This window comes from Larkinella sp. (assembly GCF_965227735.1).
Classification (GTDB): Bacteria; Bacteroidota; Bacteroidia; order Cytophagales; family Spirosomataceae; genus Larkinella.
Genome location: NZ_OZ245776.1, coordinates 173,015 through 230,430 on the forward strand (window position 1 = coordinate 173,015; position 57,416 = coordinate 230,430).

Below are 57,416 nucleotides of genomic sequence, written 5' to 3' on the forward strand. Positions count from 1 at the left end.
GTCCGTGCCGTCACGCCCTGGCTATAACTGGCGGAAATATCCCCGACAAAACCCTGCACCCGGTTTTTTTTCAGACGAATGTTAATGATGCTTGTTCCAGCCGCATCGTATTTGGCGGGCGGGTTGGTCATCAGTTCAATTTTATCCAGCGAACCGCCGGGCAATGACTTCAGATACGACGCCAAATCCGGCCCGGACAGGTAGGTTTGCCGACCGTCGATCAAAACCAGCACACCGGCTTTTCCGTTCAGGCTAATTTCGCCGTCGGTACCGACCATAACACCGGGCGTTTTTTCGAGCACTTCCAGCGTGTTGCTGCCGACACTGGAAATCATCGCATCTACATTTACGACGGTTTTATCGATATCCTGCTCGATTAGAGGTCGTTTTGCCACTACGACCACTTCGTTTAGCATTGTTTTTGAGGCAGTTAGAATAATCACCGGCAACGAAACCACCGGGTGCTGGTCGTCGATGGTCAGCAACCCACTCCGGTAGTCGTTGCTGCCAACGCTTGAAACGCGCAGGGTATACTGGCTATTGGTCAGGTTTTTAAGCTCGAATTTGCCCTTGCCGTTGGTGATTTCACCCCGGACCAAAGTCGAATCTGAAGCGCTCAACAAACTCACCGTCGCGCCCGGTACGGCTTCATTGCGGGAATCCTTGACGACGCCCCAAATGGTTTTGAGAGCGGATTGAGCCGACGCTGAAACAGCAATAAGAAGGAAGAGGATGGAAAAAAATGACTTCATGGTTAGTCGTTGTAAAAGCAATTGTCATACTTGCCGAGCAAATATGAATGGCGCAACGACCGTCGGCAATAAATCAGGCCATACTGCACTGACCGGCTGACAGAACGCGAATTTTGGGGGTTAAAATACTTGGTACGGCCATACAAGGTTTATGTCAGCGGTTTATTCGGGTTCATCCGGGATGTTTACCGGAGTGGAATATTTTCGTCAGCTTTGGAATTCAACCCAGCCCATGCGGATGCAACAAATATGAAGAAAGCAGAAAATACGGACTTTGCAGGACTAACGGAACTTCAAAAACACCTGGTTTTTAGCCTCATTACGGCCGTACCGATTTACCTCGCAAGTAATTTATATACCCAATCCATCGTGACGCGGGATGATGAAGAAGCGGCCTTTGCCGCCACCGCGTTCTTTTTGGGAGGCATCTATACTGGTCGGTACATTTCGCTGGTGTGGGTATCGAAAAAAATACCGCTACGCCTTTTCATTGGTTTATCAATTTTCAGCATTCTCTGCATTTGCTGGATTTTTTTTCACGCCGATTTTCCGCTCGGGGAAACCCGGGTTTTTCTCAATTTAATCTTGTTTTATTTGCCGCTTTTCCTGATGAGCATTGCCATTGGAATGCTCATTAAACTGGGGCGAATAACCGTTGAAAATCAGCTACAGGAATCGAAAGCCGTAGCCGAACAAAGCCAGAGCGAGTTGCATCTACTCCAGTCCCAGTTAAGTCCCCATTTTCTTTTTAACACCCTGAATAATTTATATGGTATTTCAATTTCTCAACACGAGAAAATTCCCACGCTATTATTAAAACTTTCTGATTTACTCCGGTATTCGGTGTATGATGCCAAGGAATTGTTTGTGCCTTTGCGGGACGAACTGGCGTATATCAATAACTACATCGATTTCGAGAAAATACGCATCGGCGACCGGCTTACCCTCACGACTTCGATGGAAGACCTGACCCGTAGCGACATTAACATTGCGCCGATGTTGCTCATTGTGTTTATCGAAAATGCCTTCAAGCATTCCAAAAACACGACAGAACCGTATATTTCGATTGAAATAAACCTGAAAACCTGGGGAAACTATCTCCTATTTTCCGTGAAGAATTCACACGGCTCAACGTCTGACGAAAATAGTCTTCTTGAAAAAAGAAGCGGTTTAGGGCTGGCTAATGTCAGAAAAAGACTTGATTTGCTGTATCCCAATGCTCATGAACTCTCCATACAGGACGAAGGCGGTTTTTACCAGGTCATGTTGCAACTGAAAGTAAAATGAAAACATTCCATTGTTTGATCGTGGATGACGAACCCATTGCCCGGGAAATTATCCAGACCTATTGCGGACATTTCCCGAATTTAAAAGTCGTAGCATCTTGTGCCAATGCGCTGGAAGCCAAAGCAGAACTTCAAAAACAGACCATCGACATTCTTTTCCTGGACATCAATATGCCGGTTTTGAATGGGATTTCTTTTTTGAAAACACTCAGAAATCAGCCGCAGGTTATCTTCACAACTGCTTACAAAGAATATGCTGTGGATGCCTTCGAGTTGTCGGCCATCGACTATTTATTAAAACCTTTCTCGCTGGAACGGTTCATCGTCGCGGTCGACAAAGCACTGGAACGATTACAGCCTGTCCCTGTAGTTCTTCCGGAAACCATTGACAAAAACACAGAAGATTATCTCTTCGTAAAAACCGACGGAAAGATTTATAAAATTTTTTATTCCGATTTGTTATACGCGGAAGCCAGCGGCAATTATACAAAAATTATAACGACGCAAAACACGATTCTGCCCGGCATGACGTTCTCCAGTTTTGAAGAACTGCTCCCCAAATCCCGGTTTTTACGGGTGCATCGCTCCTTCCTGGTCAACAAATCGAAGATCACGCACATCGAAGGAAACCGGGTTTTTATTGGCAAAAATGAAATCCCCATCGGCAGCAATTACCGGGACGTTTTTTTGAAATCGCTGGGGTTGTAACGCATCGTTTTAGAAATCCGGTTGTGGGTCACCGTCCGCTGCTGGTTCGATTTAAACCGGGCATCTTCCACCGCCGACAAAGCCGCGTGTTTGGTAGCCCGTCCCTGAACCCTCTCGCGCCACTTTCGCCACGACGACGGTTTCAGTTGCCGACGCATGACGTCGATCACTGCCTGTTCCGACAGCCCAAACTGAGCTTCGATGGCATCAAAGGGCGTGCGGTCTTCCCATGCCATTTCGACAATGCGGTCCAGGTCTGTTTCTTTAAGCTCAAGTGCCGGTTTGGAACGTTTCATACCGAAATAACGAACCCGACTTTCACATAATTCCCCAGTTGGCCGTGTCTCAAGTAAAAACAAATACGTTGGTCGCGGGAATGACTCCTGCCCCTATACCGGGGGGCCAAAAAGAATATTGACGACCTCGCGGGCGGTTTTCGCCTTCCGCAGGTCGCGGCCAATCTCGACCCAGACGTGGAAGTTCAGATACACCGGATTATAGGACTCCACCGGTTTGGTCAGGCCGTAGACCGGCACTTCGTCCTCCTCCTGAAACGTGCCGAACAGGCGGTCCCAGATGATGAGCGATGAGCCAAAATTCTTGTCGAGGTAGCGGTCGTTACTGCCGTGGTGGACCCGGTGGTGGGAAGGCGTCACAAAGAAAAATTCAAACCAGCGCGGCAATTTGCCGATCATTTCGGTATGAATCCAGAATTGGTACAGCAGGTCGATCTGGTAGCACGTCAGGATAACAACCGGGTTAATGCCTGATAACCAGGCTGGTATAAAGAACACCAATTTCAAATGCTGGGTCCACGAATTGCGGAAAGCCGTCGAAAAATTCAGGTGTTCGGACGAATGGTGCGTAACGTGCGTAGCCCACCAGACGCGCTGTTTGTGGGCAATCCAGTGCGCTGTATAGTTGCAGAAATCAATCAGCGCGTAGGCCAGCAGCCAGGTCCACCAGCGGGTTTCGAGCCGCCAGGGCGTGAGGTGATAGAAAAACAATGCCATCCCGAAAACACTGGTTTTCAGAATGGCATTGATCAGCAGGCTTCCGGCCCCAATGCCCACCGACGACCAGAAATCGCGGCTTTGATACCGGTGTTCTTCGTCGTGGCGGGTCAGCCAGAACTCCAAAAGAACGGAGCCAAACACCACCGGGGCGGCATAGGCGGTCAGGGGGAGCAGTTCGTGCTCCAGTTGTTGCAAGTCCATTAGGTCGTTGTTATTTACTGTTCGACCCTATGACAGTTGTAAAGCTGAATCCCCCTATTTGAAGGTGAAAAAATTAATATCGAATACTGAATGTTGAATGGCGAATAACGAAGTAAGTGCCGAGATCCAGTGCACTTACTTCGTTATTCGCCATTCAACATTCAGTATTCGATATTCTTTATTTAATACATGCCTATCAAAGCTGTGCGCTTCCCGTCGGCAATTCGCTCGGCTGATTCAGCGCGGCTTCAACATCGTCTTTCTCCATGATTTCCTTAAACCGGTACAGGTCTTTTTCGATCATCTGCGAAAATGTCGGGTTAAAGAGTTTCATGAGCGCGCTACCGATCTGGCCCACGGGTGGCCGGTAGTGGATCGTGGCCAGAATTTCGGTTCCAAAACCGTCTGCCGAATCCCGAAACCGCACCTCGCCCGCGTTGTCGACCCGGGCACCTTCTACCGATTTCCAGACCAGCCGCTCGTTGGGTGTTTCGTGGATTAGCTGGGCATCCCATTCCACCGTCCCCAGGGCCTCGGCCACCGCGCCACCCGTCGGTGAAGCCTGGGCAACCCAGTGGGAATGCGTCGAATCCAGTTGACTTACTTCTTTCAGGTGGGACATAAACCGGGGCAGATTCTCCAGTTTCCGCCAGAATTGATACACCTCTTCGCGGGGTTTGTAAATGGTCATACCGGCTGAAATTTCGATGGGTTTTACCGCCGTTGCTTCGCCCTGTGCCGTATTGCGGCCCACGGCTTCACTAACAGGGCAATGTCCCGACAACCCCCGGTACGCCAGATAACCACCCGCTGCAGCCAGTAACAACCCGCTCAATGATCCGCCTTTCAGGCCAAAGGCCACCAGCAGGGCACCCCCGGCTGTCGACCAAACCCGCTCCTCTTCTCCCACATTGATTCGACTCGATCCGCTTATTTCCGGTTCGAGTGGTCCGATTCCGGACTGGCCCGAAACCGGTGTTCCTGTATTCGCCATACCTGTATTTTTTTGCGTTTTTGTTTGCAGGATAACCCGATCCGGGGACAGATGTTTGGAAATATGAGGGATTGGCCTTACCCGATAGTTCAAAGAATGGACGCGGACAGGGTTCCTGGCGATCGGCCTTTGATTTGTGCGATTAAATGATTAACTATGATTTCTTGTTGACAATTGCCGTCAATGAGGATCTTTTACATCTACACACATAAATTTTTGAACATGGGAAAAGGAGATGTTAAAACCAAACGTGGTAAAATCTGGCGCGGTTCGTACGGCGTAACACGCCCCAAGCTGAAGGATCAAAGAGGAAAAATAGACAAAGTTGTTAAGGAATAGCCCGCTATTTTCCACAAAAAAGCCCCGCCAGATGACCTGCGGGGCTTTTTTGTGGTATACCTTTTGCGGCAATTTACCCGAACTCTGCATCCTGCCATGGCCAAAAATAAACCGACCGGACAACGGACCAACCCGTCGCGTTCACAGGCGTTACCTGCCTCTTCTTCCTTAAAACCGACCCAGCCAGTACCACCCGCGCTGGCGATAAAGGGCTACCAAACCTACCTCTGGCTCCCGCTGCTGCTGCTAACGGTTTTCATCGCCTACGCTTTTGGATTCAGCAATGGGTTTGTCGACTGGGATGATTCGGAATATGTATTCGGAAATCCGTACGTTCTGGAACCCACCGCCGATCACGTCCGGACGTTGTTCAAGTCGGTGGTTGCGCTGAATTACCACCCGCTGACGATGTTGTCTCTGGCCGCCAACTCGGCTTTTTTCGGGCCGGAAGCCACGTCCTTTATTGTTACCAACACGGCAATGCATCTTCTCAATACGTTCCTGGTTTTCGGTTTTGCGTATCAATTAAGTCATAAAAATCAGTGGGTTGCGCTGTTTGTGGCCGCAGTTTGGGGACTACATCCGATGCACGTCGAATCGGTCATCTGGGTGTCGGAACGGAAAGATGTCCTCTACACGTTTTTCTTCCTGTCGGCCTGTCTGACCTACCTCCGCTACCGGATTTCAGGGTCAAAATTCTGGTTATTTCTAACGTTTTTGTTGTTTGTAGCATCATGTATGGCGAAGGCGATGGCGGTCGTACTGCCTTTTGTCCTTCTGCTGATCGATTATTGGAAAGCGGGCGATCAAAGCCTTAAAAAGACCTTTCAACCGGCGGTTTTAGTTGAAAAACTCCCGTTTCTGCTGGTAGCGGTTTTCGTGGGTCTGGTGGCAACCAACGTGCAGGCCGGGGGTGATTTTCACGGCTGGCTGCTTCGGATTGCGGAAAAAAAAGACGCCGTCGGGCAGGAACCCTTTGCCGCCCGCTGGCTGGTCTACGGCAGCTACGGTTTTCTGATGTACCTCATCAAACTCATTGCCCCCTTTCGGTTGTCGGCTTTTTATCCCTATCCCGAAAACGTCCGGAACATCGAGCCGCAACACTGGCTGGGACCGGTGGCTTTTCTCATTGTGATTGGTTTCACTATTTGGCAATTGCTGAAGGCAAAAAACGAGCGGCAACGGCTGGTGGTTTTTGGTATCGTTTTTTTCCTGATTACTATTTTCCTCGTTCTGCAATTCATGACCGTCGGAGCCGCCATCATGGCCGACCGATACAGCTACCTCTCCTATTTTGGCCTGATCTTTCTGATTGTATATGGATTATACCTGCTGACGGGCGAATCGCCTTCCCGGTTCCGGCTGGCTACCATCGGTTTAAGCGTCTTTACCGCCTTGTGTTTTTACCGGACGGTTCAACAGGTGAAAGTCTGGAAAAACACCGAAACGCTCTGGCTCCATGCGCTTCAATATTACCCTGACAACGACCAGATGCGTGAGGGTCTGGGTGATTATTATGGCAAAAATAACCGCATCGACGAAGCCATGCAGCAATTCAAGGCAGCCGTGGAGAACGGCAGCAACCGCTACCATTGCTTCGAAGGGTTGGGCAATGCTTATGGACTGAAAAATGACTTTCCAAAAGCGCTGGAAATGTATAACCAGGCCATCCGGATGGATTCGACCAAGAGCGATGTGTATTATAACCGGGGACTGACCTACAACAAAACCAGTCGTTTCCAGGAAGCCCTGCGCGACTTCAACAAAGCCCTGGAGCTGGCACCCGGCAAAGATTCGGTGGTGCTGACGGCGCGCGGTTTTACGTATCTGCAACTTAAACAATACAAAGAATCCCTGGCTGATTACGAACGGTATCTGCGTTACAAACCCAGGGATCCGACGGCGTTGCACAACCGGGGTGTCGACCGGTTTTACCTCGGCGACCGCGCCGGAGCTTTAGCTGACATCCGCCGGGCCGTAGCGCTGAAACCGGATTACGAAGAAGCAAAGAATAACCTCCGGCAATTGGAACAGGCGGGGCAATAGCCGTTTTTTGGTATATTTACGCTCCGCTAATTACACGAACTTTATGGGTAAATTTCACGATGCCATCAAGTCTCCTCACCAGACTTTCATCAAAAAACAACGCATTTTTTTCGTCAGCACCGCCCCGCTGAGTGGCGATGGTCGCATCAATCTCTCGCCCAAAGGACTGGACTGTTTTCGCGTATTGTCGGACAACCAGGTGGGCTATATGGATCTCATCAGCAGTGGCAACGAAACCTCCGCCCACACCCTGGAAAATGGCCGCATCACGATCATGTTCTGCTCATTTGAAGGTCCGCCCCTGATTTTGCGGCTGTACGGCAAAGGGCGTACGGTTTTGCCCGGTTCGGAAGAGTGGGCGGTCTATGCTCCAAATTTCACGATTTACCCGAGTACCCGCCAACTGATCCTGGCCGATATCGACCTGGTGCAAACTTCCTGCGGATTTGGCGTACCCTTGTTCGATTACGCCGGTGAGCGCGACATCCACTTTGAGTGGGCTGAGAAAACCGGCAAAAAAGGACTTGAGGATTATGTTATCGAAAAAAATCTGACGAGCCTCGACGGTTTGCCGACCAGCATTGGACTGGAAAGAACGGAATCATTACGGCACTAACACCACGAAACCCCGTTTTTGCCACCGCCTGCCATCCGGTTTTTCCTGATCCAGCCAGTACGAGTAGGTTCCCGGCGAAACGGTTCTCCCCTGTTGTTTACCATCCCAACCGGTTAGGGCATCATCCGTCGAAAAAACCACCTCGCCCCAGCGATTGAAAATCGTCAGCGTTGCCTTTCCGCTCAAAAGCCCCTGAAGCTGCCACTGATCGTTGATGCCATCGGCGTTGGGACTGAACGCGTCGGGCATGAACACCGTCGAGTCGGGAACCGGAGCGGGTTTGGGTGGTTTAGGGGGCGTATAACACACCTCGGCGGAAGGCGCAGCCTGTAAACAGGTATCGGCGAGAATGAGTCGAAAACAAACCGCCACCGTCGTATCCGCATCCAAACGGACCGTTGCATTCACTGCGTCCGAGCGATGGCTGGTTTGGACGTAGGTTCCGCCGGGCGACCGCTGTTCAATCCGGAAGCGGTTGCCGCCGGGATTGCTGATGGTCAGGTCGATCGAATGGGCACCGACGGCCTGCACCTGGTCGATGACGGGCGTAATGGCTTTCGTATCGGGCCGGAAAGAAACCCGGGTCGTGCCGCCACAATTGCCGTAGAGATGCACTCCCCGAACGGAAATAAAACGCTGGCTATCATTGGCGTAGGTATGAACCCCAACGGGAGACACACCACCAAGCTGCTCCTGCGTCCCATCGCCCCAATCGATCCGGTACCAGTCGTATTGATACTCCGCCGACTTCGGAATGGTGACCATCACCCGCGTTTGGCAGCCCGTCACCACCAGTTCGGGCGGCAGCGTGTCGTACACCTGAACAATGGCGCACACCCGAAGCTGGCGTCCGTCCTGTTCCGAATATTGCAGAACCCGGAATAGTCCGGGCTTTCGATAGGTAAAAACCGAATCCCTGATCAAGTCCGAATCTTTTACCGCTCCTCCCTGATAATCATACACATACCGAACGTTCGTCACATTTCGGAGGCCGCTTGTGGCCGTAATTTTCAGAGGCATGCAACCAATGCCGGGGCTGATCTGAAGCGAACCCGTAAACTGACCGGCTGTAGGCGTACACTGATCCGGCTGGGCGAGGCTGAAGCGGAAAATGAAAAGAAAGAATACAAGGAAGAGAATCCCGGAACGATGCGTTACGGCTTTAGCGAGATTCATCGGTCGGGTGGTTTACACTAGGTCAACTTCACCGATTGGCCGGATTTGGCCGCCCGATAAATCGCTTCCACAATCCGGATGTCGCGCAATCCTTCTTCGCCGGGGGCAATCAAGGGTTTGTTGTTCATGATGGCGTCGGCATCGTCGTCCATCTGCATGGCCTGCTGGCGGGGAACGTCGTAGGGATGTTTGATTTTCACCCCACCCGATGCTTCACCCGTCTGACCGTTGTAGGCCGAATACGGTTCCATTTTCAGAAACCCTTTTTCACCCGTCACGTGCAGGAAATTCATATTGATCCCGAAGCTGGTCTGAACTGCTGCCCGCGCCCCGCTCGGAAACACGAGTTGGGCCATTGTGGTCTCGTCCAGGCCGTTTTTGTAGATTTCAGGACGAGTCGTATATTGCTGGGCGGTCACCGAAATCGGTTCTTCGCCCGTTGCCAGCCGCGCGCCCTGCAACACATAAACGCCCATGTCGTACATCACGCCCCCGCCCATTTCCTTTTTCTGCTTCCAGTGCGTGGTGCGGTTGTCGTTGTAGCCCGCCGAACAGCTCACCATCTTGATCTTGCCGATTTTGCCGTCACGCAGAAACTTGATGTATTCCTGCGTATTCGGTTCGTGCTGCAGTCGATAACCAACGGCCAGCGAGCGTTTGTTCTGCTTGCAGGCGTTGATCATATCCTGGCACTCCTTTTCCGTCATGGCCATCGGTTTTTCCACCCAAACGTGTTTGCCCGCTTTGGCCGCCCGGATCACATACTCGCGGTGCATGGATGGGGGTAAAATCACATAGACAACATCGATGTCCGGGTTATCGGCGATTTTGTCGAAGTTCTGGTAGTTGTACACATTCTTTTCGGGAATGTTGTACTTCTTTGCCCAGGTCTCGGCTTTCGAAGGAGTTCCGGTTACAATACCGGCCAGATAGCAATTTTTGGTCAGTTGCAAAGCCGGCGCAATCAGGTCGGTACTGTAATAGCCCAGGCCCACCAGTGCCACACCCAGCCGGTCTTTTTTGGGCGACTGTGCAATGGTCAGGGGCGAAAACGCCAGTGAAGAAGCAATCAAACCAGTTTGTTGCAGAAAAATCCGTCGAGTAGCCATAAGGGAATGATGAGTTACGAATGATGAACGATGAAGATGAGGGCGGTATGGAGATTGCTACAGCCCGTTCATCGTCCATCATTCATCATTTATTCGTCGTAGCTTAAATTGTATTGCTTCAACACATCAGCCGGAACGCCCTCCCACTGGTTGGGCGTGTTGCCGACGTAGCCGAGGTCTTTGATACCCATCTGGCTGGTGAAAAAACCGGTGGCGACAAACCCGCGCATCATGTTGAAAAACGCGACGCCCTGCGACATTTCCGGCTTGGCTTTGCCCGGGTAGGCGATTTCGTCTACGATTTCGATTTGCTGGGCTTTCAGACAATCAGCAAACTTCTTGCCAAACCGCTTCGTACACACGTTGTCGAGCCAGCGAAGGCCACCCCGCATCGGCGTCTGCCACTGCGGCTGGTCTTTCATCATAAACTCGATAAACGCCGGGGTCCCTGCCTGCGACGCACTGCCGGATTTGGCATCGGCCGGGATAATGATATCCCCCAATACCGTGACGGTTTTCAGTTCGTGGGGTGTAAAAAACTTGTCGGCATTCAGTTTGGCATCGCGCTCCGCTTCAAATTTCTGACGACCACCGGGGATTTTCGCCGGTTTGACATCGGGAGGCAGGATGGATTCAGCAGCGGAAATCTGCGGATTCAAACCGGCAAATCCAAGGCTGCTGAGGGTTATGGCTTTGAGAGAATCTCTACGTTTCATATTTATGCGGGTTTACGGTTTACGGTTTTCAGTTTACGGTTGGCTGACGCATTCATTTCATGTGTGCGTCAGCCAACCGTAAACTGAAAACCGTAAACCGACTACCATAAATTAGATATTCTTTTGTTTGACCTGATCGATGATGTAGTCGGAAGTCCGCCAGGAGTTGGCCAGGATCGTCCACGTCACGTTTTTGTCGCCCTGCGACGGGAAAGCAGCCGCGTCGACCACGAACAGATTCTTGACGTCGTGCGCCTGCGAATATTTGTTCAGCACCGAGTTTTTCGGATCGTTCCCCATCCGCGCCGTACCGATCTCGTGGATAATTTTACCGGGAGCCTCCAGACCGTAGTTGGTTTCCGGACCTGGTTTTTTACCCAGCGCAATACCGCCCATCGCATGAATGATTTCCTCGAAGGTATCCTGCATGTGTTTGGCCTGCTTGATTTCCGCTTCGCCCCATTTGTAGTTGAAACGCAGCGTCGGAATCCCGTATTTATCAACCGTGTTCGGGTCAATTTCACAGTAGTTGCTTTCCAGCGGAACGGGTTCGCCCCGACCGGCCATCCCGATGTTGGCACCGTAGAACCGGCGGAAATCGTCTTTCAGATCCGCACCGTAGCCACCAGCCGCTTTCGGTTTGCCATCGCGACCCGGCACAATGCTGTTCCGGCCTTCCATGCCAAAGCCAAAACCGTACATCGGCATACCCATACCGCCACCGTATTCGATGTGATAGCCGCGTGGGAAATCCAGTTTTTTGTTGTCGAGCCACCAGGGTGAATAGACGTGCGCACCGCCCACACCATCTTCATTATACCGCTTGCGATCCATCAGGGCCGGAATGAAGGCCCCGCGCGAAGCACCCGTTGAATCGTTGAGGTATTTTCCAACCACACCGCTCGAATTGGCGAGTCCGTTCTGGAAACGCGCCGACTTGGAGTTGAGCAGCAAACGTGCCGTTTCGCAGGTACTGGCCGCCAGAACCACCACCTTGCCCATCACCGACTGCTCGGTCATGGTCGGCACATCGACGTAGGAAACGCCGGTTGCCAAACCGGTTTTCGGATCGGAAATCACCTCACGGGCCATCGCACCGTTGATCAGCGTAACCCGACCGGTTTTCACCGCAGGAATACACAAGACCGACGACGACGAGAAGTCGGCATAGGCCTGACAGGCCCTGCCACACTGGGCGCAGTAGAAACAGCCGCCCCGGTCGTGAATGGGTTTGGTCAAAATCGAAAGCCGCGAGGGAATAACCGGCACACCGATGCTCTTCCCGGCTTTCTTGATCATCAATTCGTGCAGACGCGGTTTGGGAGGTGGCAAAAACCGGCCATCGGGTGCATCCCGAAGTCCTTCTTTAGAGCCGAACACCCCAATCAGGTCATCTACTTTGTCGTAATAGGGCGCGTAATCGTCGTAGCTGAGTGGCCAGTCTTCTCCAATTCCCGTCAAGCTTTTCCGTTTGAAATCGTCGGGACCCATGCGCAGAGAAATCCGGCCCCAGTGGTTAGTCCGTCCGCCCAGCATCCGGGAACGGAACCAGTGAAATTCGGTGCCTTTGACGGCCGAATACGGTTCACCTTCAATTTCCCAACCGCCCCAGGCCGCATCGAAATCACCAAACGCACGCGTTGTTCCGGCACCACGACGGGGCGACTCATACGCCCATTTTAACTGGTTAATATACTTAGGATCAGCCGGATCGAAATACCCTCCGGCTTCGAGCAAACATACCGTGGCACCCGCTTTGGAAAGCTGATAAGCCGCCATTCCGCCCCCGGCTCCCGAGCCAACAATGACAACGTCGTAAACTTTCGCTGCCTTTTTTATTTGTGGAACATCCATTGAATTTTGGTTTAGTGAGTAGGTCACTGAAGTGATTACGTGAATACGCTGCTAAAAGTAATACCGAAAGGGATAAATATCCATTTTTTTAACAGAAAAGCAACTATCCACTTCCATCATTACTGCTAAAACCGTTCGGCAGACTACAGGAGTGTTTCGATTTTTTTGCGGAGCAGCTGTTTTTCGGCTCCGGACGTGGTGAGGTGCAGGGCGCGGTCGTAATGCTGGCGGGCGCGATCGGTCTGGTGGAGTTGGGTATAGAGGTCACCCAGTATGGCGTGGTAATACTGATTCGTCTCCAGCCCCTTGATTTGCAAAACCGCCAGCAGAGCCTCCATCGGGCCGTCTACTTCGGCGAGTGCGACCGCCCGGTTCAGGGCCACAATGGGGCCAGGTTTTCGGTCGAGCAGCAAATCGTAGTACCGGAGGATGGTCGGCCAGTCCGTTTTCTCGTAGGTGGGTGCCAGGCAATGCTGCAGGGCAATGGCGGCTTCGAGGTGGTAGTCAGAGAGTTCGTTGCCTGCCGCCGAAGCCGTCAGTTGGCGTTTTCCCTGCGCAATCAGCGCCCGGTTCCATTGTGTCCGGTCCTGGTCTTTCAGTAGCACAATGGCCCCCGTTGCATCCGTCCGGGCTTCGAAGCGGGCGACCTGGAAACACATCAACGCCAGCAGCGCGTGGGCCGAAGGGGTGGTCGTCCGGGGTGTTTGGATGAGCAGCAACGTCAGGCGCATGGCTTCTTCGCACAAATCCTGCCGGATGAGCGTGTCGGGGTGCGACGAGGTGTAGCCTTCATTAAACAACAGATAAATACTTTTCAAAACCGCATTCACGCGGATGGGCAACTGCGGCCCGGTCGGCACTTCCAGCCGGATTTCGTTGGCACGAATCTTCTCTTTGGCCCGGTAAATCCGTTTGGTAATGGTTTCTTCACTGGTCAGAAAAGCGTTGGCAATCTCGCGAATGCTCAACCCGCAGAGAATTTTCAGACACATCGCCACCTGCGACTCGAACGGCAGCGACGGATGGCAGCAGGCAAACAGCATCCGCAACTGGCTGTCGTTGATCTCGTCTTCGAAAAAAAACCGCTCCATCATTTCTTCTTCCTGCCGTTCGCTCGCCCATTCTCCGCTGATTTGCCGGAACAACTTCTCACGACGAACCACGTCCAGCGCCTTGTTTTTCGCCACCCGGTAGAGCCAGGCCGAGGGGTTCTCGGGAATGCCCTGAAACGGCCAGCTTCGCAGGGCCTGCACCATTGCATCCTGCACAATATCCTCCGCCAGCTCAATCCGGTCGAACCCCAGCATGGCCGCCAATACCGAAACCATCCGGCCTGCTTCATGCCGGAAAAGGTGCGCGACGAGTTGGGAAGAATCGGAAGATGACAAGGATTTTTAAAGGAATTTCAAATGTAAAATGATGAACGTCAAATGTAAAAGTAGCCGGACACGCCATTCACTTTTACATTTGGCGTTCATCATTTTACATTTGAAATTTCATTTACTCAAACTTCTGAATCTGCCGCACTTCCACTTTCCCGCCAGTTTCAAAATGGGGGCAGCCTTGCGCCAGTTCGATGGCTTCGTCGAAGGTGTCGGCGGTAAAGAGCATGTAGCCGCCCACGATTTCCTTGCCTTCCGTGAACGGGCCATCGGTGACCACTTTGCCGCCGTCGGTCAGCACTTTCCCGGCGGGCAACAACGCTTCGCTTCCGATCATCTTTCCCTGAGCGGCAATTCCGCCAATCCAGGTGTTCCATTTCTCGATTTCGGCCTGAAAATCTTCAGGTGACAGATCTTGAAAAGCGGTTTCATCCATTTGTTGTCCGTGGAAGATCAGCATAAATTTTTCCATTGGTGATACTGCGGTTTAACGTGATTGTTTGGTTTTTGACGCTAAGACGAACGAAGGAATGGAAACCGGACAGGAAAATAAAATTATTTTTCAAAATCGTACCTTTGCAACATGGTACAAATTGGAACAGACGTTCAGCAGGCAAAAGACTTCCTGGTAGCGGGAAAAGTGATTGGATTGCCCACCGAAACCGTGTATGGACTGGCGGGCAACGCCCTGAATCCGGATGCTGTTCTGGATATTTTCAGGGTCAAAAATCGCCCTTCGTTCGATCCACTCATCGTCCATACCGATTCGATCGACAAGGTCGAGTCGTTCGTGACGCGGATTCCGGAACCGGCGCGTCGGCTCGCGGAGCGGTTCTGGCCCGGCCCGCTGACGATTTTACTACCCAAAAAACCGATCATTCCCGATCTCGTTACCTCGGGGCTGGAAAACGTGGCAATCCGGATTCCCAACCATCCGCTGGCCCTCAAACTGCTGGCTATGCTCGATTTTCCACTGGCAGCCCCGAGTGCGAACCCCTTCGGCTACATCAGCCCCACCACCGCCCGGCACGTGGCCGATCAGTTGGGCGACCAGATTCCGTATGTGCTCGATGGCGGCCCCTCCACAGTCGGCATCGAATCGACCATCATTGGGTTTGTCGAAGGTGGGCCGATTGTGTACCGACTGGGTGGCATGACACTGGAAAAACTGGAAGCCATCGTTGGAAAGGTGTCGGTCCGCAGCCACTCGACCTCCAACCCGAAGGCACCGGGCATGTTGAGCAGCCATTATGCGCCCCGCAAACCGCTTTTTCTCAAAACCCCGGAACAAGCCCTGGCGACCTACCAGCCCGAGCGCATTGGGGTGCTGGCCTTTGACGCCATGACCCGGCTGATTCCGTTGGAGAACCAGCAGATTCTGTCGGTTACGGGTGACGTTTCCGAAGCCGCCAAAAACCTGTTCGCGGCCCTGCGCGCTCTCGATCAGTCAAACGTCGATGTAATCATAACCGACCTGCTCCCCGAAAGCGGGCTGGGCCGGGCCGTCAACGACCGCTTGCGCCGGGCCGCGTTCAAATAAAAAAGCCTTATTTCAAACCGAAACGGGCAGGATTACACTATTTCAATTCCAAATCAGTACGATTATTTGGCTTATCAGCCCACTGCCGCACCAGCGGCCCGGTTTAGCTGTGGGTTTAGCGTAAAGTTCCACCTACTACAGAACCGTTTTAACGGTTTTATCGGCCCGAAAACCGTTAAAACGGTTCCGGAATGATTCGGTTTCGTTTCTATTTCCCACAGCTAAAGCGGTGGGCTGATAAACATTCAACCCGGCGGTTATTTCGTTTAAATCAGTCCATTCCAAACCAGTACGATTAAACACCTACGTGGTGGGCGGGCCACCATGTAGCTTACCACGCTGAAGGGGGTTTTACAAACTATGCTGGCGGTATTTCGTAAACGGTAACCAAAACTTGATTCAAAGGTCACATCTTGCAATCCAATCGACAACGTTACTACCATCCCACCCCATTATGAACACGTCTCTTTTTCTAGCCCTCCTGGCTTTCGGCGCGTACAGTTCGTACAATCCGGAAGAAAAACCGCCCCAACAGGCCCTCAATCAGTACGTTGCCTTTCTGAATCAGTCGGTCGATGTTGTTTTTGACCGGATGCAGGTGCTGCAATCGTATTATGCCGCCACGAAGCAGTTTCGCACCCGGTCGGGTACGCTAATCCGGCTGTCGTCGTCGGGGCCACTGGAAGACTATTACTACCGAAAAGCCCTCGAAACGACCGACAACGGCCTCAGTGCGCAGGAAAGCCAGCAGCTCAACGGGGAAGCCGAAGCCCTCTGGCAATTGCTCGAAGCGTTCGACCAGTCGGGAAAAGCGCTGGAAACCTACGTCCGGCTGAACGATTACCAGCCCGACGGTTTGAAGAAATCGGATGCGTTACTGGCCGACCTTCAGAAGCAGGCCGGGCAGATCAGCCGCAAACGGGACGCTTTTTTTCGCCAGATTCAACGGATTTACCGCGTTTACCAACCTTACGACGCCAGCGATCCGTACCTGAAACTGGAGCGTGAAATGGTCCAGATTCTGATTCGCGAAAAACAAACGCTGGCGTCCTGGCCGTTTTCCCTCAACGAAGAAGCCCCTTCGGGCTGGCCCGTGGATAGCCTCCGCGATAGCATGCTGCACGACGCCGAGGTGCTGGCTGGTTTTGGCAAAAACGAGTCGGCCATCGCCTACCCGGCTTCCAGTATGATCGGTTCGTTCAAAAATGCGCTGCAATCCATTCTGGGTCTGAAACAGGACGCCATTAATACCTATACTTTTGAGGCCAAAAAGTCGGCGCAACACGGCAACCGCGTGTATCTGAGCCTGATCAATCACTACAACAACGATCTGCTGTCGTATTACCAGGCCTTTGTCAAGTACAGTGTCCCGACCAAACACCTGCTGGATTTTCCCAAATTCTGCCCGGTTTTTGTTCTGGAATCTGCGGGAATGGCAGCGCAGAAAACCGCCCGTACTGAACCCTTCCGGGATTTGCCGCGGATTCCGTTCAAAACCAAACCGTCGGCGGCTCCGGCTTCCGACGTTACTTTCCACGCCCTGAACGCCTACATCGACTTCATCAACGAGTCACTTCGGCAGATGAATCACCTCCAGGTTCAGGTGCGAAACTACCAGTCGTCGGCCGAATACCACCGCTTTCCAGACCCCAACCGGCGACGGGGTCAGTTGACGTATTCGCACACGGAATACAAACTACCGCTGGCCGACTACCAGCTTCTCCTCAACGGCAGCAAACCCATTCCGGCGGAGTACCGAACCGCGATTAATTCGCAGACGGAGGTGCTGATGAACATGCTGAAAGAAATGGATGGGCTTAGCATCGAACTGATTGGCTACACGCAGGAAAAACAGTATGAACAGGACGGTTTGAAGCTTTCTGACGCCATTCTGGATCGATACGCCACTTTGTTCGATCTGTTTGATCAAAAAAAAGAGCAGTTGTATCATGACGTTCGGCGGATTCACGAGAGCTACAAACCGGCGAATCCGGCCAGTTCGTGGCACCTTGCCGGCAATGCGCTCCTGAAAGCCATTGACGACAACAAGACGGTTTTGTTCGGCCTTCGGTCGTACTACGGGAACGAAACCACGCAGCTTCCCGCAACGGAAAAGCTGGAAGAAAACCGCCGGTCGCTGATTACGAATGAATACACAAATCTGAAAGGACTGACCCGCTACGGTCGCAGCAACGGCCTTTGCCCCTATTCGCCCTACGAAGATGTGGCCGAAAATACCGGGCGGTTTGCTGAAAAGGCCCGAACGGTCAAACCGGCTTCTCCGACGGGTTCTCATCCCTACGAGTCGTTCTATTATTTCTACAACAACGAGCTCGTTTATCAATACAACAAGTTCAGCGAACTGGCCAAAACCGGCGTTCTGAAAACAATCATGGAACCCAATCTGTTTGCGTTCCGGCGACCGGTAACCGCCAGACAAACCGAACCGGTTGCCGATAAAGTTGAACCGGCGGCACCCGTTCCGACCCTTCCAGCACCGGTTTCTCTCCCAACACCCGCGCCCGCACCCACCGAAGCAGCTCCCACACTGGACGGTTTTGCCACCAACAACATGGTGCTGCTGCTGGATGTTTCGGCTTCGATGGAGTCGCCATACAAGATGCCTTTGCTGAAAAAATCCATCAAATCGCTGCTGCCGCTGCTGCGTCCCGAAGACCAGGTTTCCATCGTCGTATATTCGGGGAAGGCCAAAGTGGTGTTGCAACCCACCTCCGGGGCGAAAACCGCCGACATTGCCCACGCCATCGACCAACTGCGGTCGACCGGCGAAACCGACGGCAACGACGGCATCAAAACCGCCTATAAACTGGCCGAAAAGCACTTTATTCCCTGGGGAAATAACCGGATTATTCTGGCCACCGATGGCGAATTCCCGATCAGCGAACCGGTGTATGAATTAGTCGAACAATCAGCCCGTAAAGACATCAATCTTACAGTGTTAACCTTTAGCCGAAATGTGGTTAATTCGGCCAACCTGAAAAAGTTAGCCACCTTAGGGCAAGGCAGTTACGAACATGTTACTGAATCAAAAGCTCAGTTACAATTAATCCTGGAAGCCCAGGCCCGAAAAGCCCCCTGAATCCCCATTAACTCTTCACTCCTAACGCTTAACTCCTCATGTCTGCCCCAACCAACTCCGTCGAACGCACCTACAACGCGCGACCCGACACCCTGGATTTTCGCGACAAAATCTACGTCCCCAACCTGTATGAAGTACCGATCAAGATCACGCTCAACGACTACCTGGCCTGGGAGGTGCCCATTCTCGACCAGGGTCAGGAAGGCGCCTGTACGGGGTTCGGACTAGCCACCGTTGCCAATTATCTGCTGCGCCGACGGAAGGTGGTAGCCGATCCCAATCCGGTCAGTGCGCGGATGCTTTACGAAATGGCCCGGCGCTACGACGAGTGGCCCGGCGAAGAATACAGCGGATCGAGTGCGCGGGGTGCCATGAAAGGCTGGCACAAACACGGGATTTGCGCCGACGAACACTGGCCGTATCAGGCAGCGGCCCAGAACGAGCGATTGACGGAACAACGAACCTCCGACGCCCTCAACCGCCCCCTGGGAGCCTATTACCGGGTGAATCACAAAGACCTGGTATCGATGCACACCGCGATGGCCGAAGTCGGCATTCTGTATGCAACGGCAACCGTTCACGAGGGATGGGAGAAGGTCGGTGCGGACGGTTTGATTTCCTTTCCGGAGAAAACCCTTGGTGGTCATGCCTTTGCGATCGTTGCTTATGACCAGAACGGTTTCTGGATTCAGAATTCGTGGGGGCCGGATTGGGGCAAGGGCGGTTTTGCCCAGATTTCGTATGACGACTGGCTCACCCACGGCACCGATGTCTGGGTTGCCCGCCTGGGTGCGCCCGTGATGCTCTATAAACCACAGTCCATCGCCATCAGCAATTCGGCCACCTCCGGCAAATCGAACGCCTACGCCTTTGCCGACCTGCGTCCGCACATCATTAGCATTGGCAACGACGGCAAGCTGAACGAAGGCGGTAGCTTCGGAACCTCGGCCGATGAAGTGAGAACGATTTTTCAGGACGATTTTCTGCGGGTAACGCAGACCTGGAAAAAGAAACGGTTGCTCCTATACGCACACGGCGGACTGGTCGGGGAAGAATCTGCCGTGCAGCGGCTGGCCGATTACCGGGCCGCGCTGATGGACGCCGAAGTATATCCGGTTTCGTTCATCTGGCACACCGATTTCTGGACAACGACCACCAACATTTTGCAGGATGCCCTCAAACGCCGTCGCCCCGAAGGCATTCTGGACGCCAGCAAGGACTTTATGCTGGACCGGCTCGACGACGCGCTGGAACCGGTGGCGCGGATGTTGATGGGGAAAATGCAATGGGACGAAATGAAGGAAAATGCCTCCCTAGCCACGACGAAGTCGAACGGTGGGGCGCGAATTGCCCTGCAGGAAATTGCCAAACTGGCGAAACAGACGGATCTGGAAATTCATATTGTCGGACACAGTGCCGGTAGTATTTTTCACGCCCCGTTCATTCAGGCACTCACGAACGAGTTTGGGCTGAAGATCGAATCCTGCACCCTCTGGGCACCGGCCTGCACGGTCAAACTGTTCAAGGAAGCGTATGTGCCAGCCCTGAAAACCAAAAAAATCAACCGGTTTGCGCTCTATACGCTGACTGACCAGGCCGAACAGGACGACCATTGCGCCCGGATTTACAACAAATCGCTGCTGTATCTGGTCTCGAATGCGTTTGAAACCAAAGGTCGAATTCCGTTTTTCCGCGAAGGAGAACCCATTCTCGGTATGGCAAAATTCATCGCGAAAGCGCTGGACAAAACCGATAAAGATTACTTTGATCAGAGCCTGTCCGATCTCTTTAAAGCCAAAAATGTCGATTGGGTTCAGTCGCCCAACAACGAATCGAAAGACCCGAAGAAGCGGTCGACCTCGCTCCACCACGGCGATTTCGACGATGACCGGCCTACGGTGGAATCCACCCTGGCCCGGATGCTCGACAGCGCAAAACCGGAACTGAAAACCGAACTGGTTTTCACCCGTTCTGCCTCATCCAATCGGGAAAAGCGGGAGCAGTTGATGCACTGATTGATCTGTTTTTAGTAAGCGCGGGTGATGGAAATTATAAATGTAAAAGTACACTGCTGTTGCCCACTTTTACATTTAGAATTCAACATTTTACATTTATGGTTAATGATGATTTACCGTAATCACCACATTGCCAACCTTTTGTCCGGTTTCTACATACCGATACGCATCCACTAGCTGCTCTAAAGGATAACGCCGGTCGATCACCGGTTTGTATTGACCGGTTTCGACCAGTTTTTTCAGGTAAAGCACATCGGCCTGGCTGATGGTTGGAATGGGAAACAACACTTTTTTGCTACCCACAAACGGCGTTATCAGGGCAAGAAACGGATTTTGGGACAGGTATCCCAGCTCGGTCGACAGGTAGACGCCCCCTGTTTTCAGCAGCGGTTTACACTTTCCAAACGAACTTTTGCCGACCGCATCAAACACCACGTCAAACGTATGGCTTCGTTTGGTGAAGTCCTCTTTCGTGTAATCAATGACCACATCGGCCCCCAGTGATTTCACAAGCGCAATGTTTTTTGTATCGCAAACCGCCGTAACGGATGCCCCCAGGACCTTGACCAGTTGGACAGCAGCCGATCCGATGGCACCGGTTGCGCCATTGATCAGAACGGCTTGCCCCTTCCGGATTTTGGCCGCCCGAATATCGCAAAGCGCATAATGCCCGCCTTCAGTGATCGGGGCAGCTTCCTCGTAGGTCATCGCTGGCGGCATGGGCGCAATCGCGTCATTCTCGGCCATCACCATGTACCCGGCGTGAGCGCCAAACTGGCTGTCGTTGTACCCAAAAACCCGGTCGCCCGGTTTAAATGCCGTGACTGCCTTGCCAACTTCGGTGACCTCCCCGGCAAATTCGTTCCCTAAAATGGGTTGTCTGGGGCGAAACAACCCGCTGAAAAACCGAACGATGAAGTATTCGGCACTTCGAAACCCGCAATCAGTGCGGTTTACAGTAGTCGCATGAACTTTGATCAGGACCTCATTCTGCTTCGGAACGGGTCTGGCGACGTCTTTGATTTGAACGATTTCGGGAGGGCCATAGGCTGTGTAGACGCCGGCCCGCATCGTGGTTTTGTCCGTTACAGGTAGTTTTGCAGGATTCATTTTGGATCATTAGTGCGCTAAGTATCAGTTGTTACCAGTCACGAATGAAACCATTTTTAAAAGATCATGCCCTGCCAATTGTACGGTCGGTCGCCCGACCTTACAGTCGGCAGCAGGCGGTTTTGCAGCCATCGACTTCCCTTTTTCATCCCTCGCGGCCCTCAAAGCCTGTTTATGAGGCTCCGCAAAAAGCGAACCGCGCAGGAAAGGTACAGAATCTGAGCGCCCGTCTCCAGAATGCCCTCCACCCGGTTTTGCTGGTAGACGCCGGTTCGAACGTCCTGCACCCAGTCTACAACCGACATTCCGTAGGCTGCGACACCCAGGAGGCTTGTCATCAGCAGGACAATAAACCAGAGGACGTTGCGCATAACGGTTCAGTTCGTTTATGAATTCTACTACCGGACAGGCGTTTTTTAGCAATCGGGGGATAGCTTCCAGTCCGACACCAGCCGAAAAACCGTCTTCTTCAGCTCTTCGATGGTCGACGGTTTGATCAGATACGCATTGGCCCCCAGGTCGCTGGCGCGTTGCCGGTCCGACTCCTGAACCGAGGTGGTGAGCATCACAATCGGGGTGCTCTGATACATTTTCTTGCTGCGCAATATCTTGAGTGTTTCAAAACCATCCAGCCGGGGCATGTTGATATCCAGAATAATCAACGCGGGATTTACTTCTGAATCCAACAACATATGGAGCAAATCCAATCCGTCGATGGCAAATGTTGGTGCGGAGTCAAACCCCAGTTCCTCAAAAGCGAATTGTAGTAGAAAACGGTCATCCTCATCGTCGTCAGCGATAAAAACACAACCGGTAAGTGAATTTTTCAAATGATTTACGCTAGTGTAATACCAAATTGATTAAAGTCGATCTGACTGATATACCGATCCAGCCGCTCGATTCGCGAAAAAGAACAGATGCAAGTCAGTTTTCCATTCAGAGTATCGTAACACATCTCCACGTAGAACGCGTTGAAACTGTATAAATACCGGGTCCGGCAGCAATCTACACTACGGGCCAGCAACACCCCCCAGAGTTCGATGGCTCCCTGGCGAATCATGAGCGGCTGACGATCGTATTCTTCACGCGAAATATACATTGCCGTAGCGGTCATGAACCAAAATTCTGGGGTAGCGGGTTTCTCTGTTTTACGATGAACTGGGCCGGATGTTAATCGGGAATGGCGTAAAACGGGAGCTGACGGCTTTTCCAGTCGGGAAAACCCTCTTCGAGTCGACTGGCCGCAAACCCTTGGTTTTGAAGCAATTCCACCGCTTCGTCCGCATAAACACAGAAAGGTCCCCGGCAGTAGACCACCACCTCGCGCTCCGAAGGCAACCCTGCGATCCGTTCCAGAAGCTGATCGATTGGAATCGACAGAGCGCGGGGAATGTGTCCTGCCCGGAATTCCTTTTCCGGTCTGACATCCAGAATCACCACATTGTCCTGCTCTATTTTCTTCAACAGTTCATTGATCGTAACCGCCTGAAAGGCGTGTTTCTGCGACCGAAAATCGTGCAGCGTTCGTTCAATTTCCGCCAGGCGCTCCATGCCCAGTTCGCGCAGGGATTGCCACAGCGCAACTACTTTGGTGTCGGCCAGGTAGTAATGCGCATAATGGCCTTCTTTCCGGACATGAACCAGATTGACGCCTTTCAGAATCTGCAAATGCTGCGATGCGTTAGCCGTGCTGAGACTCAATTGGGCCGCAATTTCCTCGACGGTCCGACTGCTTTGGGCCAACAAGTCAATTATTTGCAGGCGGAACGGATGGGCCAATGCTTTTGCCAGCCCGGCCAATTCGCCGAACACCTTTGCTTTAAATTCTTTTTTTTCCATTCACCTGTGCAAATAAGTAGGAGCAAGATAAAAAATGCTCAATTAATCAATGAATCTATTGAATAGATTTCACCATTCTCTTATCCAATGGCCGCTGTAGACTACCGGATGACGCTATACTGATGACCTGTTTTCTTATTCCTCCTCGCTGTTATTCAGTTTGGACAACAAGCTGTAGGCTCCGTTGACAACGATGGGCGTTTGCTGCGGATTGACTTCCGGCGGCAACGTAATCGCAATGTACCCGTTTTCCCGGACCCCGGTTTTCACACCAACCTGCCGGAACGCATACGAAACCGGATTCGTCTGTCTCTTTTCCAATGCATACACAAACGTCTGTCCTCCAAAGCTAACCACCGCCGACTCGGGCAAAGCAGGCAGGGGTTGGGTTTTCACGTCGACCTCCGCCGTTACGTAGCCGCCCGGAATAAAACCGTCGTCATACGCGTCGGGATGGGCCAAAACGGAAACCGTGCGGTCGGCCGAGAGCGATTTACCAATCAGAAAAATCGTCCCCCGGTGGTTCGGTGCCGAATCGCCCCCAACGCCGAAGCGCACCGTTTGTCCGGTGTGAATCCGGTTGAGGTCTTTCTCGAAAATACTCAACTGAACGTGCATATGATCGATGTTGGTGATCTCGACGACCACATCGGCGGGATTCACAAACCGGCCGTTGTTGACGGGAACGTTGGTAACAAAACCGGACACCGGCGACGGAATCGCCACCAGCCGCGTCAACTGACCGGGGCTGAGTTTGGCCGGATCGATCCGCAACAGAGCCAGCCGCTGCGCCATACCCGCCAGTTGGGCCTGCAAACTCTGCCGGCTGGAACGGATCTGCTGGAAAACCTTCAGGGCATTGACGTTGTCGCGACTCAGCTCCTGCTGCCGGGCATACTCCAGATCGGCGTAATCCAGTTTGGCTTTGGTGTCGAGGTAATCCTGCTGAAACTGAATGTATTCCGGATTTTCGAGTACCACCAGCGTCTGGCCTTTCCGGACGCGCATGCCCGGTTCGAGCTTGATTTGCCGGATATAACCGCCGAACGGGATGGAAACGGACACCACTTGCTGCGCCGGTACGTCGAGCATTCCATTTACTTTCAGGGTGGTGCTCAGCGGTCGCAGAACGGGCTGCCCGAGTTGAATGGCGGCCACGTCATATTGCGCCTGCGTCAGCGAAACCAACACCGGTTCCGTCTGGGTCGAATCCCCCGCGGCTTCGGTGAACGACGACGTGAGCGGCTGTTCGGCCTGGGCGGCATCGCCTTCCCCCCCGGCCGAGCCGCAACCCGACACACCGAGCAGCCCAACCAGTAACACCAGTACAAAGCACTGACTTTTAATCCATTGAGTTTCGTATACTTTACCTATTGTTTGCATGATCAGGGATTGCCGAGCAGATAATGGATGGAAAGAACCGATTGATTGTATTGATGAAGCAGGTCGAGGTAATTGGAGCGGATCGTCAGCGCCTGCTGCAAGGCCAGCGAAAACTCCACGTAGCCAATGTCGCCCCCACTGAAAGCCCGCCGGGCGTTAGACTGGATGAGCGCAGCCTGAGGCAGTCCACTTTCTTCGTAATAGGCCAGGGCCGTCCGGTACTGGTCAAATTGCTGCACCGCCTGCTTCACCTGCTGATCGAGAAAAAAACGCTGGTTCTGCCAGTCGGCTTGCGCAATTTGCTCGCCCAGTCGGGCGGCATTGACCCGCGCTTTCTGCGCTTGCCCCAGCAACGGAAACGAAACGCCGATTTGCCCGCCGTAGAACCGGTGTCCGGCCCCGAAATACAATTCCTGCCCGTTGATGAGTTGATTTCCGATGAGCGTCTGGCTGAACAATCCCACCGAAAACTCGGGCTTGAGACGCGCCTGCTCGACCTGCCGGTTTTGCCCAGCCCACTGAATCTGCTCCTGAAGCTGGCGCAACAGCGGATTGCGTGAAGCCGTCAAGCTATCCGTCATCACCGACAGCGAGAGCTTGGGCAATGGTTCGGGGCTAACGTCAACGGGCTGCGGACTGTAAAGCAGGGTTTGCAACCGGGTGCGGCTGGCCATCAGACTGGCATCGTTCTGGGCGAGCCGCACGCGCTGGTCGGCCCGCTGGCTTTCGGCGGTGGCTTTTTCCAGGCTGCCCGTCTCCCCGGTTTTGAACCGGAGGTTGGCCGCTTTCACAAATTCCGCCAAAACCGTATCCTGTTCCTGAAACAAACGGTTTTTCTGGTATAGATAATTGATTTCGTAATAAACCGACCGAACCTGGTACTGCACGTCGTGACGCGTCACCGTCACACCCGCTTCCTGCACCCGAACGGTCTGGTCATTTTGTTCGGCCAGTCGTCGCATTAGGGTTGGGTTGGGGATGGCTTGCGTCAGGGTCAGGTTGTTATCGAACCGCCGGGTGTTGTACTGGCCCAACATTGCCGTAGCCGAAAACCGTCCGGCATCGTAGGCCGTTCGCCGGAGTGCCTGTTGCTGGCTGACCGTCAAACCCGCGATCTGAAGCTGTGCGTTGCGGCTACCGGCCTGCTGCAACGCCTGATCGAGCGTCAGCGTTTGTCTGGAAATGTTGGCCTGGCTTGCCGGTTGCGCCCAGCCGACGGACGCCATCAGCAACAGGATTCCAACGGTGGCGGTTACAACGGTTTTCGGTCCCCCCGGTTTTTTAGCCGCTTCTGCTTCTTTCGCTACGGCTTTTTTCTCCGACAGGGAATATAGGATCGGTAAAACAATCAGCGTCAGCAACGTAGCTGTCAGCAATCCGCCGATGACGACGGTCGCCAGCGGTTTTTGCACTTCAGCCCCGGCGGAATTGGAAATCGCCATCGGAATAAAACCGAACGAAGCCACCAACGCCGTCATGATCACCGGCCGCAGCCGAACCTCCGCCCCCAGCCGGATGATTTCGGTCAGGTCGGTCAGCCCTTCTTCGTGACGAAGGCGGTTGAACTCGGCAATCAACACAATACCGTTCAAAACCGCCACACCGAAGAGCGCGATGAACCCGACTCCTGCCGAAATACTGAAGGGCATGCCGCGCAGCATCAGGGCAAACACGCCCCCAATGGCCGCCATCGGAATGGCCATAAAAATCAGCAGGCTCTGTCGAATGGAGCCAAACGTAAAAAACAGCAGGGCAAAAATCAGCGCCAGCGCAATCGGAACGGCAATGGCCAGCCGCTGTTTGGCATCTACCAGATTCTGAAACTGACCGCCGTAGGTGATGGAATAACCGGGGGGGAATTTAATCTGCGCATTGACTTTTTGCTGCAATTCCGTCACGATACTTTCCACATCACGCCCCCGAACGTTGAACCCCAACGTGATGCGCCTGTGGGTATTGTCCCGCTGAATCTGGTTGGGTGCCTGTTCGATGGTGACCTGCGCAATCTGGCTCAGCGGGAGTTGCTGGCCGGAGCCGGATGGACCTTTTGGCGTGGTTACATACACATTGCGCACATCGTCGACGCTCTGCCGCTTGTCGGCCGCCAGCCGAACCACGAGGTCGAATCGTTTTTCACCTTCGAACACCAAGCCCGCTGACTGTCCGGCAAAAGCCGTGTTGATCACCCGGTTGACGTCGGTTACGTTCAGGCCAAATTTGGCAAGCTGCGCCCGGTCGAGTTTGATCACGATCTGGGACAAACCGCCCACCTGCTCCACGTAAAGGTCTTTAGCCCCCTCGATGCCCCCGATCAGGGTGCCGACCTGACCGGCCAGTTGGGTCAACTGGCCCAGGTCTTCGCCGTAAATTTTGAGGGCCACATCCTGACGTGCGCCGGTCATGAGTTCGTTAAACCGCATCTGCACCGGCTGTTGAAAGCCAAACGTAACGCCCGGAACCACCGAGAGGGCTTCGGCCATTTTACCAGCCAGTTCGTCGCGGGTGGTGGCCGACGTCCACTGATCACGCGGTTTCAGAATCACCATCAAATCGGAAGCCTCAATCGGCATCGGGTCGGTTGGAATCTCACCGGAGCCGACTTTGGCCACCACCTGCTCGACTTCCGGAAACTGTTTGAGCAAAATGCGCTCGGCCTTCAGGGTGGCGTCCACGGTTTCGGAAAGCGAACTGCCTGTCAACGTTCGCGTATCGACGGCAAAGTCGCCTTCGTCAAGTTGGGGAATAAACTCTCCGCCCATGCGGTTGAAGAGAAAAACCGCAACGGCCAGCAGGGCAACGGCACTGACCAGAATCATGAGCCGGTGTTTCAGGGCCGACAGCAGAACGGGTTCGTAAAACCGCTGAATCTGTTTCATGATCTTGTCTGAGAACGTTTCTTTGTGGACGATTTTCTTGTTCAACATCAAGGCCGAAATCATCGGCACGTAGGTCAGCGACAGGATGAAAGCCCCCAGAATGGCAAACGCAACGGTCAGGGCCATCGGCCGAAACATCTTGCCCTCGATGCCCGACAGGGCCAGAATTGGCAGGTAAACAATCAAAATGATGATTTCGCCAAAAGCCGCCGACGACCGAATCCGGGCCGCCGACTGGAAAACTTCGTCATCCATTTCGGCCTGGGTCAGCGTTTTGTTTTTATTTCGGTTGGTAATGTGGTGCAGTGTTGCTTCGACGATGATCACGGCACCGTCCACAATCAGCCCGAAGTCGATGGCCCCGAGGCTCATCAGGTTGCCCGAAACGCCGAAGAGGTTCATCATCGCAATGGCAAACAGCAACGCCAGCGGAATGACGGAGGCTACGACAAACCCCGCGCGGAAGTTGCCCAACATCAATACCAGCACAAAAATGACGATGGTAGCGCCTTCCAGCAGGTTGCGCTCCACGGTTCCAATGGCGCTGTTAACCATTTTGGTCCGGTCCAGAAACGGCACGATCTGCACCCCTTCGGGCAGCGTTTTCTGAATTTCGGCGATCTTTTCCTTCACCCGTTTAATGACCGCCGATGAATTTTCGCCTTTGATCATCATCACGACGGCCCCCACGGTTTCACCCTCGCCGTTGCGGGTGACGGCCCCGTAGCGCACCGCCGAACCGCGGTTGACCTGCGCCACATCGCGAATCCGAACGGGTAACGACTGTTCGTTCAGCCGGACAACGATGTCGGCAATGTCGCTGGTCGAACGAATCAGGCCGTCGGAGCGAATGAAATAGGCGTTGGGCTTTTTGTCGATATAAGCCCCGCCCGTGTTCTGGTTATTCTGCTCCAGGGCATTGAAAATATCGGTAATCGTGACGCCCATGCTCCGCAGCCGGTCGGGATCGACCTCGATCTCGTATTGTTTCAACAGCCCCCCAAAACCGCTGATATCGGCCACACCGGGGGTTCCGAGCAAGCCGCGCCGGATGGTCCAGTCCTGAATGGTGCGCAGGTCGGAGAGTGAGTATTTGGTTTCGTAGCCTTTTTTGGCCAAAACCGTATACTGGAAAATTTCGCCCAAACCCGTGGTGACGGGGGCCATGACGGGCGTTCCAACGCCGGGCGGAATCTCCCCCACCACATTTTGCAAGCGTTCGGCAATCTGCTGACGAGCCCAGTAAACGTCCGTTGCGTCGGTGAACACGACGGTTACGATCGACAGGCCGAAGCGCGAAAACGACCGCAGCTCGGTGATGCCCGGAATATTCGACAGGCTGACTTCAATCGGAAATGTCACGAGTCGCTCGATGTCCTCAGCCGCCAGCGACGGACTGCTCGTGATCACCTGCACCTGGTTGTTTGTAATATCCGGCACCGCGTCGATGGGCAGTTGGGTCACCGACCAGGCGCCCCACCCCACCAACGCCAGCACAAACAGGCCAACAATGAGTTTGTTGTGAATGGAAAAATGAATGATGGCATTCAGCATAATACGCGCTAAAAGAAAGGATTGACTGAAAAATCAGGAAGAGAAAACGGCCGGTTTGCAGAAACCAACGAAACGGTTTGCACCCTTTCATCACCCGTTATGCGGGTAGAACGACAGCATACACGGCAGAAAAAGCAGGCCCCGTTTCAGGTGGACACACGTCGGTCAGGGGCGGCTGGAAACTAACGTCGGGGGGGATTGATGAGCGCGAAAACCGCGAGAAAAGAATACAGATCAGCCTTGCGAAAGAAATCGGTTTTGGCAACAACCAGCACCTGACAGAGCTGAGGAGCCGACAGCCAGATGGTATTGGGGGTAAAAACCGGTGCGGAATGACCGACTGAAGGTAAATTCTGGTGACTGTGGTTGGGGTGTTTCTGGTGTTCCGAATCGGCCCCGTAATGCATTTTGATGAAGTCGATGAAACCCAGCCGGGCGTCCGTGGCCCGGTGTTGCTGGTAATGCTGCACCAGATCACCCCAGTGGGAGGTCTGGTCGATGCTGAAGCCGGGGAGCAAACTCCCGCCCAACATCCAGCACGCTAACAACAGAGCAACAAAAGGTTTCATGATTAATCTGATTGTACCCGAACAACAAACCTGCCGGGCGAAAGTTTCCGGCAGGTTTACATTTACTGTAATTTGGAAATAATCTAATACCAGCTACCTTTTTCAAGTAATAGTAAACTGATAATCAGCGCACAGGAGCAGGAACATTTATTGATTTACCGGAGCGGTTTTGTTGTAAGCCACTGAGAATTTTACCAAAAAAGACTCGTCGGTCGGAACCATCATCAGCGACGGGCGCTCGATGTTGTAGTCACTCATTTTGATTGAAAATTCGCCGGTTGCCAGCAATTGCCCGGCTTTATCGGCCCGAACGGCCTGAAACTCGATGGGTTTGGTTACCCCGTGAAAAGTCAGGTTTCCCCGAATTTTGAGTTTATCCTGGGTTTGTTCGATGCCCGTACTGCTGAAGGTTACGCGGGGGTACCTGATCCCATCCAGAATCTCAAGCGCGTGCGAATCCCGGTTTGCGTTCTGGCTATCGAACGACGCCAGTTTGACCGCAACCGCCACAGCCTCAATGCGATCGGTGGCGTCGTTATACACGAGCACGCTTTGCACCTCCCGGCTGACGCCGTCCCAGGTATGCATGGGATGGTGCATGGTGTAGGTCATCACCGATTGGGATTTATCAGCCATTAGTTTGCGGGATGCAGTTGGCGCGACAAATGCCAGCATCCCGATGATGCCAATGGTAAAGGCAGAAAGAATTCCGATTGAACGATTCATGAGAGGCATGTTAAAATTTGATGGCAACGACCGACAGCGCAAAGGCGCCAAAGGTTGTATAGGCGGCCGCCCGGTGATACGGTTTTAGCTCGGGGTGGTTTTCGATGGAACTCGCCAGGATGTTGGTGGCAAGCATACCGGCCATGTGGACAACGGCCAGGTATTTGTGCAGTTTAATCGAGCTAAACCCCCGGCGATCACCAATCATTTTGGGCGGAGCTGTCAGGGATAAAAGGGCGGTTGTGACGTAGGTCAGGTTGATTCCCGCAGCCAGTGTGCTGTGCACATTCAGCAATCGCCCATATTGGTCGCCGGTAGCGTTGTACAATTTAGCGCCTACCAGACCCTGGGCCACAAAACCCGCCAGCGTTACAAAGCCCATTACCTGGTGGCTCACCAGCATGGTCCGGCGAATTTTCAGCTCTTTTTCCCGGCCTTCGGGCGTCAGCGGAGCCAGATTTGTGGTTCGCAGCAGCCCTTTTGGCCCCCAGAAAATGCGCTGGGTGACGATCATTTTGTGTGGCAACAACGCCTGCTGACTGGTGCTGTCGTCCAGATCAGCCAGCAGGTCAGCCGTTTTTTCGACGGGCGGAATCGTATCGGCCGAAACCGTCTGAGCCCAGGTTTGGGAGAAAGAACCCAGCCAAATCAGGCCGAGTATAATACGCGCGCGCATTCGGTATGGGGAACGTTTGAATGACATTTCGTGAAATGATTTTTGTTTGGAAAACCAAGCTCAGCTCATGAAATCGTCAGCACATTGCCGGATTGCGTCACGGTGTAGACGGTCAACCCGTGACTGCCCTCGCTGTTCAGTCCTTTTCCGGTCAGATCATAACGGGCGCCGTGTTCCGGGCAGTAAAATTCGCCATTACGGAGCTGAACTTTCTTTTTGCCTTCGTGGCTGCACACCACTGTGACCGCCACATACCCTTTGGCAGTGTTCGCCACCACCACATTATTGGTGACGATGTATCCACCAACGGTTTTCAGCGCGGAATTGGCAGAACTGGTCAGGTCAACGGTGATGGCACTGGTGAGCGGATCAGGCGTTACATCGGAGCTTTTGCTACAGGCCGTCAGTGACTGCCCGGCACAATACACGGCAAGTAGCGCGGCCCCCTGCATGCCGAGTTGACGAAGAAACTGGTGACGGCTCAGTGCGTCGGAGTTCTGATTCTGTGACATAGATTCGTATGGCTTTTAATGAGCTATACGGATTTCCTCTATCCAGCCGTTGCCTGCGTCCGGAAAATTTTTCAAAGTTTTTACTTGAATAGATCGATCCAAACCGATGCTTTCAGCCCTACATTACTGCCACTTGGGGCATCGGGCTGGCTACGAAAATCGTAGAGGTAATACGGAATCAATTGCGCTGAAAGGCGCGACTGGTGGAATTGAATTCCACCACCGAACAGAAAATTATGAAAAACCCGGTGTTCCGCTTTCAGGCTAAATGAATGGTGCTGTTCGTCTCCCCGAAAATAACTTTCGTACTTGATCTGCTGGTAAGCTGCCAGATCCAGATTTGTTCCCGTTTGAAACGACAACGACCATTTCGGGTTCAGCGGCACATAATATTTCAGCGTGATGGGCAAACTGATGCCGGACGTATGGATCGAAATTTCCTCGATCCGGTCGTACTGCGCCGGTAAATAAGGCCGGTACTGTTCAATGAATTCCTGACCGGTAGCCGAATTGAAATCTTTCAGCCCCCGGTGCTTTTCCGAATTTTGGCGGGTAGCCAACACACCCACGGACAAACCCAGATTTTCCATCGGAAATACTTCGATAACCGGCCCAACCCCCACACTGTTTCGGGTCATCACGGTTTCGATTCCACCCCGGGGACGTAATGACGAAAGCCGAAACGGCGGACGTTTCGGTTCAATTTTGGGAACTTGTGGCCGCAATGAAGCGGGTGCCACCGCCCCGGTTTGTGCTGCTGAATCAGAAAGTACTCTTTCAGGGTTGACCACCGGAGTCGGCACCGACGGCTGACCCGCCACCTCCTGCTTCTCATCTGGCGCCGTGTCGGTGCGGGCTGGTGTTTGCATCGAATCAACCGTTGCTGGTGGGCGACTGTCTGCCGACCAGACCCGGTTTGGTGTTTTACCCGATCGGTCGCGACTCGTGGGTTGAGCCATTGTCGTTAACCGGGGGTTAAAACCGGGCTGACGACGCAAGTCCGTTCCGGTCGTCCGCGTCGCCGGTTTCGATGCGGTATAATCGGTTTCACGGCCTGATTCCGTTTCGGCATCGGTTGGCCCAACCGGACCCGGATCACTCGAAGCGTCAGTCATCAGACGGTATGAATGCCGGTGTTCCACTACCGTTCGTTTGACAATGTAGACCGTGTCGACCCGCTGAACCGGAGCAACCGGTTGGCGAACTTCGCTTTGGGCCGTCGATTGCAGCGTTTTATGCACGGTTTCCAGCACCCGCCGGTTTTCATGCAGGGTGTAAAGCGTTGTCAGCCACCCAGTCAGCATCAACCCGCTGAGTACCCAGCCGCCATACTGCAGCAGCCAGGGCCAGAATCCCGAGACGGGCAGGCGTTTCCGGAAACGGTCCCAGGCCCGGGGCTGGTAGCCCGGCCTGACCGCTTCCAGGTTTTTCTTCATCAGTTTGTCGAAACGTTCGTTAGACATAGTTTCGTCGGTTTACTGAGTTTGTAGAGGTCCATTCGATAAGCAGTTCCTGTAATTTCTGACGCGCTTTCGCCAGGTTTGAGCGTGAAGTACCTTCATGAATGCCCAGCATCTGGGCAATTTCAGGATGGCTATAGCCATCCACTACATGCAATGAAAAAACAGTTCGGTAGGCGGGGGGCAATAACTGAACAACCGCCAGAATTTCGTCGGCGGCCAGTCGCTCCAGCAACCCGTCCGTCTCCCCCACTTCGTAAGCGTCATCGATGTCGGCATAGACCAGCGGGGATTTGTTCCGGCGGTAGTGGTCGATGGCGGAATGCACCATGACCGTACGAAACCAGGCATCGAAAGGCTGGTCGGGGTCGTAATACGAAATCTTGTTAAGTACCCGCAAAAAACCGTCGTCGAACATCTCCTCCGCTTCTTCCCGGGTGGCAGCATACCGCAAACAGATGTTGACTCCGAAGCTGTAATAAGCTTCGAATAGCTGCTTCTGGGCAGCCGGTTTTTCACGCCGACACCCCTCGATTACCTCCGGCAGTGCCAGAGATTTGTTTCGTCGGAATAGCACAGGTGTTCGCTGTTGTTACGGTCCAACCTTCTTTACGACAGAAGGGCTTCTCTCCGTTGCCTGGAAATATAAATTATTTACCGGGCACAGGCAACGGCGTAGTGGATTAAAACCGTATGGATCACTAACAGCCATCGTCTCTTCACCCAACCGACCCATTCTATGCGATTCCTTGTTACAGCCGTCGCCCTTTTCATGACCTTCCCGGCTTTTGCCCAGGACTTAGACGGTCTGCGTTACCACCGGAGTCTGTTTAGCCGGTATTTTACGGATACGAGCGGGCAGCAAATTCCGAAGTCTGAGGTTCGATCGCTCCTGAAAACCCAGCCCAGGGCCTTAAAATACTACCAGCGCGGCCGGTCGCTGCGGGTGTGGTCGGTGGCAACGGCCCTCCCGGCGGCCCTGCTGATCGGAACCGGAGTCGGTTTGATGGTGGTCGGCGATGGCGAACACGACCGGATGCCGAACGAACACCCAAACCGTGATTTTGGCAACCCGGTCCGGTCGGAATTGGAAGGTCCAAGCGGAATCAGAAACTTCGGAGCAATTCTGGCGGGCAGTGGCGTTTTGCTGGGCGCGGCAGCGGTCTGGTTCGACCACCGGGCTTCCGTTCAGTTTCGGAGGGCCGCCAACCGCTACAACCACCGGCATTCGACAAGCGTCCGGTTTGTACCGGCCCGGCGGAGTCTTGGCGTCCGCGCTGTCCTGACGTTCTGACCTTTCTTGCAGTGCGGTTTTTCGATTGGCTGGTTGTATAAAAAAAGCCGCGCCGGTTGAACGGGCGTGGCTTTCGGGAAATAAACGGTGTGGATATGAGGAAGATTCAGATCAGGCGGCTGCCTGCGACAAAAAGCGTTGTTCCAGCAACTGCGGATGTTCGTAGCGGTTTCCCAGCACCCGCAACTGGCGGGCGTGCAGGGCGCTGAGTGAAAACGCCGGAAACTCGCCCGTTCCCAGAGGTTGAAACAGGGCGTAGCCGCAACGATGATTCGACCAGCCAATCTCGAAAATCCGCCCGTCCCACTCCACCAGATCGCTTTCATACAGCAGAATGCCCTGCCGATCCGACTGACCGATGGTGCGCATCAATCGCCAGGAAAAGCTGGTGGGCTGCGGCAATTCGTCAACCGCCGACACCTGGCTCACCAGGGCAATGGCTTCCTGTAGCCAGATGGATAAATAAGGCTCCGGGGTCATGGGCAGCCCGGCCAGGTAGAGCATTTTCTGGCCGTCCCAAATGCGGGATTGGATTGGTTGCATCGTCCTTTCTATATTTTAGTTATACGATAATGACTAACAAATATATGCCATAAAAGCGACATTTCGAAGTCAAATGTTACTTATTTATATCATTTCGCATACATTTAGTAAACGGCACAACCATTTTTCGACATGAGCATCCGCAGAACCCAACAAAACTATACTATAACTAAAAAAGCTTATCCTGACTTGGCTGGATACAATTTTACCGGCTGGTTATTGACAACCGCGACGGTCGGGAAGAAAATTGCCGAAGGCACAACCTCTGCGAGCAAGAAAGGCTGTACCTTCGGCAATGTCCATTTAATCAGGCCATTCACTGGCCTGGTCGGTTTTTAAATCTGAGAAAAAGCGGTCGGAATCAGGAAGGTCCGGGTGATGTTCGAAACGATCCGGGCGTTGGCATAGTCGGGCATGGAACTGATTTTTTTCCATTCCGGATCGCTGCCGAACTTCTTCCAGTTCTGATCATGCTCTTCCATGTTGTCGAACGTCAGCAGGTAGGTCAAATTCGGGCGCATGGGGCCGATCAAGGTTTCGCCAAAGAAAACCGGCGTGAGTCCGACGCGCTTGAAAATCGCAATTTCACCGCCTTCATTGAACATTTCGATCTTCTTCTTTCCGGCGGTTTCGTTGTGGCTTTCGTAGCGTCGCAGCTCGAAAATCCGCGGTTTTTTCTCCGGAGCTTCCAGTTTCGGCATGTAGGCAAACGATTTCAGCAACGAGCTTTCAATGCGTTCATAGGCCGGGTCGGTAGCCTGGGCCGTCAGATAATCGGCACCCGCCTGTTGGTAAGCCGCATCGCCAGCCAGCTTTTCGGGCAACTTGAAATACTCATCCAGAGAATTAAACGGGATCACCGTCACCAGTTTCGTAAATCCCTGCGGGAGATATTCCGTGAAAACGCCAATGTTTTTACTCCCCAGCCGGTTCAGGGCCGGGATGGCAGCATTCTGAAAATAGCTTTCCACCATTTTCTGCTGTTTGCCGTTTTTCAAGGTATAAATCCGCAGCTCGTAGAATTCAGAACCGGCGTTTTGTTGGGGCGTTGCCGCTTTAGTCAACGGATTCAGGAAACTAGCAGCAGAGGTAGTAATCAGGGATTTTTTAACAAAATTACGTCTTTTCATAGCGGTTTTTAATACGGGCTTAGGCCCGGTTTTCCTGCTACAGAAAGCACCGCCACCGCCGATTCTACCTCATTCGCTACGTTTTAACACCCGCCATCAAATGAAATTCGCCGGACACCCGGTTCCGGATAGGGCGTTTCAGCCTGATTGGTTGAAGAGCCGTTTTTTTCAGAAACCGCCAGGCCGGACAACAAATACTGCTATTTTATCTCCCTATTCTTACAAACTCTTTTGACCGCTCCCTCAAAACTTTGTGGCCCGTTTTGATAATTACATTTACCTTGTTGTCGGTTAATGCGTTATACGCAGTCTCCCCTCAACCGTACCCATCTACAACCGCCGATCTGCTTTGTTCCCTGAAACCAGGTGGATACCAAGCCCGTTTCTGTTTTTTTCCTGATCTGTTTTCTGCGTATTACCCTCTATCCACTAATCAATCATGCTATGCTATGACCAAACGACGATCCGACGAACCGGACAACAAAGCTGCCGAACGTCTGAAACAGTTCAGAGAAGCCCGTGGTATCCCGGAAAATTTCCCGGAAGAAGAAACCGAATCCCCCGAGAAGAAACCGAAAAAACCAACCAAAACGACTCAGTCAGATGAAGGGACCGAAGGATGATCTCTTGAACCCGACCGACCAGGCCGCTCCGGCGGTTCGGGGACGGGCCACACTTCCCAAACCGCCCACCAGCAAGGTACTGCAACGGTTGCTCTACTTTTCGGAAGAACGTGGTCTGCCGATCACGGAAGCGGTTGCCGACGAGAAGCAGAAAGCAAACCGACGCCGTGCGGCCACCGTAGCCCTCTCGGTCGAAGGCCCACCGGAAGTGGTTGCGAGCTATGCCCAGGCGCTGGTCGATGCCGCCCTGGCCCTGCAACCCACTGTTGTCGAACCAACGGAAACCGATACCGGTGATTCCGAACCCACGGCCCCGGCGGCCATAACGACCCTGTCACCCCCTACCGGTTTCGGTCCTCAATGGCGGTTTCTGGGTCCCACGATGATGTCCAACGGGCAGACTTACGGCGAAAGCCGCGTGGTCGTTTCGGGCCGGATTTCAGCAGTGGCCGTCGACCCGTCCAATGCCAACCATATTTTGTGTGGCGCAGCAAGTGGAGGCATTTGGGAAAGCTTCAACCGGGGAACTTCCTGGAGTCCGCGCACGGATTATGCCGCTACGCTGACGGTTGGCGCATTGGCCTTCAATCCATCGGCTCCGGCCACGGTCTATTGCGGCACGGGAGAAGGAAATTTTTACGCCTGGCTGGGTGCAGGCTTGCTGCGCTCGACCAACGGCGGCAGCACCTGGACGATGCACGCCACGGCACCTTTTGTAGGGCAGGGCTTTTACGATTTGCTGGTCGATCCCGCCAACGGCAACCATTTGCTGGCCGCCACCACCCACGGCATTTATGAATCCACCGACGGTGGAACGGCCTGGACACTGCGCCGGTCGGGACGCTGCTGGGACCTGGCGGCCCATCCTTCCGGCGGTGCCACGGCGGAGGTGCTGGCGGGTTGTCAGAGTGGGCTTTTCCGTTCCACGAACGGCGGTCAGACCTGGGCGGCTGTTGCCTTACCGGGTGGACCAGCGGCCTACGACCGGCTGGCGGTGGCCATTTCCCGCACGAATCCGGCCGTTGCCTACGCGTTTGGCGCAGCCGGAGCCACGATGTACCTCTACCGAAGGGCCAGTACGGGAACCTGGTCGCGCATTACCGGAGGACCGGCGGGGCTGTCGACCGGACAGGCGTGGTATGACTGGTTTCTGGCCGTGGCTCCCGATACGGATGCAGAAATTTACCTGGGGGCCATTGAAGCCTACCGCGGAAACCTGTCGGGCAGCACCTGGACCTGGGTGACGATTTCCAACAAAACCGGTGACGACATTCACCCCGACCAGCACGCCATCACATTTGATCCCACCAATGCCAACATCGTTTATGTGGGGAACGACGGCGGATTATTTGTGTCGCCCAACCGGGGCACGAGCTGGACGTCGCTCAACAACGGTTTAGGCATAACGGAAATTGAATACATGGCCCAGGATTACGGGTCGTCCCGCTGGCTGATGGCCGGAACGCAGGACAACGGCAGCATCCGCTACACGGGCAATCCGGCCTGGGATCATATTGCCGACGGCGACGGGGGCGACTGCGGGGTTCACCGCAACGACCCAAACGTGGTGTTCCATTCCTATTACAGCATGGGCATGGAACGCTCGACGACCGGGGGAAATTTCGGTTCGTTTGGCTGGATCGGCCCCAATGTTCCCGATGGCTACAATGCCCTGTTTTATCCGCCGATGGAAGCGACCAACGACACGGTGGCTCAGGCGGGTCAGAGTGTGTACATTTCCCGAAACCGGGGGACCAACTGGACGGAAGTGGCCCTGCCCGCAGGTCAGGTAGCATCGGCGATGTACATTCCCAATCCTGATACGGTTTTTGTCGGAACGACAACGGGGCAGGTGTACCGCATCAGTTGGTCCGGCACGGCCTGGTCATCGGCGACGGCCCTGACGACGCCCCGCGCCAGTGCGTATGTCAGTGATTTACACGTCAATCCGGCGAACCTGAACCGCATCTGGGCAACGTCCACCTCGCTGAGTGGCGACCGGGTGTTCCGGTCCGACAATGGCGGCAGCACCTGGGTCAACTGCACGGCGGGTTTACCCAATCTGCCCATTACCGCCGTTGAAGTCGATCCCGGCAATGCCAACCGGGTATGGGTAGCGGCCGACGTGGGCGTCTACCAATCCCTGAATGCCGGGGCTTCCTGGAGTGCTTTTGCCAATGGCCTGCCGAATGCGCTGGCGGTCGATTTGCTCTATCATCCGCACGCCCGCGTGTTGCGGGTGGGAATGCGCAACCGGGGCGTTTGGGAAATCCCGGTCGATGGCTGGCTGGCGGCTCCCATTTGCGGAGTGCAATGGAACGGCAGTCTGGCTCCGAACCAGACCCACCGCTGGTTTACGCATAGCTGGCCCGCGACCTGGCACATCATCTGGACCATTATGCCCACCTCGCCCCTGCCCGGCGCCCCGCAGGTGAGCTGGAAAGTGCAGGTGGAACGGGCCTCCGCCGAATACGTCACCTACTGGATCAGCGTTACCAACCACACCGGTTCTCCCGTCAGTTTTGAAGGCCGGTATGCCATATTAAGTTTCTACTAATCAACCCTTTACTATTCATACCAATGCGAACAGGAACACAATTTACCGGCACACTGGCCCCCAATCAGACCCACCGCTGGTTTACGCATAGCTGGCCAGTTGGCTGGCATGTCACCTGGTATATGATGCCCACCTCGCCCCGCTCCGGGGCTCCCCAGATCGACTGGGATATTTTCGTGGAGCGGGCGAATGCGACGCACTGCACCTACTGGATTACGGTGAAAAACCTGACCAACACGCCCGTCACCTTTGAGGGCCGCTACGCTGTTTTGAACTAAGTTAACTACCTATTCCCATGCGAATTACGATCGAAATCGATACCAAAGACCTGCCCGGCGTGAGCATAACGCCCGAGGTGGAAGTTCAGCAGGCAGAGGTCAACACATCCCATTCGTCGGCTACCGACGCCGGTGCGGCCCCCGGCGCCGGAACGGAAGAGTCGCCAGCACCAGTCCCGCAAACGGAAGAATCGGCCCAACCGGCAGCTGATATGACCTCAGCGGGGAGCGCGCCCTCCCTCACGAATGATGTTCCATCCTAATCCACTGACCACAAACCCATGTATACATTGATCCGTTCGTTGCCGTGGTTCAGAATCGCGACCGAACAACTCCCGGCTTTGGTGGTGGCGATGCTAACGGCTGAGGTATTTTACAAGTTCCACAGTTTTGTGCTCGAATGCCTCGCGTTTTTGCTGACGTGGTTCATCACCGACGCCTTAATTCAGTTCGGGCGTAAGCTGTTTCGGGCGAGGAAGTAGTTTTTTCGCCCACTGGTAAAGAATGCTAAATGAAAAATGATGAATATTAAATGTAAAAGTGCTGACTTGGAAATCACTTTTACATTTAGCATTCATCATTTTTCATTTAGCATTCCCTTCTTTTAAATTCTAAACTGCCTCAGGGTTTGACAACGGGGTTCAGGATTAGTTTGCCCCGTAGTCGCCCTTCGATGTAGGGCGGTTGCTGAAACCCCCGTTTTTCAAGGCCCCGATCGATCCGGTCGATCAATTCAAAAATGTCGAGGTTCGGTTCTTCGATGTTTTTCACCAGCTCGCTGGTAAACAGACCGTTTTCGTTTCCATCGCTGGCGGTTTTTCCCGGTTCAGTGGCATACACGATCAAGGTTCCGACCGGCGGATTGATGGTGGTATAAACCGGCTGACCGGTACCGCGCGTCCAGGAACGATAGGGATTATTGCGACAGGCATCCCAAAAAACCAGGTTGGAACCGTTCGGATTGGCGGTTTTCATTCGGGCCACCACCCGTTCCAGCGAGTAGCAAACATACCGGGCATCCACCTCCGTCGATGGGTCGGCGTCGGTGGGTTGAATAAAATTCTGGTTGTCTGCCATGATGCCATGTCCCGCGTAATAGAACAAGCCCACATTGCTGCTGTCCAATTCCGAATAAAATTTTTCAAGCGCCTGATCGGTTTCCCGGAGTTTCAGGTTTTCCACGAGGGTCACCGTAAATCCCAGCTTTTCAAACTGCTTCCTCACGCTGCGACCGTCGTTGACGGGATTTTTGAGCGGGTGTTTTTCATAATCGGAATTGGCAACGATCAACGCCACCCGCTTCTGTCCGATCACCGTATCTTTTTTGGCTTCGTAAATAACGTGCCGCACCGTGGAGGTGGTGGTTCCGACCGAGTTGGTAGCCGTAATTTGGAGAACATTGTCACCCGCCTGCAGCAACACTTCCTGAGAAACCTGTTCACCGCAAACCAGCCGTTTCATGCCCCGTTGCTGACCAAACATTTTCCCGTTAACGATCACCTGATGCTCCTTCAACGCTTCAAACGACTGAACACAGGCCGAAACCGTGAAAGCGGGCTGCTTCACCTGCAGGTAATCGGTGCCCGGTGATTGCCAGGTAATCATCGGCGGCAGATTTCGGGGCGCTTCTCCCTTCAGTTTCAGGGGTTGGCTTTTTGCAGAGATTACCGTGGGCGATTGGGCCCCGGCCAGAAAATGGACGGTTAAACCGCCCAGAAGAAGTAGTATTTTTTTCATAAAGGTGTGATTAGATAGTCCGACGAATGCCAATAAGGGGTGTATTGCCCTGAAAGCCCAGGGTAAGCTGATTGGATTTCCTGCGATTACGACTCCCCCTGATGGCGCTGTAGATGACATCCGAAACCAGAATAAGGGCCGCGGCACGGGTCGCAATCAGGTATTGATGGCGCAACTGGTTGGCTTTCGTAAAATACGGTTCTGCCTGATTTTCATACGGTTGTGACTCATAAATGGCATACTGGTCCAGGGCTCTGCTTCGCTGCATGAGTCCATACACGAGTAAGCCACCGTAGGCAATCGTAATCAACGGGCGGAACCCAATCTTTTTGTTCGGTTGAACCAGCACATTGCCGAGCCCCGGAACCAGAATCGAGAACAGGGCATTGGCGGGGCCACCCCCCAAATCTGGTGGCGCTAATTTGACATTGACAACCACCTGCACTTCATCTTCCGCCAACAAACCATCCGCCTGAATATCCCAGTAAACCACTTTTCCCTTGCCGGAACCAACGCCTTTGCCAACCGCTCCCGTCACCGACCGGGCAATTAAAACCCGGTTATTTTGATTAACTGCCTGAATATAAACCGAATCATTTTTTACCAGACTTTCTACATCATACGTGACCTTTATTCTGGTTTCCTGCTGTTCAATTTTGACGTTGGTGACCGTAACTTGACGGGGGGCCTGACTCATGGCCGGAGTCAGAAAGAAAACGCACAAAACGACCAGGGCGTAGAACATCTTTTCATAAAGCATCCTTTTCATAAAGCAAACAGAGATTGAACGTCAACAAGGGTTAAAGCCCGGTTATAAAATCGCAATTCATCAACACTTCCCTGAAATTTATTCGGAAAAGCCTGGCTCAGTAAACCAAGCCGTACATCACCACCCGGGCAATTATCGATGTTTGAAATCGGCAGATTTTCCCGACTGGCTACCAATTTCCCATCGAGGTATAATTTCAATGAACGACCTTCATAAACGCCCACCACATGGTGCCAGTTGTTAAGCCATTGGGTGACGGTATTGCTCGTATTTTCCCAGCCTGCACCCGAAACACAATTGCTGTTTTGTTTGACATCGACGTTCAAAACATGGCTGCTGGAATTGCCCGCCAGGGGACGAATGCTGATGCCATATTGCTCTTCTCCACCCGTATAACGCGACTTCACCAGCAATTGCATCGGCTGACTGACGGTCCCCGTTGGTTTTACCCATAAGCTGATCGTCATGGCATTCGTAAATCGCAAAACAGGGTGATCCGGAATCTCAACAAAGTCATTGTCACCATCCAGAAAAATAGCATTGTTAGGCACCTCTTTCCGATCCGTAGTCGAGGGCGGTTGATTCACCAGTTTCCCGTGATTCGTGCCTGCAAAATCGTTCGCATTTCCGTTCAATGGATAATACGCAACCAGTCCGCTTGTTATCGATGAGGCCAGGGTGTTGAACGTCAAAACCGCCCCGTATACCGTGCCGGCCGCGTTGATGGCAAAGGCCCGGTAATAATACAACGTATTGGGCTGAAGGCCGGAAACGGCAAAATCAGCCTTATTCCCGGGCAATAAAGGCGTAATCCCCTGCGTATCCGTATCGAATGTCTGATAACTACCTGTTTTGCCCGGGTCCGTAGAGGTAGCAGACACATACACCCCGTAGCGTGTTAAAACGGGCGTTCCCGGATTGGTCAGCGACAGGGACAGCACGGCACTGGTACCGGTTATGGTCGTGGCTGACAGCGTGTTGACAACCGGTTGCGACGTGGTTAAAAATGTCTTGACCACGCCATAGGAAGTACCGGCTTCATTCGTTGCGAAAGCCCGTACATAGTAAAGGGTATTGGGCAGCAATTGAGTAGCCTGAAAAGTCTGATTATTGCCAATCACCAAGCCTGTTTTTAAGGATAAGGGGGTGGAATTATCGACATCCGGAACACCCACTACATTTGAATAACACACGCCGAATTGCGTAATGGTAGCGTTTCCGGCATCATTTACTTTTACGCCCATTATCGCCGAATTACTGGAAACGCCCGAGGGATCGAGTGTCGTGACGGAAGCTAAAGAGGCATCGGTTATTCTGGCGGTAAGGGTTGCTTTGTATGTATCTCCGCAGGGGTTTTTAAGCTCGGCATCGACGGTATAAGTACCTGTTCCCGAGTACGTAAAAGTCTGCTCCCGTTCGGATGAAGTGACGGGATTACCGGCACCAAAATTCCAGGAAACCGTGGTAAAATCGCCCTGAATATCGACGAGTTTATAGGTTACCCTCAATTTTTCAGCCGTAAAAGAAATCCGGGCCGAAGGCTTCGCGCAGGATTGAAATGATTTCCGCTCAAAATCCCATCCTTCACAACCTAAGAGAAAAAAACAGACTATACTAAAATACGCCGGTAGTCGTAAATTCATACCAAAGAATTAAGAAAAAATCCTTATTTACTTCACAATACTTATTTTTATAAGTATTTATAGCGTATAAAATTACGACAACTTTAATGCAGTTGGGAAATATTTTCCGTTTTTATTTTTAACGGATAAGTGCGCCAAATTTTGATTTAATGACAAGGCTTGTAAACGACTGAAGCCTTGTTTTAAGACAACCCGATTCTCTGTCATTCGACCCGGCGTACGCCCGGTTTATGACAAACGAAGTGCTTTTTTCAGGTCTTCCTTTTTCGCCCTCGAGATAGGCACTTCGGCACCATCGGTCAACACCAGGAAGTCGCCGAACTCTTTTTTCCAGCTCCTGATAAACTGCTTATTCACGAGGTGCGACTGATGGCAGCGCACAAAACCGTAGTTCTTCAACAACTCATCGTACCCGAAAATGGGTTTGCACACCAGCAGGGCTTCCCCATCGAGCAGGTAAAACGTCGTATAATTGTTGGACGATTCGCAGCGGATGATTTCACCGGTTTTTACAAACCGCGTTTCCTTCGCCGTCGCCAAAGCAATGCGCGGCTCTTCGGGCGGCTGACCGGCTTTCAGGAAGTGCATCAGGTTTTGCAGGAGTTGGTTCTGTTGTTTCAACTGCCGTTGTTGGCGGGCTCTTTCCACAGCCGAGTGTAGTTCGTCAATCGCAATGGGCTTCAACAGGTAATCCACCGCAGCAAACCGCAACGCCTGGATGGCAAATTGATCATAGGCCGTGACGAAAATCACCTCGAAGTCGTAGGCAGGCAGGCTGCGCAACCAGTCGAATCCGTTTTGTTGGGGCATCTGGATGTCCAGAAATACCAGATCAGGCTGGAGAACTTGCAGCCGGGTGGTAGCCGTTTCCGCGTTCAGGGCCGTGCCACAGACTTCCACCTGCGGACAATACGCGTTCAGCAGGGCCTGCAGGTTCTCCAGATTCGGTTGCTCGTCGTCAATCAACAGTGCTTTCATCAAAACCATGACCCAAAGGTAAGGGTAATCTGCGTTCCCGATGGGGTGGCTTTCTGAATGGCCAGGGTAATTTGCCAGTCGGAATGGAGCCTGTTCAAGCGCTCGATTCGGTCACGGGTAAGTCTCAATCCCAGCCCATTACCGGCTTTATCTTCCGTAAAACCGCTGCCATTATCGGTAATGGTTACCGTCATGGCGTGTGCCAACCGACTGAAAACCACCGTAATAATTCCCTTTTCTGGTCGGGGAGCAACACCGTGTTTGACCGCGTTTTCGACCAAAGGCTGTAGAAGCATCACCGGTATAGCCGTTTCATACACATTGATTGCCGCATCGGCGCGGATGGCATACTGAAACCCAAACCGGAGCTGCTCCAGCTTCAAATAGGTGTCCAGCATCTGGATTTCTTCGTGCAGGGAAAGCTCGTCTTTGTGGGCATGGTGCAGCGACTCCCGCAGCAGCCGGGCAAAATCGGACAGGTACCGGTTGGCCCCTTTGATGTCTTCTTTGTTGATGAGGCCCTGAATCGAGCTGAGGGCGTTGAAAACAAAATGCGGATTGAGCTGGGCGTGAATCGCCTTCAATTCGAGCTGCAAGCGGGTTTTGCCCGCCTTTTCTTGCCGGGTTTTCCGCCGTTGCCGGATAAACAGGATCAGAAACAAGCCCGCGCCCAGTAAAACTGCCGAAAAAATTCCCGCTAATAACAGGAACTGGTTTGTTTGATACCAGGCCGGTTCGACGGCAAAGCGATATTCTGCAACGTGCTGCGGCTGAGCCGAATACCGAATCCGGATCGTATACGCTCCGGGGGGACAATCTTTGATCCAGACAAAACTGTTGTTGTACGCATTGTCTCGCCAGGGGGTGTAAACGCTGCCGGTTCGGATCAATTCGTACTGAATCTGTTTTTTACTGAACTGACCCTTTTCGAGCGCAAAAATCAGGTTTTCGTTCGTGGCGGAAACCTTAAAAACCGGGGGAAAACTGCCCGTGGATTGTCGGTCGGGCAGCCAGGGCGATTGCAACTTCTGAAAAAAATCATCGATCGTTTCGGACGTATACACACTGGTAATCACCGGTCTGACCATTTCCCAGGCCACCAGCGAAGTCGCTACAATCTGGTTTTGTCCGGTGTTTCTGACATCCACGATCAGCATTTTCCCCAGCCGGGTTCTGTAACCGCCCAGGTAAGCCATCACCGGCATCCCCGAATCGCGGATCAGCGTTGAATCGGTAAACCGGTTGATGCCCTGCCAGGGAACGAGCACCCGATGGCCCGGATATTCCAGCACCCGAAACTGGTATTGCCGGGCCAATTGCGGCCCCACGCCGTGCAGAAAGAACTGCGCCCGCGCCGTATCGAACGTGGTGCGGGCCACGAATCCGCGGGGACGTTCCCGCTTAAAAACCGGGTCTTTCTCCAGATCAACCACATGGCGGCTCTTGTCCCGGATTTCCCAAAATGCGTTGTTCTCTTTCCGGATGGCCAGTATTAAGCCCACTGCTGCGGGCTTGTTTCCGACCTCACTTGGAAAACTATGGGAGTAGTCGCCCCAGTAGATTTGCGCCTGTAGTGAAGTGAGGGTCAGGCTCCCTGCGATGATGGCGAAGATGGTCTTTTTCATGTTGTCGAATTTAGACGTCAAAAAAAGGATCTTTTTTAACCATCGTGTTGGGCAATGTGAATTCGGTCAGTATGGGTGTGAATTTGAACCAGCGATCAGATTACAATACAACTTTTCGGATCAAGAGCAAAAGTTGTGGAGCATCTTGGATTAAGCATATAACTGCGTCAATCGGTAAAGAAAGAATTCCACATTTTTTACCCCTCTGAACTGGGCTCGGAACGCTTTGATTTTAGCATTGAAAGATTCGGCCGACGCATTGGTGCTGCGGTTGTCAAAATAATTCAGGATTGTCTCATAGTGGTTTTGAATCGAACGGGCCACCGTGTTGAAGGCCTTAAAACCGCACTGCCGGACCTTTTCATGCCATTTAGCCAGACGAGCCAAGCCATAAAGTTTATCGGTCGTATTCTCAAAGATCTGGCTTAGGGCTTGACTGAGATCATAGGCTTTTTTCAGATCAGGGTACCGATCAAAAAGCAGCGTAGCCCGTTCCCGTTGACTGTCAGTCCAATCACCCGGTTTTTTATAAAGCACATACCGGCTGCGGGCCAGCAATTGTTTAAGGGTATCGCCATTGGAAAGCACCGGGGACTCGTACTCACTCTGAGTGGCTTTGGCTTGTTCAAGGGCTTCGTTTTCGGCATCCAGGGCTTCCCACCGGTACTCGACGCGCATTTCCTGAACGGCTTCCAGGGCTAATTGCTGAACATGAAACCGGTCGGTGACCTGAGTAGCTCGTGGAAAGCTTTTTTTGGCAATCAAAGCCATGTTACCCGCCATGTCCAAAGTGATTTCGGTGACCTTTTTGCGGAGCTTTTCGGGAATTTTCCGGAGAATAGCGATCACGGTTTCCGCTTTTGTACCGGCGATAATGGCTACAATACTGCCCTTTTGGCCTTTGGCTGCTTTATTGGTCAGAATCGTATATAACTCGCCATGCGAAAGGCTAGTCTCATCGATCGATAAATGCGTTCCTATATTTTGGGGATATAACAGCCACTGTTTAGCATGTTTTAGCTGGGACCAGTTCTGAAAATGGCTCAAATGGGTCCGATACTGGCGGGACAAACGTTTTCCGTCAACGCCATATAAACGACCCAGGCTATTGGTACTGTGGGGGGATAAATCCGTCAAGCTGGTTTAAAAAAAGCGCGAATTCTTTCGTCATTCGCGTTCCCTCTGCTACCTGTGACCAATCTCTTTGCTGGATGTGACCGGTCTGGGTATTGAGCCGCGCCACGGTGGCCAGCGACGACGTTTAATATGAAGAAAAACCCGTTTATCACGGATGGGGAAGTCCTGGATGGTAATTTCAGGTAAGAAACCCTTCGATAAAAGAAATGCTTTAGCGGGATCGGACTCCGGGTAGTTTTTCTCTTCCAGATAAACATGAAGCAGATCCGAAGACTTCTCGACACGGGTCAGTTCATAATAGGCTACGATAAAATCAGGTAACAGGTATTCGACTAAAGGTAAGAAACTCTCCAAGACGGTCAGGTTTGATTAAAAACACAAACCTAAAAAAATCCTACGCCCTCCACAACTTTTGCACTTGATCCCTTTTGTACTTGATCCAACTTTTCGTGTTTATCCGCGAACTATAACAAACAAATAACACCTTACAAATCACTGAAAATCAGCTTTCTGTAAGGTGTTATTTGTACCGGGAGCCGGACTCGAACCGGCATGCCCTTGCAGACATTGGTGTTTGAGACCAACGCGTCTACCGATTCCGCCATCCCGGCATTACTACGGCGCGTGTCGCTCAAGCGAACGTGGGTGCAAAAGTAGGATTAATACTGAATAATGAAGCATGAATACTGAATATTTTTTTAAGACTTGTCGCTTTCAACTGCCCATTTGACGCGTATTTGAGGGTTTTTATCCTCATTGACAGCCCGTTACTCGTAGCGTAGGGCTTCGATGGGGTCTAAACGGGAGGCTTTGAAAGCCGGGTAAATGCCCGAAAATAAACCGACGGTCACGCACACCAGAATGCCAACAGCCATCCAGAACCAGGGCACCACGAAACTGCCATTGCCCTGACTCACCACCGTCGAAATCAGGTTGCCAATCCCGATGCCCAGGATTATCCCGCCAATGCCGCCCATGATGCAGATGACCACGGCTTCGATCAAGAACTGTTCGCGGATGCGTTTGGGGGTGGCTCCCAGCGATTTCCGAATCCCGATTTCGCGGGTGCGCTCCGTCACCGACACCAGCATGATGTTCATGAGCGCAATGGCCGCGCCCAGCAGCGTGATGAAACCGATGCCAAAACCGCCGATCCGGAGGTAGCTGGTGATGTTTTCAAAATCTTTCGCCAGCTCATCCGCCCGCTTGATTTCAAAGGTGTCGGGTTTGCCCAGCGGGTCCCGGCGAATCTGACGCATCAACCCCCGGGCTTCGTCCACGGCCGTTTCGGCATCGCCCATGTTGGGCACCGAGCCGGTGATGTCGAAGGTGAGTGTGCGCGTGCCAGCCATGGCCCGGGCATTTTCCAGCGGCACCAGCACCATGCGATCGTCTCCCCCACCCGAAAAACCGCCTTTTTTCTCCAGCACGCCCACGACTTTGTATTTGCCGCCCAGCACACTAATCTCCTTGTTGAGTGGATTCTGGCCCTTATCAAACAGGGTGGTGGCCACTTCGTTGCCGATAATGGTCACGTTGAGCGAATTCTCGAGGTCATTCGGGGAGAAATTGCGGCCCGACTGCATCTTCAGGGCTTTGATGCCCATGAAATTATCGTCAATGCCGATCAACTGCACATTGGGATTGGTCTTCTTGGATGCGTATTTGATCTGGGCGGCTCCGGTCACGGCGGCATACACCGCAATGTTCTCCCCCTGCTGAAACCGCCGTTTAAAGGTCATCGCCTGGTGGTAGTCGATCGGCGGCACCCGCTTTTCGGACCGGCCGCCAAACCGCCGGTACATCTGCGGTCCCTGAATGTCGAAGGTGTTGGCCCCCAGTCCGGCAAAACTGTTGTCAACCGAGCTTTGAATGCCGTCGATCGCCGTTAAAATCCCAACCAGCGACGTGATTCCGATGGCGATGATCAGCGAGGTCAGAATGGTTCGCAGGCGGTTGGAAATAATGGAGCGCAGTCCTTCGCGGATATTTTCGAGGAGATTCATAGCGTGTCAGGGTGAAGATTTAGCATAAAATTTGCTTATCTTCGTTGAATACGAGTACGTACAAAGCTACTCAAAACAGCTAAAAAACGATTACCGATGAAAAGGCTGCTATTACCGCTCATCCTGATTTTGGCATTGACGACCCCGGTTTGGGCGTCGAAAATCCTGATTCCAATGGATGAAAGTCAGAAGAATCACCTGAAGGCCTACGGCATAGCGTACTGGGTATTACGCCAGTACGATACGGAAGTGGACTGGTTGCTAAATTACCGGGGGGGCAGTTTCATGATGCCGCACACCCAGAAATTTGTCAACGAACTGGTGATCCGGGGTGTCAGCTACGAGGTCATTTCCGACGCACAAGGCGGGCAGATTATCGCCGAAGTGTCGTCGCCTGACGCCAACATGGATGCGGTCAAATTGCAGAAAGCGCCCAAAGTGGCCGTTTATTCGCCCAAAACCAAGCAGCCGTGGGACGATGCCGTGACGCTGGTCATGACCTACGCCGAAATTCCGTATGAGACGGTTTTTGACGAGGATGTGATGGATGGCAAACTGGCGCAATACGACTGGCTCCACCTTCACCACGAAGACTTTACGGGACAATATGGCAAGTTTTTCCAGTTTCGCGACCAGCCCTGGTACCAGGCCCAGAAGCGCGAATCGGAGCTGATTGCGAAGAAATACGGCTACACCAAAGTGTCGGAACTGAAACGCAACGTGGTCAAAAAAATCCGGGATTATTGCCTGGGGGGCGGTTACATGTTTGCCATGTGCAACGCCACCGATACCTACGACATTGCGCTGGCAACCCAGAACACCGACATTGCGGAGTCGATTTATGACGGCGATGCTGCCGATCCGGCGGCCAACAGCAAACTGGATTACAGCCAGACCCAGGCTTTCCGCAACTTTCAGGTTTACATCAATCCGTATCAGATCGAGTTTTCGAACATCGACAACCAGCCCGAAGAACGCGGCCTGATCGAGCAGAACGATTATTTTACGCTCTTCCAGTTTTCGGCCAAATGGGACCCCATCCCGACCATGCTGACCCAAAACCACATGAACATCATCAAGGGGTTCATGGGCCAGACAACCGCCTTCAAGAAAGGATTCATCAAACCGGAAGTGGTGATTCTGGCCGAAAACCGGGCCGCCAACGAAGCCCGCTACATTCACGCCCCCTACGGCAAGGGCTTCTTCACGTTCTACGGCGGGCATGATCCCGAAGATTACCGGCACGAAATCAACGAAGAACCCACCGATCTGAACCTGCACCCCAACTCCGCCGGTTACCGGCTAATCTTGAACAACATCCTCTTCCCGGCAGCCAAAAAGAAAAAGCAGAAGACGTGAGAAGGTTTACGGTATTCGGTTTACGGTGGCTGACGCGTTCTTGCCAGTCCGAAAACTATAAACCGAATACCGTAAAAGCGGATCGTGAGGGAAAGGCCCCTTACGATCCGCTTTTTGCTTTTCACACCTGCCAGGCGGCATTTTGAGGGAACGGTTTCACGACTGAAAGTTTACAGTTCAGGTGTGAAAGTTACGTGTTCATGGACATGAGCGTTGAAAAAAACGCGTCAGTGCGTCACCTTTGAATCATGAAGTATACAACTTCAGATTATTGGTAAACAACAACGACATCCATTCCCGGAAACTCATGAATTCTTATGCCAACACGCAGGCGACGCTGAACCTTTCGCACGTCGCCATCCGCGAGGCCGATCTCGATCTGTCTTCGACCTGCGGTATTAAATACTGGTTTTTGCCCACGCTGCCGGATTCGAAAGTCGACACCGGCGTGGTTTGGCTGGCACCCGGCGCCAGCGGAACAGCCCTGCACACCCACTCCGAAGAAGATGAATATTTTTCGGTCGAATACGGCGAACTCGAAATCTATGAGGGCCACCGCTGGGTTCGGCTGACCGCCGGCCAGTCACTCACTATCCCCGCCGGAACCCAGCACACCTTGCGCAACCAGTCGGGCCACGCCTGTCTCTACTTTTACAGCATTTCACCCCAGTTCGCTTCGCTGATCTAGCGGTTTTCAACCCGCTTCCCCGATCACGACAGGCTACACGTGGTTCCTTACCAAACAACAACTCATGAACGCTAAAAAAATCCTCTTTGCCACCATTCCCGCCGATGGGCACTTCAATCCGCTGACGGGCCTCGCCAAACACCTGCAGAAACAGGGTCACGACGTTCGCTGGTATACCGGCGGATCGTATCTCACCAAAGCCGAAAAGCTTGGCATACCGGTTTTTCCGTTTAAAACTGCCCGGGTAATCAATCAGGAAAATTTCGAAGCCCTGTTTCCTGAGCGGCAGCAGATCAAAGGAACCATCGCCCGGCTTCGGTTCGACATCAACCAGATTTTTCTGAACCGTGCGCCCGAATTTGTGGCAGACATCGTCGAACTTTATCAGGAATTTCCGTTTGAACTCCTCGTTTGCGATGCCCTCTTTACGGGTGCGCCTTTCATCAAACAGTTGCTCCAGGTGCCGGTGGTAACGATGGGCATCGTTCCCCTTTCCGAAACCTCCCGCGACCTGCCACCCGCTGGCATGGGCCTGGAACCGGCCACCGGTTTTTGGGGGAAACGCAAACAGGATGTAATGCGGTATGTAACCAAAAACTTCCTGTTTAAACCGTGTACGGACCTGTATAACCGCTACCTGATCCAGCACGGGCTGGCTCCTACCCAGGATTTTGTGTTCGATTCGTTCATTCGCAGTGCCGATGTGTACCTGCAAAGTGGCGTTCCCGGTTTTGAATACACCCGGCGGGATATGAGTCCGAATGTCCGGTTTGTCGGCCCGCTCCTGCCCTACACCCAGGGCGCCCGGAAACCTTTCCAGCACTACGATACGCTCAAAAACTACCGCAAAGTGATTCTGGTAACCCAGGGAACCGTCGAGCGCGACCCTGAAAAAATCATCGTTCCAACCCTCGAAGCGTTCAAGGACTCGTCGTACCTGGTGATTGCCACCACCGGCGGTTCGCAAACGGAAGCACTCCGGGCGCGGTTTCCGCAGTCCAACCTCATCATTGAAGACTTCATCGACTTCAACGAAATCATGCCATATTGCGATGTTTACGTCACCAACGGCGGCTACGGCGGGGTGATGCTGAGCATTCAGAATGGTTTGCCGATGATTGCTGCGGGACTACATGAAGGCAAAAACGAGATCACGGCCCGGATCGGCTACTTCAAACTCGGCGTCAACCTGAAAACGGAAACGCCCACGTCCGACCAGATTCGCACGCAGGTGGAAACGGTTCTGAACACCCCCGACTACCGCCAGCGCATTCTGAAAATGCGGGATGAGTTTGCGGAATACAATCCGAATGAATTGTGTGAATACTACATCGCGGAGGTTCTGGGCGACTATAAAACTAAGGTTTCCCACCAAACCCTGGCTCACTGAGCGAGCGGTCTGCACGTGTCGTGATTTGCGTGTTTTCTGCGTAAAATGACACGTCCGACGCCATTTTTCAGCCGTACCTTTGCTTCCATCAAACAACAACTACGACGAACAAAAATGAAAAAATTAACACTCCTCACCATTCTGGCGTGGCTGGTTGCCGTCGCCCTGATGCCTTCGGCCAAGGCCCAAACCATTGAACAAGGCACAAAACTGATCAACGCCGGTATTGGTCTCGGCACGTATACTTACCGGGGTCTGCCCATCGGAGCCTCCTTCGAATACGCGGTAAAAGATAATTTTTCGGTTGGCGGTTCCTTCGATTTTTCCCGTTACGGGTACAACAGCGGTGGCTACAAATGGAATTACACGTTTCTGTTTTTTACAGCCCGTGGCACCTACCATTTCGGTGAACTCCTGAACGTCAGCGACTCCAAGTTCGATCCCTACGCGGGCCTCTCGCTGGGCGTCCGAACCTCTTCCTACCGCGATTCCTACGGTTCTTCCAGCGACTATTACAGCCCTTACGGCAACTCCCTGTTTCTCGGTCTTCACCTGGGTTCCCGGTATATGTTCTCCGAACAATTCGGCGGTTTTGCGGAAGTCGGCTACGGTGTGGCGGTTCTGCGCGTGGGTCTATCGGCTAAAATCAAGTAATAAATGCCCCCAACCCCCTAAAGGGGGCTTCAAAATCCGGATATTTTATCCCCCTTTAGGGGTGGTGGGGGTAACGAAAATCAATTCAAATAAGACGGTTTTGAAATGAGAAAGAACTTTTTTGTAGTAGCGTTCCTAGTGGTCGCCGGTGGGTGGTGGATAGCCGCCCGTCCCGGCGACATTGTGACCGACCTGGGTCTAACCGCCGAACAGGTTCAGGAAACGACCTTTACCAATGTCACCTCCGCGGAGTTCAGCACGCCGTATACCCAGAAGGTCCGGCAACTGGCGAAGAAAATTCCCGAGGGTTCCCGGGCGGCTGCCGTTCAGGCGCTGGGGGCCGTGGTGCGGTCGTATGCCAGCTCCGCCGATTTTAAAAACCGCTATCAGGACTGGCTGAAAAATAAATACCAGATCAGCGACGACCAGACGCGCGAAGCCGCCCAGAACCAGAGCACAACGATGAACGATGTGAAGTCGGCCTACAACCAGCAGGCGGCTATGGTTCAGAATGCCTACAGCCAGATGCCGCCGTCGGCGCTGGCGATGATGATTCAAAGCCAGATTCAGGTGGCGCAACAGGCGCTTTCGGAAACCGAAGGAGCCGAAAAAACCGCCAGGGCGCAGGAACTGACGGAGTTGAAACGGTTGCAGGCGTTATCGAAAACCAAACCGGAGGAGTTCAAAAAACAATACGTGGCCCACTTTGACAAAATGCTCCAGCGGGAAATGGCGAAGAGCATGGGCAAGGCGGAGAACGACCTGAACGAATCGAAGCAGAAGGCTCAGGATTACCAGAACCGACTGGCCGACTACAAAGCCGCCCCGTCGGTTCATGCCGCCCTGAAACAACGCCTGACCGACTTCATTGCCCTGGCCGGCAGCGTCGACTTCGATGCCCAACTCACCAAACAGGGGTACAAAATGGAATTCGTCAATCCGCAATACCGCAACCAATCCAGCCAGTGGAAGCTGTTGTTTCGGATGGGCAAAGAGCCGGTTCTGGCCGCGCGTTCGTTCGCTCAAAACTGGGTGAAAGAACTGGAAAGTAAAAAGTAAACGTTGGTAATTAATTTTTCAGGTAAACTGCAGAAATTCTGCTGACACTGTCGGCAGAATTTTCTCTTTTTAGCGGACGTCTTGAGCATGATCCGGAAATTGAGTAAACTGCGCGCCATGAAAACCGCTCTTTTCGCCCTTTTCCTGCTGGTCAGCAGCCTGTTTATTCAGGCTCAGACCGTTCCCTTGCCCGACCCGTTCACGCTGAAAGACGGGCGACGGGTCACTTCCATCCACCAATGGAAAACCGTACGACGGCCCGAGTTGCTGGCGATGTTTGCCCGCGAGATGTACGGCCAATCGCCCGCCAAACCGTTGCAAATGACATTTAAAGTGTTCGACACTGACCCGAAGGCACTGGGTGGAAAAGCAACCCGAAAACAGGTTGCCATTTTTCTGAACGGGCAGGCCGACGGTCCGCGGATCGACGTGTTGCTGTACATCCCGAATCAGGCTAAAAAACCGGTTCCGGCCATTCTGGGGCTCAACTTCTGGGGAAACCACAGCATCCATACCGATCCCGGCATCCGGATTTCGACGAGCTGGATGGAGTCGAGCCGCCACAACCCTTACGTCGATGTTTCCTGCGTGGTCGATCACCGTGCCACCGAAGCCTGCCGGGGCATCAACGCCCGGCAGTGGCCCATCGACAGCATCCTGAGCCGGGGGTATGCCCTCGTGACGGCCTACCGCGAAGACATTGCGTCCGATGAGCGGACCACTGGTTTTTCGACGGGTGTTCACACGCTCTATCCCGACTTTCAGAAGCAGGGCGATAATTTTGGCACCATTGCTGCCTGGGCCTGGGGCCTGAGCCGCATCATGGATTATCTGCAAACCGACCCCGCCATCCAGGCCAAACGGGTGGCTTTGTTTGGCTGGTCGCGGTTGGGAAAAGCGGCTTTGTGGGCGGGAGCAAACGATGAACGGTTTGCAATGGTGCTCAGCAACGAGTCGGGTGCGGGTGGGGCCAAACTGTTCCGCCGGGGCGTGGGCGAAAACATCCGGCGACTGAATACCGTCTTTCCGCACTGGTTCTGCGGAAATTTCCGAAAATACATGGATCAGGACACGCTGCTCCCCTTCGATCAGCACCTGGTGATTGGCCTGATTGCTCCACGACCGGTTTACGTCGCCAGCGCCGAGGACGACAAAGGTTCCGATCCGGTGGGGGAATTTGCCTCGGCCAAAGCCGCCGAGGTGGTCTACCGGTTTTTAGGAACCGACGGTTTGCCGACGCAGACGATGCCCGCCCTTCACGAGTCGGTTCAGGGCCGGATGGGTTACCACATCCGGTCGGGTGGTCACGATGTCTTGTGGTACGACTGGGCTCAGTATCTGCGGTTTATGGACAGGCATTTCAAAACTGAATACCGTAAACCGTAACCTAACGTGAACTATAAGATTATTGACCCCTCCGGGGTCAGATGTTAATAGTAAATCGGTATTTTAAGAACTCCAGGCGTGCCGGAGGTAGGCGACTAAGCCTTTATCGCGTACCTCCGGCACGCCTGGAGTTCTTAAAATACCGATTTACTATTAACATTACGTGCCTCTGGCACTTAAACAACTGTTAGTCAAGGGCATCATCTCATAGTTCGCGTTAACCTAGTACGTCGCGAGTTGATACGCCTTCGGGTTGTGGCCTGTCCATTTTTTGAAGGCCCGGCGGAACGAACTTGGTTCGTCGTACCCCATGACAAAGGCAATCTCGTTGATATTGTGTTGATTGGTGCGGATCAGACGCAGGGCAATGTCCCGGCGGGCGAGGTCGATAATTTCGCGGAAGGTCACGTCCTCTGCCTGCAACCGGCGTTGCAGCGACCGAACCGACAGCCCCAGTTCGTCGGCCACATCTTCGATCTGGGCGGTTTGCTGGTTATCGAGTCGGCGCAGCACGATGGCGCGGGACTGCTCGGCGAGGGGCTGGGTTTGCAGATAACCCGTTCCGTACTCCATCGCCTGACACACATGATCGTATAATTCGTTCGGATTGATGCCCATTCGCTGGCAAATGGCCTCGACGTGGTCTTTGTTGCCGTTCAGAGCAATATTCAAAATCGTTTTTAACGAGTTAAAAGGAGTCGGTCCTGCGTACATGTCGATAAACGGGATGGGTGAATTACTTAAATCGGTTACAAGTAATTCAACTTTTGCCGTCAGGGAAACGCAGAAATCTTTAAAGTGCAGGAATCAGTATCTGAAATGGTATTTTAGGGTGCTCAACCGCTATTAGAAACTAAACCAGTTTTCCATGACCTGCGAAGGCCGGGCGCTTTCCAGTTGCTGTTCCATTTTGTCAGGAATCTTGGGGAAGAAGTCGATCCCCGTTCGTTTTTCCACCTCATCGACCGTAACCACAAACTGTTTCAGGGAGCGGTCCGACTCCTC

Annotated in this window: 56 protein-coding genes and 1 tRNA gene (2 of these 57 running past the window's edge); 21 read left to right on the plus strand and 36 right to left on the minus strand. The window is 53.1% G+C overall.

What is annotated here, in order from left to right; all coding sequences use genetic code 11:
* Positions 1-752, minus strand: the 5' end (the start) of a protein-coding gene (locus ACO064_RS00660; RefSeq protein ID WP_421825504.1) for an outer membrane beta-barrel protein. 1,690 nt of this gene lie to the left of the window's left edge; the window shows 752 of its 2,442 coding nt (coding positions 1-752); its start codon is at positions 750-752; its stop codon lies beyond the left edge, outside the window.
* Between the two features lie 249 nt (positions 753-1,001).
* Between ACO064_RS00660 and ACO064_RS00665 the strand changes: the two genes are divergently transcribed.
* Both ACO064_RS00665 and ACO064_RS00670 read left to right on the plus strand, forming a co-directional pair.
* Positions 1,002-2,039 (plus strand): sensor histidine kinase, encoded by a 1,038-nt coding sequence (locus ACO064_RS00665; RefSeq protein ID WP_421825505.1) that lies wholly within the window; start codon positions 1,002-1,004, stop codon positions 2,037-2,039.
* The gene (locus ACO064_RS00670) at positions 2,036-2,746 is read left to right on the plus strand and encodes a LytR/AlgR family response regulator transcription factor (protein ID WP_421825506.1); all 711 of its coding nucleotides are present in this window, start codon (positions 2,036-2,038) and stop codon (positions 2,744-2,746) included. The genes ACO064_RS00665 and ACO064_RS00670 overlap by 4 nt, the downstream gene beginning before the upstream one ends.
* Here ACO064_RS00670 and ACO064_RS00675 read toward each other — a convergent pair.
* From ACO064_RS00675 to ACO064_RS00685, 3 genes are all read right to left on the minus strand, one after another.
* On the minus strand, positions 2,710-3,042 hold the full coding sequence (locus ACO064_RS00675) for a TIGR03643 family protein (protein ID WP_421825507.1): 333 nt from the start codon (positions 3,040-3,042) through the stop codon (positions 2,710-2,712). The genes ACO064_RS00670 and ACO064_RS00675 overlap by 37 nt on opposite strands.
* 93 nt (positions 3,043-3,135) lie before the next feature.
* Complete coding sequence (locus tag ACO064_RS00680) at positions 3,136-3,963, minus strand: sterol desaturase family protein (RefSeq protein WP_421825508.1); 828 nt, start codon at positions 3,961-3,963, stop codon at positions 3,136-3,138.
* 196 nt (positions 3,964-4,159) lie between these two features.
* On the minus strand, positions 4,160-4,957 hold the full coding sequence (locus ACO064_RS00685) for an SRPBCC family protein (RefSeq protein WP_421825509.1): 798 nt from the start codon (positions 4,955-4,957) through the stop codon (positions 4,160-4,162).
* Positions 4,958-5,179: 222 nt separating this feature from the next.
* Between ACO064_RS00685 and ACO064_RS00690 the strand changes: the two genes are divergently transcribed.
* The 3 genes from ACO064_RS00690 to ACO064_RS00700 all read left to right on the plus strand — a co-directional run bounded on the left by ACO064_RS00690 (position 5,180) and on the right by ACO064_RS00700 (position 7,958).
* Positions 5,180-5,296, plus strand: a complete 117-nt coding sequence (locus ACO064_RS00690; protein WP_138991675.1) for a 30S ribosomal protein THX — start codon at positions 5,180-5,182, stop codon at positions 5,294-5,296.
* Positions 5,297-5,392: 96 nt separating this feature from the next.
* The gene (locus ACO064_RS00695; RefSeq protein WP_421825510.1) at positions 5,393-7,342 is read left to right on the plus strand and encodes a tetratricopeptide repeat protein; all 1,950 of its coding nucleotides are present in this window, start codon (positions 5,393-5,395) and stop codon (positions 7,340-7,342) included.
* A gap of 43 nt (positions 7,343-7,385) precedes the next feature.
* Entirely contained in the window at positions 7,386-7,958 is a 573-nt protein-coding gene (locus tag ACO064_RS00700) for a pyridoxamine 5'-phosphate oxidase family protein (RefSeq protein ID WP_421825511.1), read from the plus strand.
* Here ACO064_RS00700 and ACO064_RS00705 read toward each other — a convergent pair.
* The 6 genes from ACO064_RS00705 to ACO064_RS00730 form a co-directional block, all read right to left on the minus strand.
* On the minus strand, positions 7,947-9,134 hold the full coding sequence (locus tag ACO064_RS00705) for a gliding motility-associated C-terminal domain-containing protein (RefSeq protein ID WP_421825512.1): 1,188 nt from the start codon (positions 9,132-9,134) through the stop codon (positions 7,947-7,949). The two genes, ACO064_RS00700 and ACO064_RS00705, sit on opposite strands and share 12 nt — an antisense overlap.
* A gap of 17 nt (positions 9,135-9,151) precedes the next feature.
* Positions 9,152-10,243 (minus strand): Gfo/Idh/MocA family protein, encoded by a 1,092-nt coding sequence (locus tag ACO064_RS00710; RefSeq protein WP_421825513.1) that lies wholly within the window; start codon positions 10,241-10,243, stop codon positions 9,152-9,154.
* An 89-nt stretch (positions 10,244-10,332) separates the two neighbouring features.
* The gene (locus ACO064_RS00715; protein ID WP_421825514.1) at positions 10,333-10,959 is read right to left on the minus strand and encodes a gluconate 2-dehydrogenase subunit 3 family protein; all 627 of its coding nucleotides are present in this window, start codon (positions 10,957-10,959) and stop codon (positions 10,333-10,335) included.
* A gap of 111 nt (positions 10,960-11,070) precedes the next feature.
* Positions 11,071-12,813, minus strand: a complete 1,743-nt coding sequence (locus ACO064_RS00720; RefSeq protein ID WP_421825515.1) for a GMC oxidoreductase — start codon at positions 12,811-12,813, stop codon at positions 11,071-11,073.
* 143 nt (positions 12,814-12,956) lie between these two features.
* Entirely contained in the window at positions 12,957-14,201 is a 1,245-nt protein-coding gene (locus ACO064_RS00725; RefSeq protein ID WP_421825516.1) for an RNA polymerase sigma factor, read from the minus strand.
* Between the two features lie 112 nt (positions 14,202-14,313).
* Complete coding sequence (locus tag ACO064_RS00730) at positions 14,314-14,667, minus strand: YciI family protein (protein ID WP_421825517.1); 354 nt, start codon at positions 14,665-14,667, stop codon at positions 14,314-14,316.
* Between the two features lie 111 nt (positions 14,668-14,778).
* On the opposite strand from ACO064_RS00730, the gene ACO064_RS00735 reads away from it, so the two are divergent.
* From ACO064_RS00735 to ACO064_RS00745, 3 genes are all read left to right on the plus strand, one after another.
* On the plus strand, positions 14,779-15,735 hold the full coding sequence (locus tag ACO064_RS00735; RefSeq protein ID WP_421825518.1) for an L-threonylcarbamoyladenylate synthase: 957 nt from the start codon (positions 14,779-14,781) through the stop codon (positions 15,733-15,735).
* 454 nt (positions 15,736-16,189) lie between these two features.
* The gene (locus tag ACO064_RS00740) at positions 16,190-18,835 is read left to right on the plus strand and encodes a vWA domain-containing protein (RefSeq protein WP_421825519.1); all 2,646 of its coding nucleotides are present in this window, start codon (positions 16,190-16,192) and stop codon (positions 18,833-18,835) included.
* Positions 18,836-18,873: 38 nt separating this feature from the next.
* Positions 18,874-20,850, plus strand: a complete 1,977-nt coding sequence (locus ACO064_RS00745; protein WP_421825520.1) for a C1 family peptidase — start codon at positions 18,874-18,876, stop codon at positions 20,848-20,850.
* A 102-nt stretch (positions 20,851-20,952) separates the two neighbouring features.
* Here ACO064_RS00745 and ACO064_RS00750 read toward each other — a convergent pair whose 3' ends face one another.
* From ACO064_RS00750 to ACO064_RS00810, 13 genes are all read right to left on the minus strand, one after another.
* Positions 20,953-21,960, minus strand: coding sequence for an NAD(P)-dependent alcohol dehydrogenase (locus ACO064_RS00750; protein ID WP_421825521.1), 1,008 nt, complete (start codon positions 21,958-21,960; stop codon positions 20,953-20,955).
* 161 nt (positions 21,961-22,121) lie between these two features.
* Positions 22,122-22,331 (minus strand): hypothetical protein, encoded by a 210-nt coding sequence (locus tag ACO064_RS00755; protein WP_421825522.1) that lies wholly within the window; start codon positions 22,329-22,331, stop codon positions 22,122-22,124.
* A gap of 45 nt (positions 22,332-22,376) precedes the next feature.
* The gene (locus ACO064_RS00760) at positions 22,377-22,790 is read right to left on the minus strand and encodes a response regulator (protein WP_421825523.1); all 414 of its coding nucleotides are present in this window, start codon (positions 22,788-22,790) and stop codon (positions 22,377-22,379) included.
* 5 nt (positions 22,791-22,795) lie between these two features.
* A complete protein-coding gene (locus ACO064_RS00765) occupies positions 22,796-23,074 on the minus strand; it encodes a hypothetical protein (RefSeq protein WP_421825524.1) in 279 nt (92 codons plus the stop codon).
* Between the two features lie 56 nt (positions 23,075-23,130).
* A complete protein-coding gene (locus tag ACO064_RS00770) occupies positions 23,131-23,799 on the minus strand; it encodes an ArsR/SmtB family transcription factor (protein ID WP_421825525.1) in 669 nt (222 codons plus the stop codon).
* A gap of 135 nt (positions 23,800-23,934) precedes the next feature.
* Positions 23,935-25,182 (minus strand): efflux RND transporter periplasmic adaptor subunit, encoded by a 1,248-nt coding sequence (locus ACO064_RS00775; protein ID WP_421825526.1) that lies wholly within the window; start codon positions 25,180-25,182, stop codon positions 23,935-23,937.
* 2 nt (positions 25,183-25,184) lie between these two features.
* Positions 25,185-29,612, minus strand: a complete 4,428-nt coding sequence (locus ACO064_RS00780) for a CusA/CzcA family heavy metal efflux RND transporter (protein WP_421825527.1) — start codon at positions 29,610-29,612, stop codon at positions 25,185-25,187.
* Between the two features lie 182 nt (positions 29,613-29,794).
* Positions 29,795-30,181 (minus strand): hypothetical protein, encoded by a 387-nt coding sequence (locus tag ACO064_RS00785; RefSeq protein ID WP_421825528.1) that lies wholly within the window; start codon positions 30,179-30,181, stop codon positions 29,795-29,797.
* A 147-nt stretch (positions 30,182-30,328) separates the two neighbouring features.
* Positions 30,329-30,907: a YceI family protein gene (locus ACO064_RS00790; protein WP_421825529.1), complete on the minus strand. Its 579-nt coding sequence runs from the start codon at positions 30,905-30,907 to the stop codon at positions 30,329-30,331.
* 10 nt (positions 30,908-30,917) lie between these two features.
* Positions 30,918-31,583 carry a hypothetical protein gene (locus ACO064_RS00795; protein ID WP_421825530.1) on the minus strand — a complete coding sequence of 222 codons (666 nt, stop codon included), beginning with the start codon at positions 31,581-31,583 and terminating at the stop codon, positions 30,918-30,920.
* Positions 31,584-31,648: 65 nt separating this feature from the next.
* The gene (locus ACO064_RS00800) at positions 31,649-32,095 is read right to left on the minus strand and encodes a Rieske (2Fe-2S) protein (protein WP_421825531.1); all 447 of its coding nucleotides are present in this window, start codon (positions 32,093-32,095) and stop codon (positions 31,649-31,651) included.
* Between the two features lie 80 nt (positions 32,096-32,175).
* Positions 32,176-33,558 carry a hypothetical protein gene (locus tag ACO064_RS00805; protein WP_421825532.1) on the minus strand — a complete coding sequence of 461 codons (1,383 nt, stop codon included), beginning with the start codon at positions 33,556-33,558 and terminating at the stop codon, positions 32,176-32,178.
* The gene (locus ACO064_RS00810) at positions 33,551-34,132 is read right to left on the minus strand and encodes an RNA polymerase sigma factor (RefSeq protein WP_421825533.1); all 582 of its coding nucleotides are present in this window, start codon (positions 34,130-34,132) and stop codon (positions 33,551-33,553) included. The genes ACO064_RS00805 and ACO064_RS00810 overlap by 8 nt, the downstream gene beginning before the upstream one ends.
* A gap of 162 nt (positions 34,133-34,294) precedes the next feature.
* On the opposite strand from ACO064_RS00810, the gene ACO064_RS00815 reads away from it, so the two are divergent.
* On the plus strand, positions 34,295-34,849 hold the full coding sequence (locus ACO064_RS00815) for a hypothetical protein (protein ID WP_421825534.1): 555 nt from the start codon (positions 34,295-34,297) through the stop codon (positions 34,847-34,849).
* Positions 34,850-34,960: 111 nt separating this feature from the next.
* Here the strand turns inward: ACO064_RS00815 and ACO064_RS00820 are convergent, their stop codons facing one another.
* Positions 34,961-35,392 (minus strand): YopX family protein, encoded by a 432-nt coding sequence (locus tag ACO064_RS00820; RefSeq protein ID WP_138991658.1) that lies wholly within the window; start codon positions 35,390-35,392, stop codon positions 34,961-34,963.
* A gap of 132 nt (positions 35,393-35,524) precedes the next feature.
* Here ACO064_RS00820 and ACO064_RS00825 point away from each other — a divergent pair, with 132 nt between their 5' ends.
* Complete coding sequence (locus ACO064_RS00825) at positions 35,525-35,731, plus strand: hypothetical protein (protein WP_421825535.1); 207 nt, start codon at positions 35,525-35,527, stop codon at positions 35,729-35,731.
* Here the strand turns inward: ACO064_RS00825 and ACO064_RS00830 are convergent.
* On the minus strand, positions 35,728-36,522 hold the full coding sequence (locus ACO064_RS00830) for an NIPSNAP family protein (protein ID WP_421825536.1): 795 nt from the start codon (positions 36,520-36,522) through the stop codon (positions 35,728-35,730). The two genes, ACO064_RS00825 and ACO064_RS00830, sit on opposite strands and share 4 nt — an antisense overlap.
* 449 nt (positions 36,523-36,971) lie before the next feature.
* Between ACO064_RS00830 and ACO064_RS00835 the strand changes: the two genes are divergently transcribed.
* From ACO064_RS00835 to ACO064_RS00855, 5 genes are read left to right on the plus strand one after another with little or no spacing between them, the layout of a single operon-like run.
* Positions 36,972-37,145 (plus strand): hypothetical protein, encoded by a 174-nt coding sequence (locus ACO064_RS00835; protein WP_421825537.1) that lies wholly within the window; start codon positions 36,972-36,974, stop codon positions 37,143-37,145.
* Positions 37,126-39,702, plus strand: a complete 2,577-nt coding sequence (locus tag ACO064_RS00840; RefSeq protein ID WP_421825538.1) for a WD40/YVTN/BNR-like repeat-containing protein — start codon at positions 37,126-37,128, stop codon at positions 39,700-39,702. Before ACO064_RS00835 ends, ACO064_RS00840 begins: the two co-directional genes overlap by 20 nt.
* A gap of 23 nt (positions 39,703-39,725) precedes the next feature.
* Positions 39,726-39,980, plus strand: coding sequence for a hypothetical protein (locus tag ACO064_RS00845; protein WP_138991655.1), 255 nt, complete (start codon positions 39,726-39,728; stop codon positions 39,978-39,980).
* A 17-nt stretch (positions 39,981-39,997) separates the two neighbouring features.
* Positions 39,998-40,243, plus strand: coding sequence for a hypothetical protein (locus ACO064_RS00850; RefSeq protein ID WP_421825539.1), 246 nt, complete (start codon positions 39,998-40,000; stop codon positions 40,241-40,243).
* 18 nt (positions 40,244-40,261) lie between these two features.
* Positions 40,262-40,462 (plus strand): hypothetical protein, encoded by a 201-nt coding sequence (locus ACO064_RS00855; protein ID WP_421825540.1) that lies wholly within the window; start codon positions 40,262-40,264, stop codon positions 40,460-40,462.
* Between the two features lie 139 nt (positions 40,463-40,601).
* Here ACO064_RS00855 and ACO064_RS00860 read toward each other — a convergent pair whose 3' ends face one another.
* From ACO064_RS00860 to ACO064_RS00900, 9 genes are all read right to left on the minus strand, one after another.
* Complete coding sequence (locus tag ACO064_RS00860; RefSeq protein WP_421825541.1) at positions 40,602-41,717, minus strand: caspase family protein; 1,116 nt, start codon at positions 41,715-41,717, stop codon at positions 40,602-40,604.
* A 10-nt stretch (positions 41,718-41,727) separates the two neighbouring features.
* On the minus strand, positions 41,728-42,486 hold the full coding sequence (locus tag ACO064_RS00865; RefSeq protein WP_421825542.1) for a hypothetical protein: 759 nt from the start codon (positions 42,484-42,486) through the stop codon (positions 41,728-41,730).
* Complete coding sequence (locus ACO064_RS00870) at positions 42,483-43,994, minus strand: LamG-like jellyroll fold domain-containing protein (RefSeq protein ID WP_421825543.1); 1,512 nt, start codon at positions 43,992-43,994, stop codon at positions 42,483-42,485. The genes ACO064_RS00865 and ACO064_RS00870 overlap by 4 nt, the downstream gene beginning before the upstream one ends.
* A gap of 363 nt (positions 43,995-44,357) precedes the next feature.
* Positions 44,358-45,107, minus strand: a complete 750-nt coding sequence (locus ACO064_RS00875) for a LytR/AlgR family response regulator transcription factor (protein WP_421825544.1) — start codon at positions 45,105-45,107, stop codon at positions 44,358-44,360.
* Entirely contained in the window at positions 45,107-46,732 is a 1,626-nt protein-coding gene (locus tag ACO064_RS00880; protein WP_421825545.1) for a sensor histidine kinase, read from the minus strand. The genes ACO064_RS00875 and ACO064_RS00880 overlap by 1 nt, the downstream gene beginning before the upstream one ends.
* Positions 46,733-46,882: 150 nt before the next feature.
* Positions 46,883-47,869, minus strand: coding sequence for an ISAon1 family transposase (locus ACO064_RS00885; RefSeq protein ID WP_421825546.1), 987 nt, complete (start codon positions 47,867-47,869; stop codon positions 46,883-46,885).
* A 48-nt stretch (positions 47,870-47,917) separates the two neighbouring features.
* Entirely contained in the window at positions 47,918-48,223 is a 306-nt protein-coding gene (locus tag ACO064_RS00890; protein ID WP_421825547.1) for an ISAon1 family transposase N-terminal region protein, read from the minus strand.
* Positions 48,224-48,396: 173 nt separating this feature from the next.
* Positions 48,397-48,480 (minus strand) — tRNA-Leu (locus ACO064_RS00895).
* A 156-nt stretch (positions 48,481-48,636) separates the two neighbouring features.
* On the minus strand, positions 48,637-49,875 hold the full coding sequence (locus tag ACO064_RS00900; protein WP_421825548.1) for an ABC transporter permease: 1,239 nt from the start codon (positions 49,873-49,875) through the stop codon (positions 48,637-48,639).
* Positions 49,876-49,971: 96 nt separating this feature from the next.
* On the opposite strand from ACO064_RS00900, the gene ACO064_RS00905 reads away from it, so the two are divergent.
* The 6 genes from ACO064_RS00905 (at position 49,972) to ACO064_RS00930 (ending at position 56,411) form a co-directional block, all read left to right on the plus strand.
* On the plus strand, positions 49,972-51,234 hold the full coding sequence (locus ACO064_RS00905) for an asparagine synthetase B (protein WP_114408918.1): 1,263 nt from the start codon (positions 49,972-49,974) through the stop codon (positions 51,232-51,234).
* 307 nt (positions 51,235-51,541) lie between these two features.
* Positions 51,542-51,922, plus strand: a complete 381-nt coding sequence (locus tag ACO064_RS00910) for a cupin domain-containing protein (RefSeq protein WP_421825549.1) — start codon at positions 51,542-51,544, stop codon at positions 51,920-51,922.
* 64 nt (positions 51,923-51,986) lie between these two features.
* The gene (locus ACO064_RS00915; RefSeq protein WP_421825550.1) at positions 51,987-53,312 is read left to right on the plus strand and encodes a glycosyltransferase; all 1,326 of its coding nucleotides are present in this window, start codon (positions 51,987-51,989) and stop codon (positions 53,310-53,312) included.
* 114 nt (positions 53,313-53,426) lie between these two features.
* The gene (locus ACO064_RS00920) at positions 53,427-53,966 is read left to right on the plus strand and encodes a hypothetical protein (RefSeq protein WP_421825551.1); all 540 of its coding nucleotides are present in this window, start codon (positions 53,427-53,429) and stop codon (positions 53,964-53,966) included.
* Between the two features lie 105 nt (positions 53,967-54,071).
* Positions 54,072-55,025 carry a hypothetical protein gene (locus ACO064_RS00925; RefSeq protein ID WP_421825552.1) on the plus strand — a complete coding sequence of 318 codons (954 nt, stop codon included), beginning with the start codon at positions 54,072-54,074 and terminating at the stop codon, positions 55,023-55,025.
* A 117-nt stretch (positions 55,026-55,142) separates the two neighbouring features.
* Complete coding sequence (locus ACO064_RS00930; RefSeq protein WP_421825553.1) at positions 55,143-56,411, plus strand: CocE/NonD family hydrolase; 1,269 nt, start codon at positions 55,143-55,145, stop codon at positions 56,409-56,411.
* A gap of 222 nt (positions 56,412-56,633) precedes the next feature.
* Here the strand turns inward: ACO064_RS00930 and ACO064_RS00935 are convergent, their stop codons facing one another.
* A complete protein-coding gene (locus ACO064_RS00935) occupies positions 56,634-57,083 on the minus strand; it encodes a helix-turn-helix transcriptional regulator (protein WP_191908700.1) in 450 nt (149 codons plus the stop codon).
* Between the two features lie 174 nt (positions 57,084-57,257).
* A protein-coding gene (locus tag ACO064_RS00940) for a DNA/RNA non-specific endonuclease (protein ID WP_421825554.1) crosses the window boundary here: on the minus strand, positions 57,258-57,416 show its final stretch. 909 nt of this gene lie beyond the right edge of the window; only the last 159 of its 1,068 coding nucleotides appear in the window; the start codon falls outside the window, past its right edge; it ends in the stop codon at positions 57,258-57,260.

Bases quoted from the DNA above. Each gene is read 5' to 3' on its own strand.
- ACO064_RS00700 (WP_421825511.1), top strand. From the start codon at position 7,386: ATGGGTAAATTTCACGATGCCATCAAGTCTCCTCACCAGACTTTCATC.
- ACO064_RS00680 (WP_421825508.1), bottom strand. From the start codon at position 3,963: ATGGACTTGCAACAACTGGAGCACGAACTGCTCCCCCTGACCGCCTAT.
- ACO064_RS00830 (WP_421825536.1), bottom strand. From the start codon at position 36,522: ATGAAAAGACGTAATTTTGTTAAAAAATCCCTGATTACTACCTCTGCT.
- ACO064_RS00855 (WP_421825540.1), top strand. From the start codon at position 40,262: ATGTATACATTGATCCGTTCGTTGCCGTGGTTCAGAATCGCGACCGAA.
- ACO064_RS00695 (WP_421825510.1), top strand. From the start codon at position 5,393: ATGGCCAAAAATAAACCGACCGGACAACGGACCAACCCGTCGCGTTCA.
- ACO064_RS00850 (WP_421825539.1), top strand. From the start codon at position 39,998: ATGCGAATTACGATCGAAATCGATACCAAAGACCTGCCCGGCGTGAGC.
- ACO064_RS00865 (WP_421825542.1), bottom strand. From the start codon at position 42,486: ATGAAAAGGATGCTTTATGAAAAGATGTTCTACGCCCTGGTCGTTTTG.
- ACO064_RS00770 (WP_421825525.1), bottom strand. From the start codon at position 23,799: ATGGAAAAAAAAGAATTTAAAGCAAAGGTGTTCGGCGAATTGGCCGGG.
- ACO064_RS00690 (WP_138991675.1), top strand. From the start codon at position 5,180: ATGGGAAAAGGAGATGTTAAAACCAAACGTGGTAAAATCTGGCGCGGT.
- ACO064_RS00900 (WP_421825548.1), bottom strand. From the start codon at position 49,875: ATGAATCTCCTCGAAAATATCCGCGAAGGACTGCGCTCCATTATTTCC.
- ACO064_RS00670 (WP_421825506.1), top strand. From the start codon at position 2,036: ATGAAAACATTCCATTGTTTGATCGTGGATGACGAACCCATTGCCCGG.
- ACO064_RS00775 (WP_421825526.1), bottom strand. From the start codon at position 25,182: ATGCAAACAATAGGTAAAGTATACGAAACTCAATGGATTAAAAGTCAG.
- ACO064_RS00795 (WP_421825530.1), bottom strand. From the start codon at position 31,583: ATGCGCGCGCGTATTATACTCGGCCTGATTTGGCTGGGTTCTTTCTCC.
- ACO064_RS00790 (WP_421825529.1), bottom strand. From the start codon at position 30,907: ATGAATCGTTCAATCGGAATTCTTTCTGCCTTTACCATTGGCATCATC.
- ACO064_RS00780 (WP_421825527.1), bottom strand. From the start codon at position 29,612: ATGCTGAATGCCATCATTCATTTTTCCATTCACAACAAACTCATTGTT.
- ACO064_RS00730 (WP_421825517.1), bottom strand. From the start codon at position 14,667: ATGGAAAAATTTATGCTGATCTTCCACGGACAACAAATGGATGAAACC.
- ACO064_RS00820 (WP_138991658.1), bottom strand. From the start codon at position 35,392: ATGCAACCAATCCAATCCCGCATTTGGGACGGCCAGAAAATGCTCTAC.
- ACO064_RS00825 (WP_421825535.1), top strand. From the start codon at position 35,525: ATGAGCATCCGCAGAACCCAACAAAACTATACTATAACTAAAAAAGCT.
- ACO064_RS00720 (WP_421825515.1), bottom strand. From the start codon at position 12,813: ATGGATGTTCCACAAATAAAAAAGGCAGCGAAAGTTTACGACGTTGTC.
- ACO064_RS00880 (WP_421825545.1), bottom strand. From the start codon at position 46,732: ATGAAAAAGACCATCTTCGCCATCATCGCAGGGAGCCTGACCCTCACT.
- ACO064_RS00805 (WP_421825532.1), bottom strand. From the start codon at position 33,558: ATGTCTAACGAACGTTTCGACAAACTGATGAAGAAAAACCTGGAAGCG.
- ACO064_RS00675 (WP_421825507.1), bottom strand. From the start codon at position 3,042: ATGAAACGTTCCAAACCGGCACTTGAGCTTAAAGAAACAGACCTGGAC.
- ACO064_RS00920 (WP_421825551.1), top strand. From the start codon at position 53,427: ATGAAAAAATTAACACTCCTCACCATTCTGGCGTGGCTGGTTGCCGTC.
- ACO064_RS00715 (WP_421825514.1), bottom strand. From the start codon at position 10,959: ATGAAACGTAGAGATTCTCTCAAAGCCATAACCCTCAGCAGCCTTGGA.
- ACO064_RS00875 (WP_421825544.1), bottom strand. From the start codon at position 45,107: ATGAAAGCACTGTTGATTGACGACGAGCAACCGAATCTGGAGAACCTG.
- ACO064_RS00755 (WP_421825522.1), bottom strand. From the start codon at position 22,331: ATGCGCAACGTCCTCTGGTTTATTGTCCTGCTGATGACAAGCCTCCTG.
- ACO064_RS00860 (WP_421825541.1), bottom strand. From the start codon at position 41,717: ATGAAAAAAATACTACTTCTTCTGGGCGGTTTAACCGTCCATTTTCTG.
- ACO064_RS00815 (WP_421825534.1), top strand. From the start codon at position 34,295: ATGCGATTCCTTGTTACAGCCGTCGCCCTTTTCATGACCTTCCCGGCT.
- ACO064_RS00785 (WP_421825528.1), bottom strand. From the start codon at position 30,181: ATGAAACCTTTTGTTGCTCTGTTGTTAGCGTGCTGGATGTTGGGCGGG.
- ACO064_RS00745 (WP_421825520.1), top strand. From the start codon at position 18,874: ATGTCTGCCCCAACCAACTCCGTCGAACGCACCTACAACGCGCGACCC.
- ACO064_RS00835 (WP_421825537.1), top strand. From the start codon at position 36,972: ATGACCAAACGACGATCCGACGAACCGGACAACAAAGCTGCCGAACGT.
- ACO064_RS00665 (WP_421825505.1), top strand. From the start codon at position 1,002: ATGAAGAAAGCAGAAAATACGGACTTTGCAGGACTAACGGAACTTCAA.
- ACO064_RS00710 (WP_421825513.1), bottom strand. From the start codon at position 10,243: ATGGCTACTCGACGGATTTTTCTGCAACAAACTGGTTTGATTGCTTCT.
- ACO064_RS00705 (WP_421825512.1), bottom strand. From the start codon at position 9,134: ATGAATCTCGCTAAAGCCGTAACGCATCGTTCCGGGATTCTCTTCCTT.
- ACO064_RS00905 (WP_114408918.1), top strand. From the start codon at position 49,972: ATGAAAAGGCTGCTATTACCGCTCATCCTGATTTTGGCATTGACGACC.
- ACO064_RS00910 (WP_421825549.1), top strand. From the start codon at position 51,542: ATGAATTCTTATGCCAACACGCAGGCGACGCTGAACCTTTCGCACGTC.
- ACO064_RS00800 (WP_421825531.1), bottom strand. From the start codon at position 32,095: ATGTCACAGAATCAGAACTCCGACGCACTGAGCCGTCACCAGTTTCTT.
- ACO064_RS00840 (WP_421825538.1), top strand. From the start codon at position 37,126: ATGAAGGGACCGAAGGATGATCTCTTGAACCCGACCGACCAGGCCGCT.
- ACO064_RS00925 (WP_421825552.1), top strand. From the start codon at position 54,072: ATGAGAAAGAACTTTTTTGTAGTAGCGTTCCTAGTGGTCGCCGGTGGG.
- ACO064_RS00740 (WP_421825519.1), top strand. From the start codon at position 16,190: ATGAACACGTCTCTTTTTCTAGCCCTCCTGGCTTTCGGCGCGTACAGT.
- ACO064_RS00930 (WP_421825553.1), top strand. From the start codon at position 55,143: ATGAAAACCGCTCTTTTCGCCCTTTTCCTGCTGGTCAGCAGCCTGTTT.
- ACO064_RS00765 (WP_421825524.1), bottom strand. From the start codon at position 23,074: ATGACCGCTACGGCAATGTATATTTCGCGTGAAGAATACGATCGTCAG.
- ACO064_RS00845 (WP_138991655.1), top strand. From the start codon at position 39,726: ATGCGAACAGGAACACAATTTACCGGCACACTGGCCCCCAATCAGACC.
- ACO064_RS00750 (WP_421825521.1), bottom strand. From the start codon at position 21,960: ATGAATCCTGCAAAACTACCTGTAACGGACAAAACCACGATGCGGGCC.
- ACO064_RS00915 (WP_421825550.1), top strand. From the start codon at position 51,987: ATGAACGCTAAAAAAATCCTCTTTGCCACCATTCCCGCCGATGGGCAC.
- ACO064_RS00735 (WP_421825518.1), top strand. From the start codon at position 14,779: ATGGTACAAATTGGAACAGACGTTCAGCAGGCAAAAGACTTCCTGGTA.
- ACO064_RS00685 (WP_421825509.1), bottom strand. From the start codon at position 4,957: ATGGCGAATACAGGAACACCGGTTTCGGGCCAGTCCGGAATCGGACCA.